The organism is Serratia sp. TSO36, from assembly GCF_057808395.1.
Map to the genome: position 1 here is coordinate 111951 of NZ_JBJZOU010000021.1, position 57140 is coordinate 169090.

Sequence of the window (57140 nt, forward strand, 5' to 3'; positions counted from 1 at the left end):
ACGGTTTTATCGAAGGGTTCAGCGCGGAGCTTGCCGATTTCCGTGCTTTTCTGATGGGATTTTGGCTGCAATACCCCTGAAAGACAGGTTAGCACAAGAATACGAATTTCCTATTGCTGCTTTAACGTCTTGATTTTTTATGCTTTTGCGCAACACTTTAGGAGAACTCCCGCTATGATTTTCCATATTTGCAATAGAAGTCTCGTTTTTAAACGTAGCGTTACATAAAATGACAGCCGAAATTCAGCCTGCCTCAAATTTGGAGCAAACATGTCCCATATTGCGCACTTTGCGTTGGCGATAGTGGTGGTGGCGATCCTGGCCCTGTTGGTGTGCCGCGATCGTAAAAGCATCCGCATTCGCTATGTTATTCAATTACTGGTTATCGAAGTACTGCTGGCCTACTTTTTCCTGCATTCGGAAGCGGGTTTGGGCTTCGTAAAAGGATTCGCCGCGCTTTTTGACAAACTGCTCGGGTTTGCGGGACAAGGGACTGATTTCGTGTTCGGCGGCATGGGCGACAAAGGCCTGGCGTTCTTCTTCCTGAAGGTGCTGTGCCCGATCGTCTTCATTTCGGCGCTGATCGGTATTCTGCAGTACATCAAGGTGCTGCCGTTCATCATCCGCATTATCGGTACCGTGCTGTCGAAAGTGAACGGCATGGGCAAGCTGGAGTCGTTCAACGCCGTCAGCTCGCTGATCCTCGGCCAATCCGAAAACTTCATCGCCTATAAGGATATCCTGGGCAAGATGTCGGAAAAGCGCATGTACACCATGGCGGCGACCGCGATGTCTACGGTGTCCATGTCCATCGTCGGCGCCTACATGACCATGCTGGACGCCAAGTTCGTGGTGGCGGCGCTGGTATTGAACATGTTCAGCACCTTTATCGTGCTGTCGCTGGTCAACCCGTACGACACCAATAAAGAAGAAGAGCTGCACCTCGGCAACCTGCACGAAGGCCAGAGCTTCTTCGAAATGCTGGGTGAATATATCCTGGCCGGCTTCAAAGTAGCGATTATCGTTGCCGCGATGCTGATCGGCTTCATCGCCCTGATCGCCGCGCTCAACGGAGTGTTCAGCGCCATCTTCGGCCTGAGCTTCCAGGAAATCCTCGGCTACTTCTTCTATCCGTTCGCCTGGATCATGGGCATTCCTAAGCATGAAGCCCTGCAGGTTGGCAGCATCATGGCCACCAAGCTGGTTTCCAACGAGTTCGTGGCAATGATGGAGCTGCAGAAAGTGTCTGCCGAACTGTCGCCGCGCAGCCTGGGGATCCTGTCGGTGTTCCTGGTGTCCTTCGCCAACTTCTCCTCCATCGGCATCGTGGCCGGTGCGATCAAGGGCCTGAACGAACATCAGGGCAACGTGGTGTCGCGCTTTGGCCTGAAGCTGGTGTACGGCTCTACGCTGGTCAGCATCCTGTCCGCTTCGATCGCAGGCCTGGTGCTGGGCTAAGTTCAGCGTTGCCACAAACATACAAAGGCGCCTGCGGGCGCCTTTTTTATGCCTGTATCCTGGCCGTCTGCACTGGCGCATGCTGACAGAAAATAAGCATTCGCCGCTCGGTTAAACTTCCCCCAATAATAATGCTTCTGCATAAAATGGAATGGCTGTGACAACAATCTGCGTAGTCAGAACAGGTCGATTTTTGTCCTTATAACAGAACGCCTTTGACACGCCATAGGGCGCGGCATTTAACTGCGCAAGCGCCATGGAACAAACAATCAGTTAATAATCAGCGTTAACAGCGTTGTGATCTCCTCCGCAACAGCAGGTGAGGCATTGTAGTAGGAGTCCACACTTTCAACGACGACTATCTTTTTATTGTCATCACTGACTGTCCAACATGGAATCACCGACTTGGTATCTTCCGAAGAAACGCCATATGAGCCAATTGAAAATATCGAACTGGACATTACGTCGATTTTACTTCTTGATAAATAAGCATCAATGTTTAAATTCCGCACCAATACCTCTGCCGATTGGGGGAAGTGAACATCCATGCCAACCCTGATAACACGTCCATCGACAGAGGGTACGAGCGATATATTAAACTCATTTTCAGAAATCCATATGGGCTGTGTTAAATGGCCGATGGCGTCTGAAAGATAAAAGTCTTTAAAAATCGTTTTAGCCTCGACATCTACGGCCTCGAATGAAGTCATCTCATTGATTTTAAAATCATTTGTAAACTTAACCACGATATCATACAGATGTTTCTTTTCGTCAACAAAAATCACACCGCCTTCAATACTACCTAATCCACCAATATTTTTATTTCTGAAAACATTCACACTCGTGAAAAACGCCAATTCATCACTAAAATATGAAAATATTTCAGCAACGTTAAGTAAAATAGAATCATAACTCACGAAGACAAATTTATTCTTACAATCAAGGAAAGGTGGCAATACAATTGATTCATCATCACCACAATTTTTCACTTCATAGGGTAAATTATACAGCTCATACAATTTTATCAGTTGGTTGAGTTCCGCACGCTCAACCACGCGTACCATTCTTTCTTTTCGGCCAAACTCACCGCTAGAGGCCAGAATAAATTTTTCCCATATCCATTGAGACTGGGCCGCAAATCGACTCAGGCGCAGATTATCTTCATGAACGCTTCGCCATAGACAATGGCTACCCAAAGAGGTCTTGAACTCATCGTAATCCATCTCATCGAGAAAAAAATCAACGGAGATCCCTTTCCTCGCACAGGCCAAGGCCGTCATCACCGCCGTTACCCCGCCACCACCAACAATTGCGATATTTTTATTTTTTTTCATGGATAACCTCATCCAACGATGGTGAAACAATGACAACAGTTTCATCAAGAAAACAATATCAATGTCAACACATACCCATCACCAACATTAATTAGCACATTAACAATCACAAGATTAATCAGAGGATCAAACTATTAGGATTGCTTAAATTCAGGATACACACTCAAACAAATAGCATAAAAAACTACAAATATAGAATTTAACTCTGAAAATAGCACTTTTTATGATCTTTACCACTGAATAACTTTTTTCCATATAGACTAAATTTCGTTAACAAATAGCGGCCGGAGAAAAATCATCTGACAGCATTAAAAACCAGTAAAAGTGATAATTGCAGTTTTCAAATTCAAACTAACACACACTTTTAAGCATCAATCACCTGAAAAAGGGAGTTTTATCGCGTATTCAAGAACCATAGGGATTGATTTAAAAAACTATGATTTACATACAGTTATAAAAGGATAGAGAATATGAAATTACGCATCCAGAGAACTATGCTGCTAGCAGGAGCCTCGCTAGTCATATCATCTACATCATACGCCGCAGACGGTACTATAAACTTTACCGGCACGGTGACCGACCAAACCTGCACGGTTGAGGCGGGCAGTGCCAACCAGACAATCCCAATGGGCAATGTCAGCGCCAAAGCGTTTAGAAGCATTGGCGATACAGCGCTACCGACAAAATTCAATATCGCCTTAGTCAGTTGTCCGGACACGGTCAAAAAAGCGTCTATCAAGTTCGATGGTATTTACGCAGATGGCAACACAACTCTGTTGTCGCTCAATAAAGAGACTAACGCCGCTACAGGCATCGGCGTTGCGCTCTATGAGGCCGATGGCACAACGCAAATACCAGTGGCGTCATTCTCTAATGCGCAAAGCGTGCAAAAAGACATCAGGAACGTCTTTACTTATGTCGCAAAATATATGTCTACATCCGGCACGGTTACCGTCGGCCCGGCAAATGCCACGACACAATTCAGCATCTCATATAATTAATAAAGCCCTCTTATCTGGCCGGTAACAACGCCGGCCAGATAATTAAAATAGCCACGGGAATAACGATGATTAAAAAAAGAATTTTTTACTTTCTGCTATTATTTTCTTTTAATACTGTCGCCAGCGTAACCTTGGGAGGAACGCGAGTCATTTATGAGGAAAATAAAAAAGAATCGAATATTTCAGTAAGCAATCAAGACAGCAATTCACCGGTACTCATCCAAACCTGGGCAGAAAATTTTCGGGCCGAGGATAGCAGTGAAGTCCCATTCATTGTTACCCCGCCATTGTTCAGGCTGGAGCCGGAGCAGGATAATATTATTAGAATCATCCATTCTGGCGGCGTTTTGCCACAGCATGAAGAAAAAGTATATTGGCTTAGCGTAAGATCGATACCTTCAACCAAAAGAACCAAGGAAAACAAACTCCTTATCACAGTACAAAACAGAATAAAAATAATCTACCGGCCCAGCGCCCTGTCAAAAAAAGAGGCAAGTGACGCATACAAAAAAATCAAATTCTCACGAGAAAAAAACATGTTGACTGTGAGTAATCCAACGCCGTTTTATGTCTCATTTTATTCTCTCGTTGTTGGCGAAAAAGAGCTTAAGGAAGCCGACATGGTCGCACCAAAAAGTAAAAAACAATGGGCCATACCAAGCGGAATACGCAGCTCTGAAATAAAATGGCAAGCCATTAACGACTATGGAGGCGTAACCCAGGAAATAAAAGCATCGTTATAACAACATGTAAAGGGATGCAAAGATGATTATGCCAAGTATCGCCAACAACAAAAAGTCGGTGCTATTTTTCTGTTTTTTATCCTCACCGGTTGCACTGGCAGAGGACTACTTTGAGCCTTCTGCATTAAACAGAAATTATCAAAACGTGGCTGACTTGTCCCATTTCAACAATCCGAGCGATCAATTGCCTGGTGAGTATTGGGTGGATATCTATCTAAACAACGCTTTTTTTGCTAATCAAAAAGTGGAGTTTTTTCACGTTGCCGGTGCTTTGCAACCTCGCATCCATCGAAACGATCTTGAAAATTTCGGCATCCAACTTGACACATTAAAGGTAGCGACGAGCGAAAACAGTCTAACCGATCATCCCATCAATGAGATTATTCCGGGCAGCTATGCAAAGTTTGACTTCAATCGCCAAAGATTAGATTTAAATATTCCTCAGGCTTATCTTAAAAACCAGCCGCGGGACTGGGTAAACCCGACGCTTTGGGATGACGGCATAAACGCCTTCCTGATGGATTACAGCTTCAGCGGCACCGAATCATGGCAAAATGGGAATGCAAAAACGGGTGATAATCAATATTTGAACCTGCGCAGCGGTGCAAACTTCGGTGCCTGGCGATTGAGAAACTACTCCACCTACTCAAGCCAAAACAGCACCAAATGGAAAAGCATCAATTCCTATGCTGAGCGAGGGTTTAGAGACAGCAAAAGCACTTTGACCGTGGGTGATAGTTCAACCTCTGGCGACGTCTTTGACAGCTTTCAATTTCGCGGCCTGAAACTCGCGAGCGACCCCTCAATGATCCCTGACAGCCAACGGGGCTTTGCCCCCACGGTGCGAGGCGTCGCGCAAAGCAATGCCGAAGTCATTGTGAAGCAAAATGGCTACATCATTTATCAAACTCACGTGCCCGCAGGAAGTTTTGAAATAACCGATATTTACCCCACCACCTCCAGCGGTGGGCTGCAAGTAATCATCAAGGAGGCAGATGGATCAGAACGCAGCTTCTTTCAACCCTTTTCCGCAGTGCCGATCATGCTGCGAGAAGGCATGAAAAAAAATGAATTAACGCTAGGCGAGTACCGTGCCGCGCAACGCGATAAATCTAAATATAAATTTCTTCAGCAGTCATTAATTTATGGTCTTAGAGACGATAAAACGCTCTATGGGGGCGCAATCATCTCAGAAAAACACCAGGGAATCTCTTCCGGCATCGGCAGCAGCTTGAAAAAGCTCGGATCATTTTCAGCCGATGTCACCCATACTAAAAGCCGGCTCATTACGGGCACTGCCCGTTCGGGGCAACAATATCGGCTCCAGTACGCAAAAAACCTTGAAGCCACGGGCACGAACTTCACGCTTGCAGGATATCGATACTCGACATCGGGCTATTTAAACTTTTCTGAATTTAGCGAGATGAATACCAACCTTGAGAAAAAGTGGCTGGCGCGTGACATAAAAAGAAGCAAGCTGGTACTCAATATTAACCAACCCATTCGCGATTTCGGTAGTTTCTACCTCAACGGTTATCAACAGAACTACTGGCATAACAGCAGCATTGAGAAGAATTTTCTGCTTGGGTTTTCAACCAGTCAGCGTGGCATTAGCTACAATCTTGCTTTGAGTTACAATAGCGGCCCATATACGGATAAACCCGACAAAATTGCCACACTTAACGTTCAGATCCCGCTGAACAAATGGCAATCGAACAGCTGGGCTAACTATACCGCCAGCAAGAACAGCAAGGGCAAGTTCAATCAGCAATTGGGTCTAAGCGGAACGGCTCTGGAAAATAACCAGCTCAGTTATAACGTCTCGGCCTCACAAAGCAGCACCAGATCCAGCCCCTCCGGCAACGGCTCTGCTTACTATCGCGGCGGGTATGGTGAAGTCGGGGCCGGATACAGCTTTGATCAAAATATGCAGCGGGTTAATTACAGCCTACGCGGCGGCGCCATCGCCCATGGCGACGGCATTACATTATCGCAATCGCTGGGGGATACTGTGGCTTTAGTTAAAGTACCCAATGCCCATAATATTGAAGTGATTAACAGTGTCGGCGTCAAAACTGACTCTCGTGGCTATGCGGTAGTACCTTACATCAGCAGTTATCATAAGAATCGGATTGCCTTAAATCCGCAAAGCTTTGGCGATGACGTTGAAATAGCAAAGAACAGCAAGATTGTCATCCCGAGCAAAGGCGCTGTTGTAACTGCCCACTTTAAATCTAACATCGGCAATAGAATTATCTTAAAGCTGCAACACAATACCGACGCAGTCCCATTCGGCGCCGTCGCTACGCTGCAAGGTGAAGACAAAACGTCGGGGATCGTAGGAAATAATAATAGCGTTTATATGAGCGGCATGCCTGACTCAGGAACGGTGTTGGTTCATTGGGAGGGGAAGCAACGCTGCCAAGGCAGTTATGCTATTACAGCTAAAGAGTCTGAATCAAAAATAAAAATGCTCAATATGGTATGTAAATAGTATTGAATTATCGATAAAAGCACATTGCATAACATGCCGGATCTTTCCTGCTAAATGTCGACCAACTGGCAATGAGCTAAACATTAGGCAACCAAGACATGTTTGCAATTAAACAGCACAGCGTAGAGAAACGACATGATGAAAGCAATCGTAATTATTTACATACTGGTGTTCGCATCTGCTCTGTTAATATTATCAAATATAAACAATGACTGGTTTTGCGATGAATCCTGCAATCCCATTCAAGACAAAAAAAATGACCCACAAGAGCTCAATCGAGACACCATGTCAGCCGAACCTTTGTTATCTTCATCACTGCATGGAAAACGCTTCATTAGCGGTTGAAAGGGAAAAGACAATGATAGGAAGAAAATTATTAAATAGAGTAACGTTAATATTGAACGGAAGTATCTCAATTGCCCTGGTGTTTTTATACTCAGCAAAGACTTATGCCGGAGATGAAGACTGTCGGGCAATGTATCATATACCGCCATATATTAGCCAGAGTCCGATCGTTGTTCCGGCAGATGCGCCAAACGGGGCGGTGTTGGGGCAAGGCGAATTAAATTTTTCCGTTAAAGTACTGTCAAATGGCGAAGCGATTCTGGGATACGGCCATTTTGTGGTGCAACCGTTCACCTACCTGACCTCAACCGGTTTTAAACACAATGGTATCCCTGTCTATAAAACCTCCTGGGAAGGCATTGGCATTGCAATGTCATTAAATAATCATGCCGGCATTCCAGAGTTTTCTGGGCCTAATCCAACGCCGCCTTATTATATACTTTCGGCTAATTTTAAATACTACCTCGTAAAGATCGGAGATATTAAATCGGGTGTGATGCCGCAGTTTGAGCCATTTCTGATGAACTATGCATGCTTGCGGATTGCCGGCAGAGCATTTAGACTCGGGCATCCAAAGTTTCCCGCTACCAACGTCTCAGTGGAAGGTTGCCGATTAACCACGCCAATCAAATACGTCCATTTGGGAGAAGTGAATAGAAAAGAATTCTCCGGCATTGGAAGCACCGCTGGCGAAACGCCGTTCGATATTACTTTAGAATGTAACTCAGATGCCAAAGTAGACCTGGAAATCAGAGGGCAAACGGTGAGTGGCAACAGCCAGGTATTGGCGATTAATCATACTGACGAAGCGGCCAAAGGCGTCGGATTGCAGATTCTGCGCAACGGCGTTCCATTTGATTTAGGCAACAAAATTAATGTATTAGATACAACGCTGCTCGGACAGAATTCGCTTTCTTTTCTGGCAAGATTTTACCAAACGGAGGCGAACATAACGCCGGGAGACGTGAGCGCCATCGCCCAATTCACCGTTTCATATCGATAGCCCTTTGTGGAATAAGAGGGGCTCCAAGCCACATTGGCACATAAACGACGCCTCTGTTCCGTGCACCCAGTGCTTCAGTATGCAATATCAGTCATATCAAAAATATTCATACAACTAACGCTAGAAAACTACATGATGGCCGAAGGATGAGCGCCCATCGTTTATATAAAAAATTGATAGATAAAAATAACACTATGTGCAGTTCGAGCAATATCTAATAGGAAAAGTGAATATGTCAACGCTATTTAAAACAACAGCTATAGCCAGGATCGCTGGCATCCTGGCCTTATTATTTTCCTTTTCAGCCCAAAGTGAGGGCGATTGCTATGCGATATGGCATCATCCGCTAAAAATCGAGCAATCCGGCATTACCGTCCCGGCAGGCGTTAAAGTCGGCGATCTTATCGGTCGTGGGGAATCTTACTTTTCCGTCAGGCTGTTGGCTAATGCCATACAGTTCTCCTTTGGCGAACCCGGCGATCTGGTGTTGCAAGCCTATACCCACTTGAATGCGACAGCATTACAATACCACGGTATTCCCGTCTATCAGACTGGTTGGCAGGGGGTCGGCATTGCCATGTCGCTCAATGACCAACCGGGGCTTTGGGATATTTATGCGCCGCGTAATACACCCGTGAACTATGTTCTTGGCGGAAACTTCAAATATTATCTGGTCAAGACCGGCGACATACAATCTGGTGCCATGTCTGCATTTTCCCCTTTCTCCTTTAACTATACCTGCTTGAGAGCAACCAACGCCAGACGGCTGGGTGAGACCTATTTTCCTGCCGTCAATATCGCAGTGGAAGGTTGCCGCCTCAGCACGCCGTCGAAACAGGTTTTCCTGGGAAAAATCAACCGGCGGACGCTCTCTGGTATAGGGGCCACGGCGGGAAATACCCCTTTTAACATCGCGATGGAGTGCAATGTCAACACTAAAGTCGATCTGGAGATACGCGGTGACATGGTTAATGGCAATCGTCAGGTATTGGCCGTTATCCCATCAAAAGAGGCGGCCACCGGCGTTGGTCTGCAGATACTGCGTAACGGCATTCCCTTTGAGTTGGGGACGAAAACCGGCATGCTAAACCAGACGCTGGTAGGGATGAACGAAATCCCGCTCAGCGTGCAATATTATCAAACGGAAGAAAAAGTTACGTCGGGAGAAGTCAATGCCGTGGCTCAATTCACCGTGTCATATCGCTAGTTTTGGTGAGCTGGCGGCATAACTCCGAGCTATCGGAAAGCCAGAGTCATTTTTCCAAGCGTCAGGCAAGCATTAGACGCACGCATAAAGCAAAAAGCCGACCCTAAGGTCGGCTTTTTAAATGGTGGTGGAGCTAGACGGGATCGAACCGTCGACCTCTTGCATGCCATGCAAGCGCTCTCCCAGCTGAGCTATAGCCCCACAAAAGTGGTACGCGTTGACCGGCGTTACGGTATTCCCCAACCTCTCTGAGAAGAAGGTTGGTGGAGCTAGACGGGATCGAACCGTCGACCTCTTGCATGCCATGCAAGCGCTCTCCCAGCTGAGCTATAGCCCCGTTCCACAATCACTTTGTGCTGTGAACGGGGCGCATAATATGAAACCCGCTCAAAGCTGTCAACGGCTAAATTGAATTACTGAATCAAGCGTTGAAAAAGCCGCCAAATCAGCATCTTTGGCGCCAAAAAATCATCACTTTGCGCAGAGTTCATCCATTTTGCGCGCTACATCTCAAAATGGCAAAAGACCCTGCATATCACATTGATTTTTAATTAATGGAATGTTAACGAAATGCGCTTGAGTCGGACTCCCGAGCGGCATAGACTGCCCGCGCCATAAACTTCATTACTATAAACCGAGTCCGTCATGTCTTTGCATTCACCAAAAGAAATCGCCGCCCTCGCCGTTCAGGCCGGGGTAAACAAAAGCCGCGCCCCGCTCGCTAATCTGCTGATTCTGGGCTTTCTCGCCGGCGCCTTTATTGCCACCGGCTTTCTGCTGGATATTCACGTCATCGGCACCCTGCCGGCCGAATAGGGCTCTTTCGGCGCCCTGTTGGGTGCCGCGGTCTTTCCTATCGGTTTGATCCTGACTATTCTGGCCGGCGGCGAACTGCTGACCGGCAACATGATGACCTTGCCGATGGCCTGGTTTGCCCGCGAAATCCCCGCCATCGCCGTGCTGCGCAACTGGTTTTGGGTCACCCTGGCCAACCTGGCCGGCAGCCTGGCCGTCGCCTACTTCTTCGGCCATTTGCTGGGCCTGACCGAAGGCGCGTTCTTGCATAAGACGCTGGCGATCGCGCAGGCCAAAGTGGATGCGGACTTCCTGCACGCCTTCATTTCCGGCGTCGGCTGCAACTGGCTGGTGTGCCTGGCGGTGTGGTTAGCCTTCGCCAGCAAGGATGTGCCGGGCAAAGTGATCGGCATGTGGTTCCCGGTCATGGCTTTTGTCGCCATCGGCTTCCAGCACGTGGTGGCGAATATGTTCATCATCCCGGCGGCCATCTTTGCCGGCGGCATGGGCTGGGAGCAGTATCTGCCCAATTTCGTCGCGGTATTTCTCGGCAACGCGCTGGGGGGCGCCGGTTTTGTCGGGCTGATGTATTTCCTCGCCTACCGCCCGGGTTTGCCGACCGGCGAGCAAGCCTGACACACCGCCATGAAAAAAGCCCCGGGATCGCTCCACGGGGCTTTTTCTTTAAGGCGTATCAGCAAATCAGGCTTGCGCTTCGCGCTCGGCGATGTAAGCCAGCGCCATGTCGATGCGCTGCAGCGAACGCTTCTGGCCGATCGCATGCACGGTCACGTCCATGCCCGGCGACTGGCCGGCGCCGGTCACCGCAACGCGCAGCGGCATACCGACTTTGCCCATGCCGACACCCAGCTCATCCGCCGTGCCCTGAATGGCGTCGTGCACGTTTTCCGGCGTCCAGACGGTGATGGCGGCCAGCTTGGCGCGCACCGCTTCCAGCGGCTGACGCGCCACCGGGCGCAGGTGCTTCTTGGCCGCGTCTGCGTCGAACTCGCTGAAGTCTTCATAGAAGTAGCGGCAAGACTCCGCCATCTCTTTCAGCGTTTTGCAACGCTCGCCCAGCAGCTTGACGATGTCTTTCAGTTCCGGGCCGTTGCGGGTTTCAAGGCCCAGTTGCTCAACGTGCCACGCCAGATGCACCGCCACTTCTTCCGCCGGCATATGGTTGATGTAGTGGTGGTTCAGCCACTGCAGCTTTTCGGTGTTGAACGCGCTGGCGGATTTGTTGATCGCTTCCAGCGTGAAGAACTCTTTCATCTCATCGATGGAGAAGATCTCCTGATCGCCGTGGGACCAGCCCAGACGCACCAGGTAGTTCAGCAGCGCCTGCGGCAGATAGCCGTCGTCGCGGTACTGCATAACGCCCACGGCGCCGTGACGCTTGGACAATTTTTTACCGTCGTCGCCGAGGATCATCGACACGTGTGCGTATTCCGGCACCGGCGCGCCCAGCGCTTTGAGAATATTGATCTGGCGCGGGGTGTTGTTGATGTGGTCTTCGCCGCGGATCACATGAGTGATTTCCATGTCCCAGTCATCGACGACGACGCAGAAGTTATAGGTTGGCGAACCATCGGTACGGCGGATGATCAGATCGTCCAGCTCCTGATTGCTGAATTCGATCGGGCCGCGAATTTTATCATCGAAGATCACCGAGCCTTCCTGCGGGTTGCGGAAGCGCACGACGTGTGGCTCGTCGTCGGTGTGGCTGCACTGGCTGTCGCGGCAGTGGCCGTCGTAGCGCGGCTTCTCGCCGTTTTCCATCTGCTTCTCGCGCAGCGCTTCCAGACGTTCCTTGGAGCAATAACATTTATAGGCAGTGCCCTGCTCCAGCATCTCGTCGATGACCGCGTTGTAACGATCGAAACGCTTGGTCTGGAAATACGGGCCTTCATCCCAATCCAGGTTCAACCAGTTCATGCCATCCATAATTGCGTCGATCGCGTCCTGGGTAGAGCGTTCCAGATCGGTATCTTCGATACGCAGAACGAACTCACCGCCCGCATGGCGGCTGAACAACCAGGAATAAAGTGCGGTACGCGCGCCGCCGACGTGAAGATAGCCGGTCGGGCTCGGTGCAAAACGGGTTTTGATTTTCATTGGGTTCACTGCCTTATTACGCAACGCGTGTCGGCGGTTGCCGACGATTGCTCGGAATTGAAAAAAGAGTGGACGACATTGTATCACCACGCGCTAATTCCTCAACGCCGACACGATATTGCACCGGTCGATTTCGCGCGTTTTGCGGCGAGTTTCGCATAGCGTTGCGCAAAGAATCGGCGCCGTTGGCGATAATTATCGCGCCCTGCCTAAATTTGCGGCGAACGATTGAAATCATTTTAAAAACCGTTGACTCACTTTGAACTATCCCTATAATGCGACTCCAACAAGACGGGGCGATTAGCTCAGTTGGTAGAGCATCTCCTTTACACGGAGGGGGTCGGCGGTTCGAGCCCGTCATCGCCCACCATCTTGTTGAGAAAAATGAGAACGAATGAGGGTGATTAGCTCAGTTGGTAGAGCATCTCCTTTACACGGAGGGGGTCGGCGGTTCGAGCCCGTCATCACCCACCATCATTCTCTCGTTTAGCAGTGCCTGGAAGTCCTGAAGTGGGTGATTAGCTCAGTTGGTAGAGCATCTCCTTTACACGGAGGGGGTCGGCGGTTCGAGCCCGTCATCACCCACCACTTCTGCGGGTCGTTAGCTCAGTTGGTAGAGCAGTTGACTTTTAATCAATTGGTCGCAGGTTCGAATCCTGCACGACCCACCAATTCAGAGAAAAGCGCCTTTTGGCGCTTTTTTCGTTTCTGCGCCACCCAACTCTGACTTCATCTTCTCGCAGGCATAGTTTACCGAGTCGTGAAGGATGAAGAACCGTAGCGGTTCGAGCATCGCGCAGCGATACGACAACGCGCAGCGTTGCCCGCAGGGTGAGGCCAAAGGCCGAATCAATCCTGCACGACCCACCAATTCAGAGAAAAGCGCCTTTTGGCGCTTTTTTCGTTTCTGCCGATCGATATCCCTTTCTTCTTCATTCACCACGCGCTGAGATACGAATGGTTATCATTTTGCCGGCTTGGATGGTAAATTAGCGGGCATCCACCACGCAGCCAATCCGCCGCCGGATTGATAAGCCTTAGTTCAAGGAAAGAAAGAGCCCGCTCATGACCCTATCCTTACGCCAGCTGTTCATTGCATTTATCGCCACTTCCAGCCTGCTGCTCAGCGGCTGCGGCCCGGACGACCAGAGCGACGGGCAGAAACCGTCCGCCCCCGCTGCCGACAGCAGTTGGCCGCGCACCATCGACAGCGTCAAAGGGAAATTCACGCTGGAAAAACCGCCGCAGCGCATCGTGTCCACCAGCGTCACCATTACCGGCACGCTGCTGGCTATCGACGCCCCGGTGGTCGCCAGCGCCGCCACCAGCCCAAATCCCCTGGTGGCCGATAAGCAAGGCTTCTTTACCCAGTGGAGCGAAGTGGCCAAACAGCGCCACGTCGAACGGCTGTACCAGGTGGAGCCCAATGCCGAAGCCGTCGCCGCCGCCGCACCGGATTTGATCGTCGTCGCCGCCACCGGCGGTGATTCGGCGTTGAAGCTGTATGACCAGCTGTCCGCCATTGCGCCGACGCTGGTGCTCGACTATGGCGACAAGAGCTGGCAGCAGCTGGCCAGCGAGCTCGGCGAGATCACCGGCCATGAAGCCGGCGCCAAACAGGCGGAGGATCGTTTCGAACAGCGCGTGGAGCAAGTGAAGCAGGCGATCGCGCTGCCGCCGCAGCCGACCACTCCGCTGGTGTATGCCGACAACGGCCGCGAGGCCATGCTGTGGACGCCGGGTTCCGCCCAGGGCAAGCTGCTGACGCAGCTCGGCTTCCAGCTGGCCACCCCGCCGGAAAGCGCCAAAGGCAACACCAGCATGGGTAAACGCCATGACATCATCCAGATCTCCGGCGAAAAAATGGCCGAGGGCCTGAACGGCAAAACGCTGATCCTGTTCGCCACCAACGAGCGCAAAGTGCAAGAGGTGCTGACCAACCCGTTCCTCAAACATCTGGAGCCGGTGGAACAGCGGCACGTCTATGCCGTCGGCAACGATACCTTCCGCCTCGATTACTACAGCGCCACCAACATGCTGAACCAAATCGAACGGCTGTTCAAAAAGCCCTGAACCACGCCGTCGGCGGGTCAGCCTCCTGCCGACGTTTGCCATAAACAGGGCAACCGTTCACATTCAATCAATTGAAATATCAATAGTTATTAACATCGTCAACGCACCTGCGCCACCAACCGGCGGGTGCATGCGGGCGTAAACTCGTGCTACTATTAGCGCCCGCATGAACGCAAATAACAATGAGAATAAAAATCATACAGGAGTTACCGGTGTGAACGTACCCACTCCGACTGAGCGGACGCTTTCGTCCGCACCGCACGCAGCTTACGCCAGTGGCTTCAAACGCATCGCCGGGTTCGGTATCGGCTTGGCGCTGTTGCTGCTGTGCATCATTGCCAGCCTGATGCTGGGTTCCAAAGCCATCCCCTTCCACACCGTCTGGCTCAGCCTGCAGGGCGCCGCGAGCGGTTCCGACAGCACCATCATTCTCAACGCCCGGGTGCCCCGTACGCTGGCGGGCATCTTGGCCGGCATGGCGCTCGGCGCCGCCGGCGCGCTGATTCAGGCCTTGACGCGCAATCCGTTGGCCGATCCCGGCGTGCTCGGCATCAACGCCGGTGCCAGCTTCGCCGTGGTCATCGGCATCATGTTTTTCGGCGCCGCCACCACCGAAAGCTATATGGCCTACGCCTTTGTCGGCGCCGCCCTCACCACCCTGCTGGTCTACCTGATCGGCACGCTGGCGGGCGGGCGCATTAACCCGGTGCGGCTGACGCTGGCCGGCGTGGCGATCGGCGCGGTGCTGCTCGGCATCACCACCGGGCTGTCGCTGATCGATCCGCAAACCTTCGACCAACTGCGCTTCTGGCAGGCCGGCACGCTGGATATCCGCACGCTGTCCACGCTGCCGGTCACCGCCCCCGCCATTTTGCTCGGCTGCCTGCTGACGCTGCTCATCGCCCGGCCGCTGAATACCATCGGCATGGGGGAAGATCTGGCTATCGCGCTCGGCGCGCGCGTGGTGCTGACTCAGGTCATCGCGGTGATCGCCATCACGCTGCTGTGCGGCGCGGCAACCGCCACCGTCGGCCCAATCAGCTTTATCGGCCTGATGGTGCCGCACATCGCCCGCTGGTGGGTCGGCCCCGACCAGCGCTGGATCCTGCCCTACTCCATGCTGCTGGCGCCGATTTTACTGCTGTGCGCCGACGTGGTCGGCCGTCTGCTGGCGGCCGGTGAGCTGCGGGTTTCCATCGTGGCGGCCTTCATCGGCGCGCCGGTGCTGATCTGGCTGGTGCGCCGCAAGAAAACGCTGGGGGGGCTGTGATGAGTCTGCCCCACACGTTGCATATCGGCCGCCCGGACGGCGTCATCAACTGGCGCATGCCGCTGCGCCTGCTGCTGGTCAACCTTTCGCTGCTGGCGTTGTGCCTGGCGATGGCCGTTGCCGCGCTGTGCTACGGCACGCTGCAGCTCTCGCTGGAGCAGGTCTTTGCCGCGCTCAGCGGCGAGGCGCCGAAAAATCTGGTCACCGTGGTCACCCAATGGCGCTTGCCACGTATCGCCATGGCGCTGCTGTTAGGTGCCGCGCTCGGCATGAGCGGCGCCATCTTCCAGTCGATTATCCGCAACCCGCTCGGCAGCCCGGACGTGATTGGCTTTAACATGGGGGCTTACACCGGCGCGCTGATCGCCATCACCCTGTTCAACGGCGGCTATTACTACATCGCCGGCGGCGCGCTGGCCGGCGGCATTCTCGCCGCGCTGGCCATCTACCTGCTGGCCTGGCGGCAAGGCATCGCCGGCTTCCGGCTGATCATCGTCGGCATCGCCATCAGCGCGGTATTGGTCTCCACCAATACCTGGCTGATCATCACCGCCTCGCTGGAGCGCGCCATGGACGCCGCCATGTGGCAGGCCGGTTCGCTCAACGGCATGACCTGGCAGAAAGCCCAACCCGCCACGGCGTTCATCGTGCTGGCGGCCGCGGCCGCGCTGCTGATGGGCAAACGGCTGCAGCTGCTGGAAATGGGCGACGATACGGCGCGCGCGCTGGGCGTGAACGCCGAAGGCAGCCGGCTGTGGCTGATGCTGTTCGGCGTCACCCTCACCGCCGCCGTCACCGCCACCGCCGGGCCGATTTCCTTCATCGCGCTGGCGGCGCCGCAGATCGCCCGCCGCCTGGCCGGCCAATCCTCGGTCACCCTGACGTCCTCGGCGCTGATGGGTGCGGCGCTGCTGCTCGGCGCCGACGTAGTGTCCCAACATCTTTTCGCACCGATCCAACTGCCGGTCGGGGTCGTGACCGTCTGCATCGGCGGTCTGTACCTGATTTGGCTGCTCATCCGTGAGGCCCGCAGATAATGAAGAATGACAATGCCATGAGCCACCGCCTGCACGCCTCGCATCTGAAGCTGGGCTACGACAATAAAATCATCGCTGACGATCTGAGCGTGGCGATCCCCGACGGCGCCTTCACGGTGATCGTCGGGCCGAACGCCTGCGGCAAATCGACGCTGTTGCGCGCCCTATGCCGCCTGCTGAAACCCAGCGCCGGCGAGGTGATGCTGGACGGCAAGAACATCAGCAACTTCGCCACCAAGGCGCTGGCGCGCGAGCTTGGGCTGCTGCCGCAAACCTCGATCGCACCGGACAGCATTACCGTGGCGGATCTGGTGTCGCGCGGCCGCTACCCGCACCAGAGCCTGCTGAAACAGTGGACGCAGGCCGACAAACAGGCGGTGGAAGCCGCCATGGCGGCCACCAACGTCGGCCAGCTGGCGGACCGCAGCGTCGACGAGCTGTCCGGCGGGCAGCGCCAGCGCGTCTGGGTGGCGATGGCGTTGGCGCAGCAAACGCCGCTGCTGCTGCTGGATGAACCGACCACCTATCTGGACATCGCGCATCAGATCGAGCTGCTGGATCTGTTCCGCCAGCTCAACCGCGAGCACGGCCAAACCCTCATCGCGGTGCTGCACGATCTCAACCACGCCTGCCGCTATGCCGATCACATCATCGCTATGCGCGACGGCAAGATCGTGGCGGAGGGGAAACCGGCGGAGATCATCACCGCCGAGCTGGTTGAGCGTGTATTCGGCATGCCGTGCATGATCATCGACGATCCGCTGTCCCACACGCCGCTGGTGATCCCGCGCGGCCGCTACCACTGCGACACGCCGCAGGCATGAAAAAGGCCGGGTTAACCCGGCCTTCGTTTATCCATGACTAGGGAGCCAACAGCGCCCGCAATCCGTCGAGCAAACCGCCGCGCCAGCAGACGGCATCATGCCCGCCGGCGAACACGCGATAATCGACCCGATGCCCCGCCTCCACCAGCGCCCGATGCATTTGGCGATTGACCTGATGAATATCCCTCTCCCCTTCACCGGCTTCCTGAAAGACGCGCAGCGGCGTCGCGGCGCACAAGCCCCGCCGCACCTGTTCAGTCAACCAGCCGACGTCGGCGTCATACTCCTCAGCCGGGTTAATCATCGCTTCAATATGCGGCCACCAGAAAGAACCCGACTGGGTCAATACGCAGCCGAAACGCTGCGGCCAATGCAACCCGGCATACAACGCCGCCAACCCGCCGTAACTCTGCCCCGCCACCACCGTGCGCTGCGGATCGTCGCTGTAAGGCGTACGCGCCGCCACCTGCGGCAGCAGCTCCTCTTGCACCGCCCGCCAGAAAGCCGCATTGCAGGCCAATTCTTCCGCACGCCGCGCCATGTCTATCACGTCGATAAACAGATAAAGCGCCGACGGCAGCCTTCCGTTAAGCGTCTCGGCGTCCAGTGCGGAAAAAATCGGTATGCCATGCAGCCAAAATTGCCCGTCCAGCAGTACGACTAACGGGCGGTCTTCCCCTGCGCCGGTGGCGTACAGCCAGATGTTGCGTCGGTTAGCCAATCGTTCGCTGTGCCAAAAGAAGTGCTGCAAACGCCCAGACGCGGCGGGCAATGCTTGCCCGGCGTCCAACGCCCGCCACGCTGATTGATCCGGCGCCGCCGGCAAATGTATCGCAGACAACGGGAAGCCGCGGCTGCTGCAGTGTGGCGCCACCGGATTGAGCGGATCATGGCGCATCAACGGAAACAACGAACACCACCACTGACGCTGCTGCTGCCGACGCTGAGCCGCATCGCCGGTAAAAGCGGGCGGCAGTTGCGCCGTCTCAATGGGTATAAAACTGTAACTGCCTCGCCAATCTTCGCGAACAGTGAACTGCCACCACCAAATATCGCTACCCGGCCGGCGTTCCAGACTCTGTGGCGAAGGGCTGTGATGGTCGGTCACGCAGTTGATATCGACATACACCTTTTTAATCGGCGAGCGCCGTTCATCGCCCCACGGGTCGCGCCAGAAAAAGGTAACGCGCACCTGCGCTGCGGGCAGCGATTCGACGAGCGGCGTTCCCAACTCCGCGACCTGACGCCACCAATCTTCTCCGCCGAGATCGGGCCTTTGCAGCAGGTTGAGCACCAGGCCATCGGCATGAAGCGAATGCATTTTTCCTTTTTCCCCTGTTCACCGCACCCGGCGTTTTTTGTTTTCTTGAATAATGCAAATGGTATTGAGAATCATTTGTATTTTCAATAAAATGTAACCAATTATAAATCAACGCGCCTGAGGTCAACAAGGCCACTTCGAAGCGTGGCTCTGCAAAACGGTAAGCGATTCGTCCACCGTTCATTTATGGCAAGGAACTGCGCAGCCCTTCTCGGCGGCGCCAAATGAAAAAAGACAGCAATAGCTTGATATAAAATTGTTTTTTAAGGGATGAAAAATGTCAGAACACCCCCAAAATACCGCCAATCAACCTCTGCGTCACCCAGTCGCCAAGCTCTTGCTGACCTCAGCCATGCTGCTGGCGCCGGGCGTACAGGCCGGAACCGACAACGTTGAGCGTGATATCACCGTCGTCGCCGGCGCACAGGAAAACGTCACCGCGCCGCTGCAGGGCATCGTCGCCAAAGAAAGCGCGGCGGGAACCAAAAGCGCCGCGCCGTTGGTAAAAACGCCGCAGGCCATCACCGTCGTCACGCGCGATCAAATGGATCAGCAGGATGCGGCTTCCGTCGCCCAGGCGCTGCGATACTCCAGCGGCGTCGTGGCGGAATACCGCGGCACCTCTAACCGCAGCGACGAAGTGATCGTACGCGGCTTTCGTTACGCCCCAAAATATCTGGACGGCCTGAGCTATCAAAGCGGCCAGATCGACCCCTGGCTGCTTGAACGCGTTGAGGTGGTGCGCGGCCCGGCTTCTGTGCTGTACGGCCAGGCCAACCCGGGTGGGCTGGTGGCGATGACCAGCAAGCGGCCCGTCGCCCAGGCTATTCGCAAACTGCAATTGAGCGCGGGCAACCTGCATCAAGGAGAGGCCGCTTTCGACTTCGGCGGCGCATTGGACGAAGATGCCAAACTGCTGTATCGCCTTAACGGCATCGCCGGCACCAAAGAGACCGGTATCAAAGATCACAAGGAAAAACGCTTCGCCATCGCACCGGCGCTGACCTATATCGCCAATGAAGACACGACGTTCACCCTGTTGACCAGCTATCAAAAGGAACCGGAGAACGGCTACCGCAACTTCCTGCCGACCTCCGGCGTGGCGATCAAAAGCAGCGCCGGCTATCTGCCGTATGATTTCAACGTCAGCGATCCCGGTTTCAATCAGGCTCGCCGCGAACAAACCTCGTTCGGCTATATCTTCGAGCACTATATTAACGACGTTTTCTCTTTCCAGCAGAACATGCGTTACACCACGGTGGATGAACGTTACAAATATCTGGTGTTCATGTCGCAAGCCAAAAACAGCACGCTGCTGCAGCGCCGTCCGCAAAAAGATATCGTCAAATCCCATGAGCTGGGGCTGGATAACCAACTGAAAGCGCAATTCAGCACCGGCGACGTCGAGCACAGCGTGTTGACCGGCCTTGACTACAAGTGGAGCAAGGTCAATACCCAAAACTGGCGCGGCGACAGCGCGGGCTATTTCCTCGACTGGACTCGGCCGGTTTACGGCATGCCGGTCAACGAAAGCGCATTGCCGAAGGTCACCGATAACCGCAAGGTGCTGGACCAACTCGGCGTTTATCTACAGGATCAGATGAGCTACGGCGGTTGGAATTTGTTGTTGTCGCTGCGCAACGACTGGACCGAGCTGCGCACTCAGGACATGTTGAGATCCAGCGACAGTCAGCAAAACGACACCAAGCTGACTGGCCGCAGCGGCCTGCTGTACGTCTTTGACAACGGCATTGCCCCGTACATCAGCTACAGCACATCGTTTGAACCCAACCTCGATACCGGCGCGCCGGGCACCGATCCGTTCAAGCCCACCACCGGTGAACAAACCGAAATCGGCGTGAAATTCCAGCCGAAGAACAGCAACACGCTGCTGACGCTGGCGTTGTTCGATCTGACGCAGAAAAACGTCAGCTCCACCAACCCGGTAACCAAATACAAGGAGCAGATCGGCAAAGTGCGCTCCAAGGGGCTGGAAGCCGAAGTGCATTCACAGCTCACCCCGGCCATCGCGCTCATGGCGGCCTACACCTATACCGACATCGTTACCAAAGAAACCTATGTCGACGATCAGCGCGGCAAGACGCTGGTGATGGTGCCGACGCACGCCGCCTCCGCCTGGGGAACCTACAGCTTCCTGCAAGGGCCGCTGAAAGGCTTCTCCACCGGCGCTGGGGTACGCTACAACGGCGCCAGCCAAGGCGATGCGACCAACACCTACAAAGTGCCGGCCTTTACGCTGTATGACTGGATGGCGCGCTACGAATTGGCAGAAGTGGCTCCGAGCCTGGCAGGCGCCGCGCTGCAGGTTAACGTCAACAACCTGACCGACAAGCATTACGTTTCGTCCTGCGGCGGCGTGGACGCCTGTTTCTACGGCAGCGGCCGCACCGTCACCGCCACGGTCAGCTACAGCTGGTAAAACCTTTGGGCGCCGCATTGCCGCGGCGCCCTGCTTTATTTCTCCAGCGACACCTGCTTGAAGATGTGTTTGCCGAACGGGTCTATCTCGTAGCCTTTCACTTCCTTGCGCACCGGTTCGAAGATGGTCGAGTGCGCGATCATCAGCGCCGGCATCTGATCGTGCATCATCACCTGCGCCTGCTGGTACATCGCCACCCGCTTGGCGTGATCGTTCTCCTCGCGCGCCTGCAGGATCAGCTGGTCGAACGGTTTATAGCACCATTTCGCCGAGTTCGAACCACCGAGCGAAGCGCAGGTGAACAGCGGCCCAAAGAAGTTGTCCGGATCGCCGTTGGCGGTGGTCCAGCCCATCAGCGCGGTCTGATGCTCGCCGTTTTTAATCCGCTGCAAATATTCGCCCCACTCGAAGGTGACGATTTTGGCGCGCACGCCGATCTTGGCCCAGTCGGCCTGGATCATCTCCGCCATGCGCTTGGCGTTGGGATTGTAGGGCCGCTGCACCGGCATCGCCCACAGATCGATGTCGAACCCCTGCCCCAGCCCGGCCTCCTGCAACAGCTGCTTCGCCCGCTCCGGCGAATACGGGTAATCTTCAAGCTGCGCGTTGCTGCCCCACTGGGTCGGCGGCAGCAGATTCTTGGCCGGCTGGCCGGCGCCGTGGAACACCGCCTCGATGATCGCCGGCTTGTTGACCGCCAGCGCCAACGCCTGGCGCACCTTGACGTTATCCAACGGTTTCTTCTGGGTGTTGAACGCCAGGAAGCCGATATTCAAGCCGGATTTTTCCATCACCTGAAGGTTGCCGTCCTGCCGCATGCGCGCCAGATCCGCCGGATTGGGGAACGGCATCACCTGACACTCGTTCTTTTGCAGCTTGGCGTAACGCACCGTCGCATCCGGCGTGATCGAAAACACCAGCCGGTCGATCTTCGGTTTGCCTTCCCAGTAACGATCGAACGCCTTGTAGAGGATTTTCGCGTCTTTCTGATACTGCACCAGTTGGAACGGCCCGGTGCCGATCGGATCGTTGTCCACCCGCTGCGGCGTACCGGCCTTCAGCATCGCGTCGGCATATTCCGCCGAAAAAATGGTGGCGAAGTACATGCCCAGATCGGCGACGAACGGCGCCTCGGCGCGGGAGAGCTCAAAGCGCACGGTGTTGTCGTCCACCTTGACGATCCGGTCGATCAGCGTGCCGAACTCCATCGACTCGAAGTTGGTGTAGGCGCCGTTGGAGACCTTGTGATACGGGTTGTTGGCGTCCTTTTGCCGCATAAACGAGAAAATGACGTCATCGGCGTTGAAATCGCGGGTGGGCGTAAAATATTTATTGCTCTGGAATGCCACGCCCTTGCGCAGGTGGAAGGTATAGCGCTTGCCGTCTTCGCTCACCTCCCAGCTTTCCGCCAGGCTGGGTTGCAGCTCGACGGTGCCGGGTTTGAAGTCCACCAGCCGGTTGTAGATCGCCGCCGAACTGGCGTCCACCGTGGTGCCGGAGGTGAACAGCTGCGGGTTGAAGCCTTCCGGCGAGCCTTCGGAACAGTAGACCAGTGTATTGGCCCGCGCGCCGCCGGCAATCGCCAACGCCAGCAGCCCGATCGTTATTGCTTTTCTTTTCATTGCGCTATCCCCAGTGGTGAAAAAACAGCCCAACGGTTAGCAATAAATCATGCGGTTAGCGATGTAAAGGACAAATTCCGCGCATAAAAACGGGCAGGCGCGCATGCGGCCTGCCCGGTGAAACGGCGCGAGGATGATGAAATTAAATCATCTGGCTGAAGTTCATCTGCGCCATCAGCTTATAGTTGTCGGCGTAGTCGACCGGAATGGCCACCACCACCGGCCCCTGGATCGCCATCGCCTTGCGCAGCATCGGCCGCAGATCGTCCACCGACTGCACGGCGAAACCGACCGCGCCGCAGGATTCCGCGTAGGCCTTGAAGTCGATCGGCCCAAACTCCACGCCGGATTTGCGCTGGTATTTGTTCACTTCCTGCATCTCCACCATGTTGTAGGCGTTATCGACCCAGATGACGTGCACGATGTTGTTTTTCAGCCGCACCGCGGTCTCCAGCTCCATACTCGACTGCATGAACCCGCCGTCGCCGGAGATAGACACCACTTTATCGCCGGGGCGCACCAGCGCCGCGCCGATGGCCCACGGCAGCGCCACCCCCATAGTTTGCTGGCCGTTGGAGATCAACAGCTGACGGGCGCGGAAGCTGTACAGGTAGCGGGCGATCCAGATGTGGAAGCTGCCCATGTCCACGCACAGGGTTACGTCGTCGCTGACGATGTCCTGCAGCTCCTTGACGATGCGCAGCGGGTGGATCGGCATGCCGCCGCGGCGGGCGGCGCGCTCCGCCAGTTCAGTGCGTTGGCGGCCGAGATCGGTGAGGATCAGCTCCACCTCCGGCGGCACGCAGACCGCCTCAGTGAACGTTTCGGTCATCATGTTCAGCGTGGCGCTGATGTTGCCCACCAGCTCGACGTCCGGCCGATAGCAGGTGTCGATATCCGCCGGCAGCACGTCGATGTGCACCAGTTTCAGCCGCCCGTGGCTGTTCCACATGCAGGGATCGTATTCGATCGGATCATAGCCGACGCTGACCACCAGATCGGCCTTCTGCAACAGCTGATCGGCCGGCTGGTTATTGAACAGGCCGACGCGGCCGGCGAAACGGGCGAAGTGGTTGACGTCGATCACCCCCGCCGCCTGATAGGTGCCGACCACCGGCATATGGGTGCGGTACAGCAGATGGCGCACTGCCTCGCTGTTCTCCGGCCGGCTGGCCTGCAGGCCGAGCAGCAATACCGGGCATTTGGCCTGGCGGATCAGTTTCACCGCCGCCTGAATGTCGTCTGCCGCGGCGGCCCCCATGCGTGGCAAGCGGCAGCCGGCCAGCACCGGCGCGCTCACCGGTTCATTGACGATATCCATCGGCAGGCTGACGAACGACGCCCCCGGCCGGCCGAACTCGGCGCGGCGAAAGGCGTTGGCGATCACCTCGGAAATTGCCGAACCGGCATGCACTTCGGCGCAATACTTGGTCACCGGCCGGAACATGCTGACGGTATCCATGCTCTGGTGCGTCTGCTTCAGGCTGTCGGCGCGCTTCACCGCCCCGCCGAAGGCCACCACCGCGTCCCCTTCCGAAGTGGCGGTGGCCAGCCCGGTGATCAGGTTGGAGCTGCCCGGCCCGGAGGTGACCAGCGCCACCCCGGCCTTGCCGGTCAGGCGGCCGACCGCCGCCGCCATAAAGGCCGCGTTGGCCTCATGCCGCACCACCACCGTTTCGATCGACGGCGCGTCCTCCAGCGAGTCGAACACCCGGTCGATCTTGGCGCCCGGAATGCCGAAAACGTGTTTGACGCCCTGCGCTTCCAGGTTTTTCACCACCAAATCGGCGCCGCATTGCCAGTCATTGCCTGTTTTTTCCTGTGCCATGGTTCCACCTCCTAAGAAAACGATCGCCGGGGTTAGCCCTCGGCGGAACGAATCGCGCGATCCAAATCCTCTGGGCAGAGGTTGGCGCGCAAGAAATCCGCATCATGCGGCAACTGAAGATTGAGACGCGTGATGACGCCGAACTGCAGACGGCCATGATCGAGCTGATAGTCCAGCACGTGGCCGCCGCCGCTGCGGTCGTCGGTAACGAAGTGTTCGTGATAGCCGGCCACGCCGATGCCCTGCATGTAATCCGGCGAGCGGAAACCAACCAGCGTGCCGCGCCGCTGATGGAACGAGAAGGTCGGCTGCTCTTCTATCGCCTCCAGCATCGGGCGGTAGGGCCGCTCCTGGCGCGGCACGGTGCGGGTTTCCACGTGGCTGAACTCGCCGTCGACCCGCACCGCGCAAAACAGGTTCGGCGAGGCGACCTGCTCGTCGATGCACTGGTGCAGCTGCGCCTTGGTGATCGGCCGGTCGAATTGCTGGCTGACGCTGGGCTGGAAAAAGGTGACGACGGCGAAGGGGGTTTGCTGTTGCAGGCCGGCCGGCCGGGCGCTGCCGTCGGCGCGCAGCTGGTGTATTTCCTGGTCGAAAGCGATCAGTTCGCCGTCCAGGTGATTGAAGGTGCCGAGGCCGAAATCGCCGTGCTTGAGCAGCTCGGCAATGGTGGTCTCCCCCTCGTAAACCCCGTCGATGAGCGCGCTCATCAGCGAGATTTGATAGATTTCGCCCTCCCCGGCGTTGATCGACTGCCTGGCAAAACCCTGCGCCAAATGGCGCGCACAGGCACACCCGTGTTTTTCGTTCATGACTGACTCCTCCACCAGCGCGAAACCGCGGTTCCGCGCGTTCAAAAGACCCACCGACGGTGAGCCAAGATGCCCCCCAAGGCGCGTTCATCAGTTGGAACGATTCAGCCTGAGGCGACAAAAAAACCGGCACGGCTGGCCGGCCGATAACCAGGCATCAGATCAGAATGAGATAAAGTAAAGGCTTACTAATCATTGAGACTGAACCGGTTATCAAATTGAACGGTTAATCTGGTGTTGGAGCGACAATCAACTCCGCAGGCGGCTCACGCGGCCTGGGAAAAACATCTGCTATTTGGTGCTAAGCGCCGCGAGGTTTATGCGTTTTCTCTCTATGCGGCCGGGATGGGACGGCGCCGAAGCCCGTCGTCAACCCGCAGCCAGAGTAGCCGCCGCGCCGTCGGCAGAGAAGCGGGTATTCATAAGAAACGCTTTTGCATATAATGCAAAAATGAATGACGCCCGCTATGTAGAACATCTGCCAATTTTTCTCGACGTCGCCCGCCTGGGCAGCTTTTCCGCCGCTGCGCGCCGGCTGGGCATGGTGCCCTCCTCGCTGGTGCGCCACATCGACGCCCTGGAAAGCGCGCTCGGCGCCGCGCTGTTCGTGCGCTCCACCCGTGGCCTGCTGCTGACCGACGCCGGCGAACTGCTGCTGACGCGCGCCGCCGCGCTGATGACGGACATCACCGGCCTTCGCGCCGAGCTGAGTGCGTTGAACGAAACGCCGCAGGGCACGCTGCGCATCAGCTGCCTGCCAACCTTCGGCAAAACCTATGTGCTGCCGCTGCTGCCGACGCTGGCGGAACGCTACCCGCAGCTGTCGGTCGACCTCGATCTGACCGAACGCCAGACCGATCCGACGCAGGAGCGGCTCGACGCCGCCCTCCGCATCGGCGAACAGAAGGACAGCGCGCTGTATGCCAGCCGCATCGCCACCCAACGCTGGGTGATGTGCGCCAGCCCCGCCTACGTCGCCCGCTATGGCCTGCCGGCCGATCTGGAAGCGCTGCCGCAGCATCGGCTGATCGCCCGCTACCACAAGCAGCAGCCGGCCTGCTGGGCGCAGATCCTCGACGCGGCGCTGATGAACCGCTGCACCATGGCGCTGCGCTGCGACGACTTCACCGCGCAGCGCCAGGCCGCGCTGCTCGGGCTCGGCATCGCCTTTCTGCCCAACTGGGTGGTGGGGCCGGACGTGCAGCACGGGCAACTGGTGCAGATGCTGGAAGATCCGCGCCATGAGCAGCAAGGCATCTATCTGCTGCGCCCGATGGCGAAGGTGTCCGCCCGCCTGGCGGCCTTCACCGCCCTGCTGCAGCAAACCCTCGGTCAGCCGCCCAACTGGGGGTAAAGCGGCGTTACCCGGCCGCGCAGCGCCGGGTTGTCACTCTCGTCTTTGAGTTCGACGCCGGTCAGCCGGCGCTGGAACGCCTGCTCCAGCAGCCAGGCCAATTTGAACGCCGCCTGCGGGTAATCCAGCCCCTCGGGGCGCACGTTGGAGATGCAATTGCGCTCGGCGTCCGTTCTGCGCGCGTTCGGCCCCCAGGTCATATAGACACCCAGGCTGTCCGGCGACGACAGCCCCGGCCGTTCGCCGATCAGCACCGCCACCGCCCGAGCCTGCAGGCATTCGCCGATCTCATCCCCCAGCGCCACCCGCGCCTGATGCGCCAGCACCACCGGCGCAACGGTCAGCCCCAGCGTATCGAGATAGGGCCGCAGCGCCTGCAGCAGCGGCAGCGCCTGGCGGTGCACCGCCTTGGAGGAGAGGCCGTCCGCCACCACCAGCAGCAGATCGACGCGGCGCGATGGCGAACCGAGCAGCAGGCTGCGGCTGTCCGACGCTAATCGCCGCCCCAGATCCGGCCGGCGCAGATAGGCGGCGCGGTCGGCGGCCTGGCTGTGCACCGCCAGCGTAGGCCAACCGGCATCGTGCAAATCCGCCGCCAGCCGTTCGCTGTCGAAAGGCTGATGCACCGCGTCGCGCGCCTGGGCGTGAGCCAGGCCGAAGCGCAGCAGTTCGTCGGTCGGCAGGCTGGCGCCGGTGCGCCCCAGCGCGATGCGCGCATCGGTAAAGGCGCGCAGCGCGTCCCAGCTGTTGACGTGAACCGGTTTGCTCATGTGCGTTCTCCCTGCAGCGCCAGCAACAGCGGATGATTGGCGGCGGCGTCACGCAGCCGCCCGCGTTCGTCGGTGATGTTCATCGCCGCCAGCCAGGCGGCGAACTCCGGCGCGTGCTTCAGCCCCAGCAGCTCGCGGATATAGAGCGCGTCATGGAACGACGTGCTTTGGTAGTTGAGCATGATGTCGTCCGCGCCCGGCACGCCGATCAGGAACGTCAACCCGGCGGCGGCCAACAGCGTCAGCAGCGTGTCCATGTCGTCCTGATCGGCTTCGGCATGGTTGGTGTAGCAGACGTCGCAGCCCAGCGGCAGCCCGAGCAGCTTGCCGCAGAAGTGGTCCTCCAGCCCGGCGCGGATAATTTGCTTGCCGTCATACAGGTATTCGGGGCCGATAAATCCCACCACGGTGTTGATCAGCAGCGGCGAGAAATGGCGCGCCACCGCATAGGCGCGCGCCTCGCAGGTTTGCTGATCGACGCCGTGATGGGCGTTGGCCGACAGGCAGCTGCCCTGCCCGGTCTCGAAATACATCACGTTGTCGCCCAGCGTGCCGCGCCTGAGGCTCAGCGCCGCCTGCTGCGCTTCCGCCAGCAGCGCCAGATTAATGCCGAAGCCGCGATTGGCCGCTTCCGTACCGGCGATAGACTGAAACACCAGATCCACCGGCGCGCCGCGCTCCATCAGCCGCAGCGTGTTGGTCACGTGGGTCAGCACGCAGGATTGGGTGGGAATGGCAAAGCGCTGGATCACGTCGTCCAGCATGTAGTTGAGCTTTTCCAGCAGCGGCAGGCTGTCGCTGGCCGGATTGATGCCGACCACCGCATCGCCGCTGCCGTACAGCAGGCCGTCCAGCATGCTGGCGGCGATGCCCTGCAGGCTGTCGGTCGGGTGATTGGGCTGCAGCCGCACGCTGAGGTGGCCCGGCAGGCCAATCGTATTGCGAAAGCGCGTCACCACCCGGCACTTCTTGGCCACCAAAATCAGATCCTGATTGCGCATGATCTTGCTCACCGCCGCCGCCATCTCCGGCGTGATGCCGGCCGCCACCTGCGCCAGCATGGCGCTGTCCGCCTGCTCGCTCAGCAGCCAGTCGCGAAAATCGCCGACCGTGAGGTGCGAGATGGGCTCAAAGGCGGCGGCATCGTGGCTGTCGATAATCAGGCGCGTCACCTCGTCCTGTTCGTAGGGCACCAGCGCATGCTGCAGGAATGCCTTGAGCGGCAAGTCCGCCAGCGCGATGCGCGCCGCCATGCGCTCTTCGGCGCTGTGCGCCGCCACCTCCGCCAGATAATCGCCGGAACGCGCCGGCGAAGCCTTCGCCATCAGCTGACGCAGATCGCCGAAGCGATAGCCGCGTTGGCCCACCGTTGCCTGATACATAGCCCCCTCCCTTGCCCCGAGTGACGAGATAAAAGCCCTGCACCAAGTGTAGTCAGTGAGAGAAGAAAATTAATTTGCCTGCGATCGCCGTCATCGCGCCTCCCGCCATTTCACCCGCCGCCGCTTCGGGTTACAGTAGCCGCGAAAACAGGAGGGGTGATGGATCCGCAACGGCAAATTATCGACTGGCTGCAACAAGATGACGCGCGCATGGCCGCCCTGCGCACCGTGCGCCGGCTCGGCCTGAATGACTGGTGCCTCGGCGCCGGCTTCGTACGCAATCTGGTTTGGGATCGGCGCCACGGCTATGTGGAGCCCACGCCGCTCAACGATATCGACGTGATCCACTTCGATGCGGAGCGTGCGGACGCCGAGCGCGATCGCATGCTGGAGGCGCGGCTGCAGCAATGGCTGCCGCAGCCGTGGTCGGTCAAGAATCAGGCGCGCATGCATCTGCGCGGCGGCCGGGCGCCTTACCGCAACAGCGAAGAGGCCATCAGCTTCTGGACCGAAGTGGAAACGGCGATCGGCGCGCGCCTGAACGCCGACGACAGCCTCACGCTGGTGACTCCCTTCGGGCTCGCGGCGCTGTTCGGCGACACCATCACCTTCAACGTGAAAAACGGCGATCGCGCTGCCTATGCCCAGCGCGTGCTCGACAAAGGCTGGCTGCAGCGCTGGCCGCGCCTGCGGCAGGTAAAGATTTAGCCGCCGCTGCCGATACCCTGAACAGCGATATACCGACTCAGGGAGAGCATCCATGTCGACCAGCATCACCATGATCGTACCGATCAAAAATACCGTTCCCGGCGTCAGCAACGTCTTCAGCGCGCCGGGCCATCAGGGCGAATTGCTGATGGCCAAACCGGTCAACAACCAGCCGGAAGGCGGCAAGGCGAAGAAAAGCGAAGGCGCCAACGGCAATGACGAACCGGCAAATCTCAACGAAAGCCGCGCCTCGGCGCGCATCAAGGCGCTGAACCGGCAGATTCAGGCTCTGCAGCAAAAGCTGGTGGAGCTGAAGGACTCCAGCGCCGATCCCAAAGAGATCGAGAAGCAGAAACAGCTGATCGAAGCGCAGATCAAGATGCTGCAGGCCGAGATCGCGCGCATCCAGAAAGAAGAAATGGAAAAACAGCAGCAGGAGCAAATGAAGAAAGCCGCGGCGCAAGCCGGCGACGGCGTAAACCGCCCGACGCCGCTCAACGCGGTGGACGTCTATATCTGAGTCAATATTCCGCGTTTTCCTGCCGGCGCTGGTGCAGCAGCGCCGCCTGCTGACGCGCGACCTGCCAGATGGCCTCCGCCGCCGGCGTCAGCGAGCGATTTTTACGCCGCACCAGCATCAGCGCGCGATTGATCTCCGGCACCAGCCGCCGCACCCGGAGCCGCCCCCCTTCCGGCAGCGGCAGCGCCAACGCCGGGAAAATGCTGATGCCGATCCCCTCCGCCACCATCGGGAACAGCGTGGCCGGATGGCCGATTTCCTGCACCACCTGCGCCTCGACGCCCTGCTGCCTCAGCGCGCTGTCGATCAACGGCCGGCTGCCCGACGCGTAATCCTGCAACACCAGGCGGCAGCCGTTTAACGCCGCCCAACGCACCTCTTGCCGCGCAGCAAACGGGTGATCGTCGCGGCACAGCAGCAGAAACGGTTCATGCAGCACCGCTTCGCACTCCAGATCCACCGCCTGCACCGGATCGACCACGATGCCGAAATCCACCTCGGCGTTGCGCACGCTGTGCAGCACCTGCTGCTGCGCCTGATCGCGCAGCATGATGCGGATCTCCGGGTATTCGCGTTCGCCGGCGGCGATGCACTGCGGCATCAGATGGGCGGAAATGGTCTGGCTGGTCGCCACCCGCACCGTGCCGCTGCGCTGTACCCCAAAGCTGCGCGCATCCAGCAACGCGGCCTGCAGTTCGTCCAGCAGCCGTTCGACCCGGTTGGCCAGCCGCAGGCCGGCGTCGGTCAACACCACTTCACGCGTGGTGCGATCCAGCAGGCGCACGCCGACCTCCGCCTCCAGCTCTTTCATGCTGTGGCTGACCGCCGATTGCGTCAGGCCAATCGCCTCGCCGGCGCGGCTGAAGCTGCCGTGGCGGGCGACAGCGACGAACACCCGCAGCTGTTTGAGTGAGTAATTCATGTGTTTTATTCATAGATGAATTAAATAAATCAATTTAATTATTATATGCCCACGCAGGAGAATAGCCCCATCGATTTTCTACCCGAGCGTATCGCCATGAGATTCCTGCCCGATCGTTTTACCCTGACGCTGATCGCCACCGTGCTGCTGGCGTCGTTCCTGCCGGCGCGCGGCGAGTTCGTCGGCTGGCTCAACGCCCTGACCATCGCCGCCATCGCCCTGCTGTTCTTCATGCACGGCGCCAAACTGTCGCGCGAGGCCATCCTGGCCGGCAGCAATAACTGGCGGCTGCATCTGTGGGTGATGTTCAGCACCTTCATCATTTTTCCGGCGCTGGGGATGTTGTTCGCCTGGTGGGCGCCGATCGACGTCAGCCCCGAGCTGTACGCCGGTTTCATCTACCTGTGCATCCTGCCCGCCACCGTGCAGTCGGCCATCGCCTTCACCTCGCTGGCGGGCGGCAACGTAGCGGCGGCGGTGTGCAGCGCCTCCGCCTCCAGCCTGCTGGGGATCTTCGTGTCACCGCTGTTGGTCGGCCTGCTGATGAACGTGCACGGCGATACCGGCAGCCTGCGGCAGGTGGGCTCGATCGTGCTGCAACTGCTGGTACCGTTCGTCGCCGGCCACCTGCTGCGGCCGCTGATCGGCGGCTGGATCGAGCGCCATCGCCCGCTGATCGGCAAAACCGACCAGACCTCGATTCTGCTGGTGGTGTACGCCGCCTTCAGCGAGGCGGTGACGCACGGCATCTGGCATCAGGTGGGGATCGGTTCGCTGGCGTTTATCGTCGGCGGCAGCATCGTGCTGCTGGCGATCGTGCTGGTGGTGAACACCTACATGGCGCGCTGGCTGGGGTTCAGCAAGGCGGACGAGATCACCATTGTGTTCTGCGGTTCGAAGAAAAGCCTGGCGAACGGCATTCCAATGGCCAATATCCTGTTCCCGGCGGCGACGGTGGGGATCATGGTGCTGCCGCTGATGGTGTTCCATCAGGTGCAGCTGATGACCTGTGCGGTGCTGGCGAAAAGGTATCAGCGCAAGCAGCGGGCGCAACAGGCGGTACCCAACGCCAACGCGCAGGCGTCGCGCGGGTAAAAAAAGACGGGCCGGGGCCCGTCAGTTCAACTTTTCTTCAGCGGCTTGACCAGGTGGTCAAGCCCTTCGATTTTAATCGCCAGCGTCATCTCCATCAGCATGCCGAGCTTGCCTTTGGGGAATTCGCCCTTGCGGGCGAACCACAGCAGGTACTCTTCGGGCAGATCGATCAGCACCCGTCCCTGGTACTTGCCGAACGGCATCACGGTATTGGCGATCTCCAGCAGGTTTTCCTTTTCCATCAGTCACCCAGCAGGCGGATCATCTCCGCTTCGTCGATCACGGCGATACCCAGCTCCTGCGCCTTCGCCAGCTTGGAGCCGGCCGCTTCGCCGGCGATCACCAAATCGGTTTTCTTCGACACGCTGCCGCTGACCTTGGCGCCCAGCGCCGTCAGGCGATCTTTGGCCTCGTCGCGCGACAGCTGGCTCAGCGAGCCGGTCAGCACCACGGTTTTGCCGGCGAACGGGCTGTCTATCTCTTCGGCGACCACCACCACCGGCGCCGGCCAGTGAATGCCGATCTCGGCGCCCACCAGCTCGTTGATCACCTGCTGATTGAGCGCTTCATCAAGGAAATTGCGGGTGTGTTTGGCCACCACTTCGCCGACGTCCGGCACCTCTTTCAGCGCCTCGATATCGGCGGCGAACAGCTTCTCGAGCGATCCGAAATGCGCCGCCAGATTGGCGGCGGTCGCTTCGCCGACCTCGCGAATGCCCAGCGCATACAGGAAGCGAGCGAAGGTGGTCTGCTTGGATTTCTCCAGCGCATTGACCAGATTCTGCGCCGATTTCGGCCCCATGCGATCCAGGCCGGTCAGAATACCGGCGGACAGGCGGAACAGATCGGCCGGATTCTTCACGTACTCTTTGTCCACCAGCTGCTCGATGATCTTGTCGCCCATGCCTTCAACGTCCAGCGCGCGGCGGGAAACGAAGTGCTTCAACGCCTCTTTGCGCTGCGCGCCGCAGATAAGACCGCCGGTGCAGCGCGCTACCGCCTCGCCTTCCACGCGCTCAACGTCTGAGCCGCACACCGGGCAGTGCAGCGGGAACACCACTTCGCGCGCATCCTGTGGCCGGCGGTCTTCCAGCACCCCCACCACCTGCGGGATCACGTCGCCGGCGCGGCGCACGATCACCGTATCGCCGATGCGCAGCCCCAAACGCTCAATTTCATCGGCGTTGTGCAAGGTGGCGTTGCTGACGGTCACCCCGGCCACCAGCACCGGCTCAAGGCGCGCCACCGGCGTAATCGCGCCGGTGCGGCCAACCTGAAACTCCACTTCGCGCACCACAGTGATCTGCTCCTGCGCCGGGAATTTGAACGCCGTCGCCCAGCGCGGCGCACGCGCCACAAAGCCCAGCGTTTCCTGCAGATCGATGTCGTCAATCTTGATCACCACGCCGTCGATGTCGAAACCGAGCTGCGCGCGGTCCTGCTCGACCTGGCGATAAAACGCCAGCACTTCCTCGCTGCCGGTGCGGCGCTGGGCGCGATCGCTGACCGGCAGGCCCCAGGCCTTGAACTGCATCAGGCGCTCAAAGTGGCTGCTCGGCAGCTCGCCGCCTTCCAGCAGGCCGACGCCGTAGCAGAAGAAGGTCAGCGGGCGTTTGGCGGTAATGCGCGGATCGAGCTGGCGCAGCGAGCCGGCGGCGGCGTTGCGCGGGTTGGCGAACACCTTGCCGTCTTTGCGCCGGGCTTCTTCGTTCATCTGTTCAAAACCAGCCTGCGGCATGAACACTTCCCCGCGCACTTCCAGCCGGCGCGGGATGTTGTCACCGATCAGGCGCAGCGGAATGGCGCGAATGGTGCGCACGTTGGAGGTGATATTTTCGCCGGTGGTGCCGTCGCCGCGCGTCGCCGCGCGCACCAGCTCACCGTCTTCGTACAGCAGGCTGACCGCCAGGCCGTCCAGCTTCAGCTCGCAGCAGAAGGTCAGCGGATCGCTGCTTTTGAGCCTGTCCTGCACGCGCTTGTAAAACGCCAGGAAGCTTTCTTCGTCGAACACGTTGTCCAGCGACAGCATCGGCACTTCGTGGCGCACCTGGTCAAACGCCGCCAGCGGCGCAGCCCCCACGCGCTGGGTCGGCGAATCGGCGGTGATCAACGCCGGATGCGCGCTCTCCAGCTCGCGCAGTTCGCGCATCAGGCGGTCATATTCCGCATCCGGCACTTCCGGCGCATCCAGCACATGATACTGGTATTCATGATGGCGCAATGTGGCTCGTAGTTGATTGATTTGTTGGATTATCGATTCCATGGCTCACCATCAAAGATAAAAAACCCCCGGCTAGCGGGGGCTTTGTTGTTACGGATGTTCTGTGCGCGCGGCAACCCGGTCAGGCGTTGTTTTCCAACACTTCACGGATGCGCGCTTTGTAGGTTTCCAGCTTCTGCGGCGTCATCATGCGGCGCTCGTCGTCCAGCACCACGCCGCCCACGTCGTCGGCGATGCGCTGTGCCGACTGCAGCATCAGCTTGAAGTTCTGATTGGCGTCGCCGTAAGACGGCACCATCATGAACATCGACACGCCCGGCGTGGAGAAGTCGGACATCATGTCAGGATCGAACGATCCCGGCTTGACCATGTTCGCCAGGCTGAACAGCACCGGGCCGCTGCCGGCCGGGCTGATATGGCGGTGGAAGATGCCCATCTCGCCAAACTGGAAGCCGGCCTGCAACACGCTCTGCAGCAGCACTTCGCCGCCGATCACGCCGCCCTGGTGGGCCGCGACGTGCAGCACCAGCACGGTCTCTTTCAGTTTAGCCTGAATTGGCGCAGCCGCCGGCTGCGGTGCAGGTTCCGGCGCAGGCTTCACTTCCGGCGCTGGCTGCACCGGGGCAGGTTCGGCGTGGAATGCCGGTTCCGCCGCCAGCGGCGCCTCATGTTCATGCGGCAGATCGTCGACGCGCGGCTCACGGCGCGCGGCCGGTTGCGGTTGCTGCGGCTCGGCCTGTTCTTCGTCCGGCGCGTAGTTGTTCAGCAGGATGTCATCATACTCCGGCCGCTGAGACAGCGGAGGCGGCGTCTGATGGGCAGCCGGTTGAACGGCGCGGGGCGCTGGCGCAGCCGCCGGAGCGGGCTTCGGCGCGGCCACGGGTTCTTCGCGTGCGGCATCGAAATGGCCGAATGACGGCTCGTCTTGCGGGTGAGCGGCGCGTACGCGCACCTCACCGACGCCTTCTTCGAGATCGTCGATCGGAGTTTGTTCACGTTCCTTTTGGGAACGTTTGGCTGGGCGATCGCGGAAGAGCGCTGACCGTTCTTTGCGACTGGTCCACAGACCGTGCAATAACAGCGCTATTATGGCGATCGCGCCAACAACGATTAATATCAGACGCAAATCCTGCATCATTGCTATCTCTGTTGTTCCAATACATTGCCACCGCGGCAAACATTCACTCTTTAACTCTATTTGCCCGCGCACACAAGTGCAAGTCCGTGCTGAACTTTATGCCAATAAAGATGATTATACTGCCTTTTTCTGCTGGTTTTTCAGCCAACCCTACCCTAGCCAGTGGAAAATCATCCCTATATGATAATGATGCCTGTTCAGACAACGAGATAACTTAAGATATGTCCTATACGCAGCCCCCTTCCCGTTCGACCAGCGGCATTCACTATTTCGCCGAAGGTTGGCGCCTGATTTCGCGCCCGGGGATTAAACGCTATGTGGTCCTGCCGTTGCTGGTCAACGTGCTGCTGATGGGTTCCGCTTTCTGGTGGCTGTTCAGCCGGCTCGGCGACTGGATCCCGACGATGATGAGCCACGTTCCCGACTGGCTGCAATGGTTGAGCTACCTGCTGTGGCCGCTGGCGGTCATTTCGGTGCTGTTGGTGTTCAGCTATCTGTTCAGCACCATCACCAACCTGATCGCCGCGCCGTTCTGCGGCCTGCTGGCCGAGCAGCTCGAGGGCAGCCTGACCGGCAAACCGCTGCCGGACACTGGCCTGCTCGGCATCGCCAAAGATTTGCCGCGCATCATGGCGCGCGAATGGCGCAAGTTGATGTATTACCTGCCGCGCGCGCTGCTGCTGCTGGCGCTGTACTTCGTGCCCGGCATCGGCCAGACGGTGGCGCCGGTGCTGTGGTTCCTGTTCAGCGCCTGGATGCTGGCGATCCAGTATTGCGACTACCCGTTCGACAACCACAAGGTGAGCTTTGCCGATATGCGCCGCGCCTTGCGCCAGCACAAACCCGCTAACCTGCAATTCGGCGCGCTGGTCAGCCTGTTCACCATGATCCCGATCCTCAACCTGGTGATCCTGCCGGTCGCCGTCTGCGGCGCCACCGCCATGTGGGTCGATCGCTACCGCTCACAGTTCGTCCGATAATCGCCGCTTTTTACCGCCGATAGCGCGGGAATTTTCGACAGGGCGCGCATTTCGCGCCCTTATCATTGTGCTTAAAACTTATTTCCTAATAACATATAGATATACCAATTCTTTACTTCCCTGCCGGTACTGTTAGCGTATGCTTTCGATGTTCCCCACATTTTCATAGAGTTAAAGGACGGGCTATGAGCAAGATATATGAAGACAACTCATTAACAATCGGCCATACGCCGCTGGTTCGTCTGAACCGTATCGGCAACGGACGCATTCTGGCCAAGGTTGAATCACGCAACCCGAGCTTCAGCGTCAAATGCCGCATCGGTGCCAATATGATTTGGGATGCGGAACAACGCGGCGTGCTGACCGCCGGCAAAGAGCTGGTGGAGCCGACCAGCGGCAACACCGGCATCGCGCTGGCCTTCGTTGCCGCCGCACGCGGTTACAAGCTGACGCTGACCATGCCGGAAACCATGAGCATCGAGCGCCGCAAGCTGCTCAAGGCGCTGGGCGCCAATCTGGTGCTGACCGAAGGGGCGAAAGGCATGAAAGGCGCCATCGCCAAAGCGGAAGAGATCGTCGCCACCGACCCGAACCGTTACCTGATCCTGCAACAGTTCAGCAACCCGGCCAACCCGGCGATCCATGAAAAAACCACCGGTCCGGAAATCTGGGAAGACACCGACGGCGACGTCGACGTATTCATCTCCGGCGTCGGCACCGGCGGCACGCTGACCGGCGTCAGCCGCTACATCAAGAACACCAAAGGCAAGGCTATCACCACCGTGGCGGTCGAGCCGACCGACTCGCCGGTCATCAGCCAAGCGCTGGCCGGTGAAGAGCTGAAGCCGGGCCCGCACAAGATCCAGGGCATCGGCGCCGGCTTCATTCCGGGCAACCTCGATCTGGATCTGGTGGATCGCGTCGAGAAAGTCTCCAACGACGAGGCCATCAGCATGGCGCGCCGCCTGATGGACGAAGAAGGCATCCTGGCGGGCATCTCCTCCGGCGCAGCGGTCGCGGCGGCGGTGAAACTGGCCGAAGAACCGGCGTTCGCCGACAAGACCATCGTGGTGATCCTGCCCTCTTCCGGCGAACGTTACCTGAGCACCGCGCTGTTCGCCGATCTGTTCACCGAGCAGGAATTGCAGCAGTAATTCCGCCACTGCACAAATCGCTAAAAAAGCACCCTGCGGGGTGCTTTTTTGTGGACTGGATCAAACTTTATAGCAGTCCAAGATTGCTTTTGCCCGCCGGCTTTAGTATTTAACGGTGCATTATTTCGATGCGCAAAATTAATCACCCCCCGAGCCCGGTCAAGGCTGAATCGATTTACTCATCTGTCGCCGACGCGGCGAATCGGGCATAATGGGGAGCGGATTGGAACGACGTCTAAAGCCGAGTTTTTTGATCTGAAGTGCCTAACGCGTCGTTTTCTGTTGCATCAACGTTCGCCCCTGTCCATAGTCAGGCGCTATAACCAGACAAGCTAAAGTCAGGCCCCTGGGCTAAACTTTAGCTCCACAACATTAATCCAATAAGTTGGGGAAACATCAATGTTCCAGCAAGAAGTTACTATTACCGCTCCGAATGGTCTGCATACTCGCCCTGCCGCTCAGTTCGTTAAAGAAGCCAAAGGCTTCGCGTCTGACATCACCGTGACCTCCAACGGCAAAAGCGCCAGCGCTAAAAGCCTGTTCAAACTGCAAACTCTGGGGCTGACTCAAGGGACCGTAGTGACCATCTCCGCTGAAGGTGAAGACGAGCAGAAAGCCGTTGAGCACTTGGTAAAACTGATGGCAGAGCTTGAGTAATCGGCCCGTCTTTTTAGTTAACACCAGTCAAGAGTAAGGTAGGGTTATGATTTCAGGCATTTTAGTATCACCGGGCATCGCTTTTGGTAAGGCTCTCTTGCTGAAAGAAGACGACATCGTCATCAACCGGAAGAAAATCTCTGCTGATCAAGTAGAGCAGGAAGTCTCGCGTTTTCTGGCCGGCCGCGCGAAAGCGTCCGAACAGCTGGAAGCGATCAAGACCAAAGCTGGCGAAACCTTCGGCGAAGAGAAGGAAGCTATCTTCGAAGGCCACATCATGTTGCTGGAAGACGAAGAGCTTGAGCAGGAAATCATAGCCCTAATCAAAGACGATCTGGCCTCCGCAGACGCCGCCGCCTACACCGTGATCGAAGGTCAGGCGAAAGCGCTGGAAGAGCTGGACGACGAGTACCTGAAAGAACGCGCCGCCGACGTGCGCGACATCGGCAAGCGCCTGCTGCAGAACATTCTGGGCATGCCGATCGTCGATCTGGGCTCCATTCAGGACGAAGTGATCCTGGTGGCCACCGATCTGACCCCGTCCGAGACCGCGCAGCTGAACCTGGACAAAGTGCTGGGCTTCATTACCGATCTCGGCGGCCGGACTTCCCACACCTCTATCATGGCGCGCTCCCTGGAGCTGCCGGCGATCGTCGGCACCAGCGACGTGACCAAGCAGGTGAAGAACGACGACTACCTGATTCTGGATGCGGTTAACAACCAGATTTACGTTAACCCGACCGCTGACGTTATCGATCGGCTGAAAGCCGCCCAGAACCAATACATCACCGAGAAAAACGATCTGGCCAAGCTGAAGGACCTGCCGGCGATTACGCTGGACGGCCATCAGGTTGAAGTCTGCGCCAACATCGGCACCGTGCGCGACGTCGCGGGTGCAGAGCGCAACGGCGCGGAAGGCGTCGGCCTGTATCGTACCGAATTCCTGTTCATGGACCGCGACTCGCTGCCGACCGAAGACGAGCAGTTCCAGGCTTATAAAGCCGTGGCGGAAGCCATGGGCTCGCAGGCCGTGATCGTCCGCACCATGGACATCGGCGGCGACAAAGACCTGCCGTACATGAACCTGCCGAAGGAAGAGAACCCGTTCCTCGGCTGGCGCGCCATCCGCATCGCGATGGACCGCCGTGAAATCCTGCACGCCCAGCTGCGCGCCATCTTGCGCGCCTCGGCGTTCGGCAAACTGCGCATCATGTTCCCGATGATCATCTCCGTGGAGGAAGTGCGCGATCTGAAAGGCGAAATCGAGACGCTGAAGGCGCAGCTGCGCGAAGAAGGCAAGGCGTTTGACGAGAGCATCGAAGTGGGCGTGATGGTGGAAACACCGGCTGCGGCGGTCATCGCTCACCACCTGGCGAAAGAAGTCGACTTCTTTAGTATTGGGACAAACGATCTAACCCAGTATACTCTGGCGGTAGATCGCGGCAACGAGCTGATTTCTCATCTCTATAACCCGATGTCCCCATCAGTGCTTGGCCTGATCAAACAGGTTATTGATGCATCTCACGCGGAAGGCAAGTGGACCGGCATGTGCGGCGAACTGGCTGGCGATGAGCGTGCTACACTGTTGTTATTGGGCATGGGGCTGGATGAGTTCAGCATGAGTGCGATTTCAATCCCGCGCATCAAGAAAATTATTCGTAACACGAATTTCGAAGATGTGAAGGCGTTGGCAGCGCAGGCCTTGGCACAGCCAACGGCACAAGACCTGATGAATTGCGTCAATAAATTCATCGAAGAAAAAACGCTCTGCTAAACTTCCACGACACTGGAACGCCGCCCAATTTAATGCTTAGGAGAAGATCATGGGTTTGTTCGATAAACTGAAATCTCTGGTTTCTGATGACAAGAAAGACACGGGCACTATCGAGATCGTCGCTCCCCTTTCTGGCGAAATCGTCAATATCGAAGATGTGCCGGACGTAGTGTTCGCTGAAAAAATCGTTGGCGACGGTATCGCCATCAAACCGGCCGGCAACAAAATGGTTGCTCCGGTTGACGGCACCATCGGCAAGATTTTCGAAACCAACCATGCATTCTCTATCGAATCCGACAGCGGCATTGAGCTGTTCGTCCACTTCGGCATCGATACCGTAGAACTGAAAGGCGAAGGCTTCAAACGCATCGCCGAAGAAGGCCAGCGCGTCAAGAAAGGTGACGTGGTTATCGAGTTCAACCTGCCTCTGCTGGAAGAGAAAGCCAAGTCTACCCTGACGCCGGTCGTTATCTCCAACATGGACGAGATCAAAGAGCTGATCAAACTGTCCGGCAGCGTGACCGTTGGCGAAACCCCGATTATCCGCATCAAGAAGTAAGCGCGGATGAGCAAGAAAAACGGCGCCCTCGGCGCCGTTTTTTATTGAACCAGACTTCCTAACTGGCCATTTGTGTTCAGAATCGTCACGTACTGCCTGTCCGTTCCGAGGATTGCGTACTGTCCATGTTCACACTGCCTGCGTCACCAACACCTACCCCGCAACTGGCAATACCCAACGAATTTCGAATCGCAGCCAGGCGGCAAACGGGTGAGTCCCCAGGAGCTTACTCAAGTAAGTGACTGGGGTGAGCACGAGCAGCCAACAACGCTGCGGTTCGAAATGCGAAGGGTATTCTTATTGCCAGCGCGGGATGCGCAGGGTAATGACCAGCCCCTCTTTATCGCCGTTGCGCGCCTCAACCTGGCCGCCGTGCGCCAGCACCACCTTGCGGGTAATCGCCAGCCCCAGGCCGTAGCCTTTGCCCGACAGCGCCGACTTCACGCGCACGAACGGATCGAAGATGCTCGACAGCTTCGCCTCCTCAACCCCCGGCCCCTGATCGCTGACGGCGATCTGGAACTGGTTATCGACGCGCGTCAGCGCTACCGTCACCCGCTGGCCGTGGCTGGAAAAGCGCAGCGCATTGCGCACGATGTTGTCCACCGCACGCCGCATCAGCTCCGCATTGCCCTTGACGGTGTACTCCACGTCCGATTCGGCCTGCAGCACGATATCCACGCCGGGCACCTGCGCCTCGTAGCGCGCATCGCTCACCACCGCATCCACTAACCCATAGAGATCGAAATACTCTTCGTCCGGCAGGCTGCTGTGTTCGGTACGCGACAACGCCAGCAGCTCGCCGATCATTTTGTCCAGCCGCCCCGACTCGTGTTCGATGCGCTTGAGTGAGGTTTCGACATTGCCGGCATTCTGCCGCGCCAGGCCGATCGCCAGCTGCAGGCGCGCCAGCGGCGAACGCAGCTCATGCGAAACGTCGTGCAACAGCTGCTCGCGGGCGCTGACCAGCAGCTCCAGCCGCTCGGCCATGGTGTCGAAATCGCGCGCCACGTCGGACAGCTCGTCATGGCGGCGCCGCATTTTAGGAAACAGCCGTACCGAGAGATCGCCCTGCGCCACCCGATCCAGGCCGCCGCGCAGCTGACGCATCGGCCGGGTCAGGTTCCAGGCCAGCACGGCGCTGAACAGCAAACCGCCCAGCCCGCCGACCCACAGCATCGGCGCAGGAATGTTGAAGAAGTGGGAACGCCGCTCCGGCCGATACTCTTCCCGCAACGCACGCACGTTATAACTCAGCCAGTATCCCTGCCCTTCCCCGGTCTGCACCCAGGCAGAGATCTCTTTCGGCATTCGCCGCCCTTCAAACGCCGGTTCTTCCGGCGCGGGCGGCGGCGGTTGGGTCATCGGCGTCACCGACAGCAAACGCCTGTCGTCCTCGGGCCAGTCGCGCATCAGGGCTTCCAGCGCCGACATGCCACCGCTGCGCAACTGGGTGGCGGCCGAGGCCAGCTGCAGGCCGATCACCCGCCGCGCCATGGCGTTCTCCGGCGGCACATAGCGATCGCCATAGAGAGAAAACGCCACCCACAGCGCCTGCGTCATGATGAGGAAAGTCAGCCAAAAGCCGAGCAAAATTTTCCAGAACAGTCTTCCGCGCATATCAGGTTACCGAATGCGATAGCCGATGCTGCGCACCGTCTCGATAATGAGCTTACTGCCAGCCAACGCGCTCAGCTTCTGGCGGATATTGCTGATGTGCACGTCCACGCTGCGGTCATAGGCCTCGCGCGGGCGCCCCAGCCCCTTCTCGGACAGTTCGTCCTTCGACACCACGCGATCCGGCGCGCGCAGCAACAGCTCCAGCAGATTGAATTCCGAAGCGGTCAAATCAAACGCCTTGCCGCGCCATTCGCTGCTGCGGGTTGAAGGGTTCAGCGTCAGCTCGCCGAAGCTGATGGCGGCCTCGTCGTCCGCCTCTTGCGGCCGCTCTTCGAAGCGGCGCAGCACCGCGCGCAGACGCGCCACCAGTTCGCGCGGGTAGCACGGCTTGGGCATGTAATCGTCGGCGCCCATCTCCAGACCAATCACCCGATCGATGTTGTCGCCTTTGGCGGTCAGCATGATGATCGGCAACCGGCTCTTTTTACGCACGTCGCGCAGCACGTCGATGCCGCTCATGTCCGGCAGCATGATATCGAGGATCATCGCGGTATAGTCGCCCGACAGCGCGCCCTCTACTCCCGCCTTGCCGGTCAGCACCAGCGTGGCGTCGAAGCCTTCGCCCGTCAGGTATTCGCTCAGCATGGTGCCAAGCTCCAGGTCATCGTCGACCAGTAAAATTTTCATGCCTTGCTCCTTCACCGATTTTCGTTATTTTCCCGCCAATTCCGCCGGCCCGCAGCCGGTTTTACTCAATCCTTACACATCGCCGTTCGCGTCTCGCCACCGTTAGTGTGGCTGCTGTCGCGCGATTTCTCTACTTCAGTCAGGGCATTGGCATGCAGACAGGCGCCAGCCGCCATGCTGGCGGGGCGGATATGCCGTCGGTCAAAAGGGAAGTGAGAGGGGGTTTCCCGGCGGAACGCGCCGCCGGGAGGGCACATTCAGTCGAACACGCCGGTGGAGAGGTAACGGTCACCGCGATCGCAGACGATCGCCACCACGACGCTGCCGGGATGGGCCGCCGCGACGCGCAGGGCGCCGGCCACCGCGCCGCCGGAGCTGACGCCGCAGAAGATGCCTTCACGCTGCGCCAGCTGGCGCATGGTCTGCTCGGCATCGCGCTGCTCGATATCCAGCACCTGATCCACCAGCTCCGGGCGGAAAATGCCCGGCAGGTAAGCGGGCGCCCAACGGCGAATGCCGGGAATGCTGCTGCCTTCCGCCGGCTGAAGGCCGATGATCTGCACCTGCGGATTCTGGCTCTTCAGGTAACCGCCTACGCCGGTAATGGTGCCGGTGGTACCCATGCTGGAAACAAAGTGGGTGATGCGCCCTTCGGTCTGGCGCCAGATCTCCGGGCCGGTGGTGGTGAAGTGGGCGTAGGGGTTGTCGAGGTTGTTGAACTGGTCCAGCACCTTGCCCTGCCCCTGGCGCTGCATCTCCAGCGCCAGATCGCGCGCCCCTTCCATTCCCTGCTCACGGCTGACCAGGATCAGCTCGGCGCCGTAGGCGCGCATCGCCGCCTGCCGCTCCAGGCTCATGTTCTCCGGCATCAGCAGCTTCAGCGTATAGCCTTTGAGCGCGGCGATCATCGCCAGCGCAATGCCGGTGTTGCCGCTGGTGGCCTCGATCAGCACGTCGCCGGGCTTGATCTCGCCGCGCAGCTCCGCCTGTTGGATCATCGCCAACGCAGCGCGATCCTTCACCGAGCCCGCCGGGTTATTGCCTTCCAGTTTGACCCATACCTCGCTGCCCGCCTGGGCGGCCAGCCGTTGCAGTTGTACCAGCGGGGTATTCCCGATGCATTGTTCGAGCGTTGTCACGATCTTTGCCTGTGTGTTGGTGTGCGTAAAGTAAAAAGGCAACCCGGGGGTTGCCTTGAATAAAAGGGCAGCTAAAACCTATCAGGCGCTTTTGGCTAACGCAACAGGTTGCAGCAGTTGATCGCCGGCATACAGCCGCGCATTGAGGCTGCCGACGTAATAACGGCCGCCGCGCACCGGGGTTGGGTTGCCTTCCGGCAACACCACGCCGATCGGCTCCTGATGCCAGCCGATTGGCTGCACCGTCAACTGCCAGAAGTGGCCACGCGGGCTGACTTCCAGCACCTGCACCGGCAGCGGGCAGCGCTCGCTGCTTTCGGTCGCCACTTCCATTTCCCACGGGCGCAGGAACAGATCGACGCTGCCCTGGTGCATCGGCTGGAACGAAAGCGGCCACTGGTGCGCGCCGACGAACAGCTGGGAGCCGCGGATCTCGCCGTTCAGGCGGTTCACTTCCCCCATGAATTCCAGCACGAAGCGGCTGGCCGGTTCGCGCATGATCTCTTCCGGCGAGCCTACCTGTTCGATATTGCCCTGGCTCATCACCACGATGCGGTCGGCCACTTCCATCGCCTCTTCCTGATCGTGGGTGACGAACACGCTGGTGAACTTCAGCTCTTCGTGCAGCTGACGCAGCCAGCGGCGCAGCTCTTTGCGCACCTGCGCATCCAGCGCGCCGAACGGTTCGTCCAGCAGCAGAATTTGCGGTTCCACCGCCAGGGCGCGCGCCAACGCCACGCGCTGTTTCTGGCCGCCGGACAGCTGCGACGGATAGCGGTTGGCCAGGTGGGCCAACTGCACCATTTCCAGCAGTTGGGTGACTTTCTGTTTGATCGCCGCGGCGTTCGGCCGCTCGCGACGCGGCAGCACGGTCAGGCCGAAGGCGATGTTGTCGAACACCGTCATATGGCGGAACAGCGCATAGTGCTGAAATACGAAGCCCACGCGCCTGTCGCGCGCGTGCATGTGGCTGACGTCGGTGCCGTGGAAGCCCAGCTTGCCGCCGCTCTGGCTTTCCAGCCCGGCGATAATGCGCAACAGCGTGGTCTTGCCGGAACCGGACGGCCCGAGCAGCGCCACCATCTCACCGGAAGCAATATCGAGCGAGATATCGTTCAATACCTTGGTGCGACCGAAGTACTTGTTGATGCCGTTAATCTCAATGCTCATGATTTTCCTCCCGCTCGAGACGCGCATTTTGACGTTCCAGACGCCACTGCAGCGCGCTCTTCAAAAATAGGGTAACGATCGCCATCAGGGTCAACAGCGCGGCGGCGGTAAAGGAGCCAACGGTGTTGTAATCCTGCTGCAACAGCTCGACCTGCAGCGGCAGGCTGTAGGTTTCGCCGCGAATCGAACCGGACACCACCGACACCGCGCCGAACTCGCCGATGGCGCGCGCGTTGGTCAGCACCACGCCGTACAGCAGCGCCCAGCGAATGTTGGGCAGCGTCACGCGGCGGAACATTTGCCAGCCGGACGCCCCCAGCAGAATGGCGGCCTCGTCTTCCTGGCTGCCCTGGCTGAGCATCATCGGCACCAGCTCGCGTACCACGAAAGGGCAGGTGACGAAAATGGTCACCAGCACCATGCCCGGCCAGGAGAACATGATCTGGATATTATGCGCATCCAGCCAGCCGCCCAGCAGGCCGTTGCTGCCGTAAAACAGCAGGTAAATCAGCCCCGCCACCACCGGTGAAACGGCGAACGGGATATCGATCAGCGTCAACAGCAGCTGGCGGCCGGGGAAAGTGAAGCGCGTCACCAGCCACGCCAGCAACGTGCCGAACACCAGGTTGAACGGCACGGTGATCAGCGCGATCAACACCGTCAGCCAAATGGCGTGCAGCATGTCCGGATCGAGCAAGTTGCTCCACATCGCGCCGAATCCTTTGGAAAAGGCCTCGGCGAAAATCGATATCATCGGCACCACCAGCAGCAGCACCGAGAACAGCGCGCCGATGGCGATCAGCGTCCACTTGCCCCAGTTGACGCGCGGGCGCTCGGCGCCGTTGAAGGCGGAAACATCAGCCATCAGTGCCCTCCTCCCAAACGTCTGCCGAAGCGGCTTTGCAAGACGTTAATGCTGAACAGCAGCAGCAGCGACGCCGCCAGGATCACCGAGGCGATGGCGCTGGCCGCCGGGTAATCGAACTCCTGTAAACGTACAAAAATCATCAGCGAGGTCACTTCCGTCTTCCAGGCGATGTTGCCGGCGATGAAAATCACCGCGCCAAACTCGCCCAGGCTGCGGGTAAAGGAAATGGCGGTGCCGGCCAGCAGCGCCGGCGCCACCTCAGGCAATACCACGCGGCGGAAGCTCTGCCAGCGCGTGGCGCCCAGCGTCTCGGCCGCCTCTTCGTATTCCGGCCCCAGCTCTTCCAGAACCGGCTGCACGGTGCGCACCACAAACGGCAGGCTGGTGAACGCCATCGCTACCGCGATCCCAAGCCAGGTAAAGGTGACCTTGATGTCGAAGTGCGCCAGCCACTGACCGTACCAGCCGGTGGTGGAAAACAACCCCGCCAGCGTCAGGCCGGCCACCGCGGTCGGCAGCGCGAACGGCAGATCGATCAGGCCGTCCAGCAGCGAGCGGCCGGGAAAACGGTAGCGCGTCAGGATCCAGGCCATCAGCATGCCGAACACCGCGTTGAACAGGCTGGCGACGCCGGCCGCCAGCAGCGTCACTTTATACGCCGCCACCACCTGCGGGTTGGAAATCACTTCCCAGTATTGCGCCAGGCTCATCTGCGCCAGCTGCATCACCAGCGCGGTGAGCGGCAGCAGCAGGATCAAACAGGTATAAAACAGGCTGCTGCCGAGGCTGAGGCCAAATCCGGGCAGCACCCGCTTACTGGACGACAACGCCAACATTTACTTGCGCCCTGCCGCTAACAGCTGATCCAGCTCGCCGCCGGTGGCGAAGTGGGTTTTCATCACCTGCGGCCAGCCGCCGAATTGATCTTCCACGCGGAACAGTTGGGTATCCGGGAATTGCCCCTTCGCCGCCGCCATCGCTTTCTGGTCGTACACGCGGTAGTAGAAGCTGGTGATCACCTGCTGCGCCGCCGGGCTGTAGAGATAGTTCAGATAGGCTTTGGCCGCCTGTTCGGTGCCGTTGCGCTCGACGTTTTTGTCGATCCAGGCCACCGGGAACTCCGCCAGAATATCGACCGGCGGCACGATCACTTCGTACTTGTCTTCACCGTATTGCTTGCGGATGTTGTTCACTTCGGACTCGAAGCTGATCAGCACGTCGCCCAAGCCGCGCTCGACGAAGGTGGTGGTCGCGCCGCGGCCGCCGGTATCGAACACCAGCACGTTTTTCAGAAAGCGGGTCATAAAGGCGCGGGTCTTGGCCGCGTCGTTGCCGTCGGCCTGGCTGGCGGCGCCCCAGGCGGCCAGATAGGTGTAACGGCCGTTGCCGGAGGTTTTCGGGTTCGGGAACACCAGCTTCACGTCGTCGCGCACCAGATCGTTCCAGGTGTGGATGCCCTTCGGGTTATCCTTGCGCACCAGAAACGCCATGGTGGAATAGAACGGCGAACTGTTGTTCGGCAGGCGCGCCTGCCAGTCCGCCGGGATCAGCTGCCCGCGATCGTGCAGGATTTGCACGTCGGTGACCTGGTTGTACGTCACCACGTCGGCGCGCAAACCCTGCAGGATCGCCAGCGCCTGCTTCGACGAGCCGGCATGCGATTGTTTGATGGTCAGCTTGTCGTTCGGATGCTGTTGATTCCACTGCTGTTCAAAGCCGGGATTCAGCGCGACGAACAATTCACGGGAAACGTCATAAGAGCTGTTCAGCAATTCCGCCGCCGACGCGGCGCCGCTCGCCAACAGCGCAGCCGCCAGCCAACCTTTCAGCACGAGATTTTTAACCCGGTTTTGTTTCATTCTGCACCTTATCACTGAGTCATTCCTTCAGGCTTTCGCCTTATTGACGACCAGTGTATTTATAACTCGGTGCGGAGCTGTAACGCTTTTATATACCGTTTAGTGATTTACAAGCATCAAACGCTATAAGGCAGGGAATGCGAGGCGTTTTGGGGCGGGAAAACGGACCGAAGCCGGGCGAGCCGGCTTCGGCAACGGCGTCAAAGTGACAGCAGGCGCGTCAGCGATGGCGCGAAGTAGTAGCTGCCGGTCACCGCGCGGCTGAAACGCAGCATGGCGTCGCGTTTGCCGTCCAGATCGCCGAACATGCTCAGCAGCTGCTGCTCGATATTGTGCAGGCGCGCGCAATACGCGATGAAGAACAGGCCGTGCTTGCCGCTGGCGGTGCCGTAAGGCAGGCTCTGGCGCAAAATTTTCAGGCCTTTGCCATCCTCTTTCAGATCGACGCGGCTGACGTGCGAGGTATCCGGGCGCTGATCGGCCGGCAGCTCTTCGCTGTCGTGCTTGGTGCGGCCGATGATCTGCTCCTGCTGTTCGGTGGTAAAGCGCTGCCACTGGCGCAGGTTGTGCTCGTAGCGCTGCACCAGCACGTAGCTGCCGCCTGCGTCCTCTTCGCCTTCGGCGATCGTCGCCACTGCCGGGCGCTGCTCGCCCTGCGGATTTTCGGTGCCGTCGATGAAGCCGCTCAAATCGCGCTCTTCCACCCAGCGGAAACCGTGGGTTTCTTCTTCAATCTTGATGGCGTTGCCAAACGCCGCCAACGCGGCCTGCGCCAGCGTGAAGTTGACGTCATGGCGCAGCGACTGGATGTGGATCAGCATGTCGCGCTGGGTGGCCGGCGCCAGCCCTTTGCCGAGCGGCGTGAACGGCTTCAGCTCTTGCGCGCCCTGACCGCTGGAGAGATCGTGCCAAACGTCGTAGCCGAAAGCGATCACCGCGCCGAGGCGCGCATCGGGAAACTGCTGCTGCAGCTCGCTCAGCGTCTGACAAAACTGCTTGCAGCCCTGGCGCAAGTCGGCGAACTCGCCCTGTACGCTGGCTTCCATAAAAATGGCGAAACGGCAGTGCTCCAGCAGAATGCCGCTCTGAACCTGTGTCATGTTGTTATCCTCAATACCAGAATCCGGCAACAGGTAAGGTATGGCGGTTGACGCGCGGGTTCCCTGTTACAAACGCGCGCTATCATACCGCAAGCACGGGCGATTGCCTTGCAGCAGCGCAAAGAAAATAGGGGTAATGGCTTGAAAAGACAGGCGCCGCGAACCGACGCCCGTTGAACGCGTTACTGCTGCGGCTTGGCGTGCCAGATGATTTTGCTGACCGTCCAGCTTTTCAGGGTGTCGTCCGGCGGGATGATATCCTGCGCCCCGGCCCACTTGCCGCTGAAGATGTAGGTGACGTACTTGCTCTGCTCCGCCACGCACTCCACTTTACCGGCGTCTTCGCCGCTGCCCGGTTTACAGGAACCGAACGCCTTGCTGTACATGTCGCCGAACGGCGTGCCGAGCTTGTTGCCCCACTCCGTCGCCACTTGCGGATCCAGCACGTCTACCCGCTGCAGGCGCCCTTTCGGTTCGCCGGTGATCACCAGCTTCACCTCGTCGCCGGACAGCGCCTGGTAATAAGAGACGATCTGGCCGTTGCTGGTCGCCATGCCGCCGCGCAGGCGGTAGTTGCCGTCCAGCCCATCGTTGATAGCGCTTTCCGACATCGGCGTGCCGGCGTTGAGCTTGCCGACGCCCTTGGCGCCGACCTCCAGGCTGCTGCCGAACCAGTTGAACGGCGACAGGCTGGACCAGGAGAAATTGGACATGCTCGAACAGCCGGTCAGTAACAGCGGAAGCCCTAACAGCAGGGGGCGAATATTCATCTCTAGCTCCTTAAACATCAATGGCACGGGGCGGTAACCCGCCCCCGCCGCACTCGGCATTTTGCTGCGTGCCAGCCTCTCACAACGGCCCGCACTACGCCAACGGTTGCCAGCTTGGAGTGCGGAAAATGCGAAAAGTGCCGCACTTCTCGGCAATTAGTCGGCGTGCTCCGCCGGCGCAAAGCAGGCTTTCAGGCGCGCATTCAACAACAGATAGCTTAGCGCCAGCGCATCGAGCAGCGCCAACGCCAGTTCCAGCCCCGGCGCATCGCCGTCCTGGCGCCACAGACTGAACAGCGAGCCGCCGAGCGACGCCAGCAGGGAGACAGCCAGCCCCCAGCGCCAGCCGCGCCACAGCCGCGGCCATTGGTGGCGGCGGCCGCTCAGCAAAAACGCCTGCGCCGCCGGCAGGCCGAGCAGCATGCCGTACCAAAAACGTTGGGTATCCGGATAAAATAGCGCCAGCAAGCTTTCGCCCTGCTCGCGCGAAGCGCCGGCCATCACGAACAGCAGCCAGGTGCGCGCCTGCAAAATCAACACGGCCCAAAATCCCAGCGGCAGCCGCAGCGCGCCGTGCTGGTCGTAATCGTCCGGGGAAAACCGGGGTGAGAATGGCTTCAACGATCGTTCCTTGCCAACAGAATAAAGACTATGGCTACAGATGGGCGCCGGCGGCGAGAATTTCAATGCGTCGGCTTAAGAAGCTCTTAAGATCGGTGTGTTTTAATCGTTAGCACTTAACAAGCAGCCCGATATCAGCGGGATGTGATTTTCGATAACGATGATAAGGAAGCGCAACATGAAAAAACTGACTCTGGCCGCTCTGATCGCGCTGTGCAGCGCACCGGTACTGGCGCAGCAAGGCGGGTTCCTCGATCCGGCCGCGCCGCAGGCTCAAACGCAAACCACCGCACAAGGCGGTTTCTCCGGCCCCAGCGCGGCGCTGACCACCGTGGACAAGGTGAAATCGCTGAGCGACGACACCTGGGTGATGCTGCAGGGCAATATCGAGCAGCGCATCGGCGACGACACCTATACCTTCCGCGATGCCACCGGCACGCTGACGGTCGAAATCGATCGCAAGCGCTGGAACGGCCAAACCGTTACGCCGAAAGACAAGGTGCAGTTGGAAGGCAAAGTGGATAAAGACTGGAGCAGCGTCGAAGTGGACGTGAAAACCGTCAAAAAGCTGCCGTAATGCACTGCGGCGGGCGGTGCAACGCCGCCGCCCGCCGCCCGCTCAATATTCCTGATCTTCGATCAGCCGCTTGCCCAGGCTGGTGATGCCCTGGATCTCGTAGCCGAGCTTCTCGTACATCTCGACCACCGTGTCGTTGTCTTCGCGCACCATAATCTGGATCTTCGGGCAGCCACGGGCGATCAATTTCTTCTCCAGACGGTTGATCAACGCATTGGCGATGCCGCGCCCGCGATAGTCGGGATGCACCCCGAGGTAATACGCCGAGCCGCGGTGGCCGTCATAGCCGCCCATCACCGAACCGACCACTTCGCCGCCGACTTCCGCCACCAGGAACAGCTCCGGATCGTGGTTCAGCTTGCGCTCGATGTCCATTTCCGGATCGTTCCAGGGCCGCAGCAGATCGCAGCGCTCCCACAGGGTAATGACTTCTTCAAAGTCGTCTTGTCGAAATACGCGAATTTCCATCGATGTTGGCCGCTGTTAATTAAGGTGTTTATCTGATTATCGCGTGATTATTCACTTACGCAATATCAAACTGCGATTTACCGCGCTATTTGCCCAGAAATCGCCGGTAACAGGCGTAATAAATGGAAATAGTTATCGGGTCGATTAATGATTATCAATACGATATAACGTCGCAAAATAGAAACGTCGACGGAGCGTTGCGTAATGAAAAAGCAAGGTAAACCCTTCCTCAATTTTAAACCGCTTGCCGTTTCCCCGACGCGACGCCAACTTTTGCTTTCCGGCCTGGCGGTGGCGCTGCTCGGCGTGAAAAGCCAACGCGCCAGGGCGGAAGGCCTGCTGCGCAATCAACACAGCAAGCCGGCGGCGAAACCGGCCGGTGCCAAGAAGCTGGTGATGATCGATCCCGGCCACGGCGGCATCGACTCCGGCGCGGTCGGCCACGAAGGCTCGCAGGAAAAACACATCGTGCTGGAAATCGCCAACCACGTGCGCCGTTTTCTGCATGAGCATGATCACGTCGAGGCGCGCCTGACGCGCGAAGAAGACGAATTCATTCCGCTGTTCCAGCGGGTGGAGATCGCCCACCAGCACCAGGCCGACCTGTTCATTTCGATTCACGCCGACGGCTTCACCAGCCCCTCGGCCTCTGGCGCTTCGGTGTTCGCCCTGTCCAACCGCGGCGCCAGCAGCGCCATGGCGCGCTACCTGTCCAACCGTGAAAACGCCGCCGACGACGTGGCGGGCGGTAAATACAAGGAGCAGGACAACTACCTGCAGCAGGTGCTGTTCGATCTGGTGCAAACCGACACCATCAACAACAGCCTGACGCTTGGCCGCCACGTGCTCGGCCAAATTCGCCCGGTACACCACCTGCACAGCGACAGCACCGAACAGGCGGCGTTCGCGGTGTTGAAATCCCCGTCCATTCCCTCGGTGCTGGTGGAAACCTCGTTCATCACCAACCCGAACGAAGAGCGGCTGCTGGGCACCACCGCGTTTCGCGAGAAGATTGCCCGCGCCATCGCGGACGGCATCGTTAACTTCTTCGACTACTTCGACGCCCACCAGCGCAAACCCCGCTGATGCCGCGGGCGGCGAATAAGGGTATACTCAGCGCCTTGTTCAGCCAGACGCTATAAAGACCCCGCATGAGTTTACCTAACATCGCTGAAGTAAAATCCTTCCTGCTGGCGCTGCAGGATCACATCTGCGCGCAGCTCGCCCAGGCCGACGGCGGCGCCGCGTTCATCGAAGACCAATGGACGCGTGAAGAAGGCGGCGGTGGCCGCAGCCGCGTGTTGACCAACGGCGCGGTGTTCGAACAGGCGGGGGTCAACTTCTCGCACGTCTCCGGCGCCACCCTGCCGGCCTCGGCCACCGCGCACCGTCCGGAACTGGCCGGGCGTAGCTTCCAGGCGATGGGCGTCTCATTGGTTATCCACCCGCTCAGCCCCTACGTGCCCACCAGCCACGCCAACGTGCGCTTCTTCATCGCCGAAAAGCCGGGCGAAGCGCCGGTGTGGTGGTTCGGCGGCGGCTTTGATCTGACGCCGTTCTACGGCTTCGCAGAGGATGCCGTGCACTGGCACCGCACCGCGGCCGAGCTGTGCGCGCCGTTCGGCGACGAGGTCTACCCCAAATACAAACAGTGGTGCGACGATTACTTCTTCATCAAGCACCGCAACGAAGCGCGCGGCATCGGCGGCCTGTTCTACGACGATCTGAACACCCCGGACTTCGACCACTGCTTCGCCTTCACCCGCGCGGTGGGCCAGGGCTTCCTCGACGCCTATCTGCCGATCGTCGAAAAACGCAAGGCCTTGACCTGGGGCGAGCGCGAGCGTCAGTTCCAGCTGTACCGCCGCGGCCGCTACGTGGAGTTCAACCTGGTGTGGGATCGCGGCACGCTGTTCGGGCTGCAAACCGGCGGGCGCACCGAGTCCATTCTGATGTCGATGCCGCCGTTGGTGCGTTGGGAATATAACTACCAGCCGGACGCCGATAGCCCGGAAGCGGCGCTGGCGCGCGATTTTCTGCCGGTGCGCGACTGGCTGCAGGAGCCGAAATGATGCAGATTTGGGTCGATGCGGACGCCTGTCCGAACGTGATCAAAGAGGTGCTGTTTCGCGCCGCCGATCGTACCGCCATCACCGTAACGCTGGTGGCGAACCAGCCGCTGCGCACGCCGCCGTCGAAGTACATCCGTTCGCTGCAGGTGGCGGCCGGCTTCGACGTGGCCGACAACGAGATCGTGCGCCGCTGCGAAGCGGGCGATCTGGTGATCACCGCCGACATTCCGCTGGCGGCGGAGGTGATAGAGAAAGGCGCGGTGGCGCTGAACCCGCGCGGCGAACGCTACACGCCGGACACCATCCGCGAGCGCCTCAACATGCGCGATTTTATGGATACCCTGCGCGCCAGCGGCATTCAGACCGGCGGCCCGAACGCCCTGAACCAGCGCGACCGCCAGCAGTTCGCCAACGAGCTGGACAAATGGCTGCTGCAGGCAAAGCGGGCGCAGTGATGAATGAACTGCGCCCTGCTCTGCTGCGGTTTAGAAGCGCACCTCCCCACCGAAGATATAGGTGCGCCCACGGGCGGTGTTGGTCGGCGTCTCATACTGCGACTGCGACGGCAGCGAGTTCATCTTGTTCAGCGCGTCCGAATAGTCTTTGTCCATCAGGTTTTGCACGCTGAGCTTGAGCAACAGATTGCGATTCACCTGATAGGTGCCGTACAGATCGATAATGGTCGGAATATGCGGCGCCGGCTCTTTTAGCAACTGTTCATTCTCATCGTAATCAGAGTCAGGCGACAGGCGCACCGACTTGCCGGTGTATTTCACCACCCCGCCCAGCGTCAACGTCTCGTCCAGCAGGCGTACCCCGCTGTCCAGCGTGAAGTAAAACTCCGGCAGTTCGCTGATATCGCCCGCGCCGAACACGTTGCTGGCCTGGTTGGTCGGCTGGGAGGTATGCTCCTTGCTTAATGACAGCTTGGTAAAGGCGAAACCGGCGTCGTACAGCGCTTCGAGCTCCACCCCGCGCATTTTGACCGGTTCTGGGGCGTTGCTGTACATGGTCATGCTGACGTTGACGTCCGCATTATCCCACTCCTCCTGCGTCGCCTGCGAACGGTTGCATTTCTGGCGGTTTTTACACACCAGGTAGGTTTGGCTGGATATGTAGTTTTTGATCCTGGTTTCGAAATAGACCGCTTTCAGTTGGAAGCTGTCCTGCTTGAACAACAGATCGTGGGCATTGGCGTTGAAACCGCCCTGCCAGGTCTCCGCTTTTTCGCCTTTCAGGAACGGGTTCATCGACTGGCCGCCGCTGTTGGCGAAGAACACCTCCTGGATATTCGGCCCGCGCATCGACTTGCTGTAGCTGACGAACGGCTGCAGCCACGGCGTCACCTGCGCCGACAGCATGACCGACGGATTGAAACCCTGTTCATTGCGAGTGATATTGCTGGCGCCTTGCGGGAAGCACTCTACGCGTTCGTCACAGGCCGGCTTATAGCCGGAGAGGCGATAGGCGGTGTAGTTCAGATCGAAATTCCCCTGCCAGATGCCGTAGTTGGCCTGCAACCCACTGTACAGGCTGGAGATATCTTGTTTGCCGGCAATGCCCACCGGCATGCTTTCCGCCTGATTGTCATCCGTCACCAAACCGGAGGCCTTTTTCTTATACTCATTGCGCACCAGCTTGCCGCCGTAGCTGAAGGCGAAATCGACATCCTGCAGGCTGAAACGGCTGGTGTTGTTGATATCCAGCGCATCGGAGATGTTTTTCGCCGTGCTGTCGCTGAATCCCGCCATGTTGTCGGACATAAATTGCTGCTTGCCGCGGCTGGTGCTGGCGGTCAGGTTGAAATCGATCAGTTCCGAGAACGGCGCGTAGTGGTATTTAAGGTAGAAATCGTCGCTGTCGATGTGGCGGCGGGTGATTTTATTCTGGTAGCTGCGCGCCGACAGTTCGATGCTGTTGAAGGCATCCGGCTTGATGTCCACCTTGAACAGCTGGGATTTCGGGTTCTGACGATAGGTTTTATCGACGTTGAACACCTCGCTGTCGAAACCGGCGCCGTTTTTGTAGTTGGAGGTGATGGAGCTGCCGCTGATCGCCGCCATCGCCCCCAGGCTGCCGCCGTCGGCAAAGGCGGCGGTTTTGGCGCCCACGGCGATCATGCCGCTGCGGCCGATGCCGTTATTGCCCACCGAGAATTTGGTGCGCACGCCGAACGGGTTATCGGAAAATACTACGTCGTCCACGCCGATAGTGCGGAAGTTGGCGCTGCCCGCCAGGGCGTTCACCCCAGCGGAGCCGGTGGCATTGCCGCGCGCCACGTCGACGCCGACGATAAAGTTAGGATCGATCAGCGCCCCGAACTGGCTGGTGGGCAATCCCCCGTGCGCTGCGTCGCTCGGCGAGTTGCCGTAGTAGTTTTGCGTGATGCCATCGACCATGGTGTTGACCCGGCCAAAGCCGCTCAGGCCGCGGATATTGACGCTGACCGATCCCTGGCCGGGATCGATCTGGGTATAGGTACCCGGCATGCTGCGCAGAATGCTGTCCACCGACTCCAGATTCTTGTTTTCGTCGCGCGAGCTGAACGCACCTGGCCTCGCCAACGCGTCTTTTTCGCTGCTGTTGCCGCTGTCGGCGGCCGAGACGTTGAGCGGGCTGAACGCCACGCTGCCTTTATTATTTTCCGCCTGTTCCTGCGCGGCCGCAGCCGGCCCGTACAGCGCCAGTCCCGCGCCGATCAGGCTCGCTATCATTTTGATTTTCATATATCCCCAGAAATAGCCAATAAGGTTTGATGGCCGACAATGCCCAGCAAAAAGCCCGCCGAAAGCGCGGTAAAAGATTGTTATTGTTTTATTGCGCCGCAGCGTGCCGCGGCGCTGAAGGTTATTTCTGCGCCTGCCGATCCGCCGCCAAAATAAAGGCGTACTCCAGCGCGCCGTTTTCCAGCCTCGCCAGGCGGCCCGATTTGCCGCCGTGGCCGGCGGTCATGTCGGTGGAGAGCAGCAGCAGCGAATCGCCCTGCTTGAAGCGCCGCAGCTTCGCCACCCATTTGGCCGGCTCCCAATACTGCACCTGCGAGTCGTACAAGCCGCTGGTAACCAGCAGGTTCGGGTAACGCTGCTTGCGCACGTTGTCGTACGGGCTGTAGGACTTCATCAGCGCATAGGCGGCCGGCTGGTGCGGGTTGCCCCACTCCTCGTACTCCCCGGTGGTGAGCGGAATGCTGTCGTCCAGCATGGTGGTCACCACGTCGACGAACGGCACCT

At 58.6% G+C, this 57140-nt stretch carries 49 protein-coding genes, 6 tRNA genes, 1 other RNA gene and 1 pseudogene (1 of these 57 only partly in view); 30 read left to right on the forward strand and 27 right to left on the reverse strand.

Translation table 11 applies throughout. The features are described 5' to 3' along the window. Window positions 1–270 precede the first annotated feature (270 nt). Entirely contained in the window at window positions 271–1458 is a 1188-nt protein-coding gene (locus ACK3CV_RS18065; protein WP_004936373.1) for a NupC/NupG family nucleoside CNT transporter, read from the forward strand. 269 nt (window positions 1459–1727) lie between these two features. Here the strand turns inward: ACK3CV_RS18065 and ACK3CV_RS18070 are convergent, their stop codons facing one another. Next, on the reverse strand, window positions 1728–2792 hold the full coding sequence (locus tag ACK3CV_RS18070) for an FAD-dependent oxidoreductase (protein WP_033635429.1): 1065 nt from the start codon (window positions 2790–2792) through the stop codon (window positions 1728–1730). Between the two features lie 470 nt (window positions 2793–3262). On the opposite strand from ACK3CV_RS18070, the gene ACK3CV_RS18075 reads away from it, so the two are divergent. The 5 genes from ACK3CV_RS18075 to ACK3CV_RS18095 all read left to right on the forward strand — a co-directional run bounded on the left by ACK3CV_RS18075 (window position 3263) and on the right by ACK3CV_RS18095 (window position 9585). After that, complete coding sequence (locus tag ACK3CV_RS18075) at window positions 3263–3793, forward strand: fimbrial protein (protein ID WP_049212442.1); 531 nt, start codon at window positions 3263–3265, stop codon at window positions 3791–3793. Window positions 3794–3858: 65 nt separating this feature from the next. Then, on the forward strand, window positions 3859–4536 hold the full coding sequence (locus ACK3CV_RS18080) for a fimbrial biogenesis chaperone (RefSeq protein WP_164141632.1): 678 nt from the start codon (window positions 3859–3861) through the stop codon (window positions 4534–4536). A gap of 22 nt (window positions 4537–4558) precedes the next feature. Continuing rightward, window positions 4559–7030, forward strand: a complete 2472-nt coding sequence (locus tag ACK3CV_RS18085; RefSeq protein ID WP_164141630.1) for a fimbria/pilus outer membrane usher protein — start codon at window positions 4559–4561, stop codon at window positions 7028–7030. Window positions 7031–7253: 223 nt separating this feature from the next. Next, window positions 7254–8378: a fimbrial protein gene (locus ACK3CV_RS18090; RefSeq protein ID WP_164039989.1), complete on the forward strand. Its 1125-nt coding sequence runs from the start codon at window positions 7254–7256 to the stop codon at window positions 8376–8378. A 232-nt stretch (window positions 8379–8610) separates the two neighbouring features. Further along, a complete protein-coding gene (locus ACK3CV_RS18095; RefSeq protein WP_049212450.1) occupies window positions 8611–9585 on the forward strand; it encodes a fimbrial protein in 975 nt (324 codons plus the stop codon). A gap of 125 nt (window positions 9586–9710) precedes the next feature. Here the strand turns inward: ACK3CV_RS18095 and ACK3CV_RS18100 are convergent. Together ACK3CV_RS18100 and ACK3CV_RS18105 are read right to left on the reverse strand one after the other, a co-directional pair. After that, window positions 9711–9786, reverse strand: a tRNA-Ala gene (locus tag ACK3CV_RS18100). Between the two features lie 60 nt (window positions 9787–9846). Continuing rightward, window positions 9847–9922 (reverse strand) — tRNA-Ala (locus ACK3CV_RS18105). Between the two features lie 308 nt (window positions 9923–10230). Here ACK3CV_RS18105 and ACK3CV_RS18110 point away from each other — a divergent pair. Next, a pseudogene (locus ACK3CV_RS18110) lies at window positions 10231–11016 on the forward strand (formate/nitrite transporter family protein). A gap of 66 nt (window positions 11017–11082) precedes the next feature. Here the strand turns inward: ACK3CV_RS18110 and gltX are convergent. Further along, the gene (gene gltX, locus ACK3CV_RS18115; protein WP_015378659.1) at window positions 11083–12498 is read right to left on the reverse strand and encodes a glutamate--tRNA ligase; all 1416 of its coding nucleotides are present in this window, start codon (window positions 12496–12498) and stop codon (window positions 11083–11085) included. A 294-nt stretch (window positions 12499–12792) separates the two neighbouring features. Here gltX and ACK3CV_RS18120 point away from each other — a divergent pair. The 9 genes from ACK3CV_RS18120 (at window position 12793) to ACK3CV_RS18160 (ending at window position 17702) form a co-directional block, all read left to right on the forward strand. Further along, a tRNA-Val gene (locus tag ACK3CV_RS18120) sits at window positions 12793–12868 on the forward strand. 28 nt (window positions 12869–12896) lie between these two features. Further along, window positions 12897–12972 (forward strand) — tRNA-Val (locus ACK3CV_RS18125). A 38-nt stretch (window positions 12973–13010) separates the two neighbouring features. Further along, window positions 13011–13086, forward strand: a tRNA-Val gene (locus ACK3CV_RS18130). Between the two features lie 7 nt (window positions 13087–13093). Next, window positions 13094–13169: transfer RNA gene (locus ACK3CV_RS18135), tRNA-Lys, on the forward strand. Window positions 13170–13244: 75 nt separating this feature from the next. Further along, window positions 13245–13368, forward strand: a non-coding RNA gene (locus tag ACK3CV_RS18140) — RtT sRNA. A gap of 195 nt (window positions 13369–13563) precedes the next feature. Further along, complete coding sequence (gene fepB / locus ACK3CV_RS18145) at window positions 13564–14571, forward strand: Fe2+-enterobactin ABC transporter substrate-binding protein (protein WP_033649828.1); 1008 nt, start codon at window positions 13564–13566, stop codon at window positions 14569–14571. A 214-nt stretch (window positions 14572–14785) separates the two neighbouring features. Beyond that, the gene (gene fepD, locus ACK3CV_RS18150) at window positions 14786–15841 is read left to right on the forward strand and encodes a Fe(3+)-siderophore ABC transporter permease (RefSeq protein WP_033635435.1); all 1056 of its coding nucleotides are present in this window, start codon (window positions 14786–14788) and stop codon (window positions 15839–15841) included. Next, entirely contained in the window at window positions 15841–16878 is a 1038-nt protein-coding gene (fepG, locus tag ACK3CV_RS18155; protein WP_033635436.1) for an iron-enterobactin ABC transporter permease, read from the forward strand. The genes fepD and fepG overlap by 1 nt, the downstream gene beginning before the upstream one ends. A 17-nt stretch (window positions 16879–16895) precedes the next feature. Next, window positions 16896–17702: an ABC transporter ATP-binding protein gene (locus ACK3CV_RS18160; RefSeq protein ID WP_033655005.1), complete on the forward strand. Its 807-nt coding sequence runs from the start codon at window positions 16896–16898 to the stop codon at window positions 17700–17702. Between the two features lie 37 nt (window positions 17703–17739). On the opposite strand, the gene fes is transcribed toward ACK3CV_RS18160, so the two are convergent. Beyond that, window positions 17740–19023 carry an enterochelin esterase gene (gene fes / locus ACK3CV_RS18165; RefSeq protein WP_060422032.1) on the reverse strand — a complete coding sequence of 428 codons (1284 nt, stop codon included), beginning with the start codon at window positions 19021–19023 and terminating at the stop codon, window positions 17740–17742. A gap of 277 nt (window positions 19024–19300) precedes the next feature. Here fes and ACK3CV_RS18170 point away from each other — a divergent pair, with 277 nt between their 5' ends. Next, window positions 19301–21463, forward strand: a complete 2163-nt coding sequence (locus ACK3CV_RS18170) for a TonB-dependent siderophore receptor (protein WP_164141955.1) — start codon at window positions 19301–19303, stop codon at window positions 21461–21463. A 35-nt stretch (window positions 21464–21498) separates the two neighbouring features. On the opposite strand, the gene ACK3CV_RS18175 is transcribed toward ACK3CV_RS18170, so the two are convergent. The 3 genes from ACK3CV_RS18175 to budA form a co-directional block, all read right to left on the reverse strand. Continuing rightward, window positions 21499–23085: an ABC transporter substrate-binding protein gene (locus ACK3CV_RS18175; protein ID WP_041036166.1), complete on the reverse strand. Its 1587-nt coding sequence runs from the start codon at window positions 23083–23085 to the stop codon at window positions 21499–21501. Between the two features lie 142 nt (window positions 23086–23227). Continuing rightward, window positions 23228–24913 carry an acetolactate synthase AlsS gene (alsS, locus tag ACK3CV_RS18180; RefSeq protein ID WP_033635442.1) on the reverse strand — a complete coding sequence of 562 codons (1686 nt, stop codon included), beginning with the start codon at window positions 24911–24913 and terminating at the stop codon, window positions 23228–23230. Between the two features lie 32 nt (window positions 24914–24945). Further along, on the reverse strand, window positions 24946–25725 hold the full coding sequence (budA, locus tag ACK3CV_RS18185) for an acetolactate decarboxylase (protein ID WP_033635443.1): 780 nt from the start codon (window positions 25723–25725) through the stop codon (window positions 24946–24948). A gap of 451 nt (window positions 25726–26176) precedes the next feature. Between budA and ACK3CV_RS18190 the strand changes: the two genes are divergently transcribed. After that, window positions 26177–27079 carry a LysR family transcriptional regulator gene (locus ACK3CV_RS18190; protein WP_033635445.1) on the forward strand — a complete coding sequence of 301 codons (903 nt, stop codon included), beginning with the start codon at window positions 26177–26179 and terminating at the stop codon, window positions 27077–27079. Here the strand turns inward: ACK3CV_RS18190 and eutC are convergent. Both eutC and ACK3CV_RS18200 read right to left on the reverse strand, forming a co-directional pair. Further along, window positions 27058–27849, reverse strand: a complete 792-nt coding sequence (gene eutC / locus ACK3CV_RS18195; RefSeq protein ID WP_039564853.1) for an ethanolamine ammonia-lyase subunit EutC — start codon at window positions 27847–27849, stop codon at window positions 27058–27060. The genes ACK3CV_RS18190 and eutC overlap by 22 nt on opposite strands. Next, window positions 27846–29231 (reverse strand): ethanolamine ammonia-lyase subunit EutB, encoded by a 1386-nt coding sequence (locus tag ACK3CV_RS18200; RefSeq protein WP_164141953.1) that lies wholly within the window; start codon window positions 29229–29231, stop codon window positions 27846–27848. The genes eutC and ACK3CV_RS18200 overlap by 4 nt, the downstream gene beginning before the upstream one ends. A 159-nt stretch (window positions 29232–29390) precedes the next feature. Here ACK3CV_RS18200 and ACK3CV_RS18205 point away from each other — a divergent pair, with 159 nt between their 5' ends. Beyond that, window positions 29391–29939 (forward strand): nucleotidyltransferase family protein, encoded by a 549-nt coding sequence (locus ACK3CV_RS18205; RefSeq protein WP_489009884.1) that lies wholly within the window; start codon window positions 29391–29393, stop codon window positions 29937–29939. Between the two features lie 52 nt (window positions 29940–29991). Beyond that, complete coding sequence (locus tag ACK3CV_RS18210) at window positions 29992–30459, forward strand: FlxA-like family protein (RefSeq protein WP_060424418.1); 468 nt, start codon at window positions 29992–29994, stop codon at window positions 30457–30459. Window position 30460: 1 nt separating this feature from the next. Here the strand turns inward: ACK3CV_RS18210 and ACK3CV_RS18215 are convergent, their stop codons facing one another. Then, on the reverse strand, window positions 30461–31381 hold the full coding sequence (locus tag ACK3CV_RS18215; protein ID WP_164141951.1) for a LysR family transcriptional regulator: 921 nt from the start codon (window positions 31379–31381) through the stop codon (window positions 30461–30463). Window positions 31382–31477: 96 nt separating this feature from the next. Here ACK3CV_RS18215 and ACK3CV_RS18220 point away from each other — a divergent pair, with 96 nt between their 5' ends. Next, window positions 31478–32476, forward strand: coding sequence for a bile acid:sodium symporter family protein (locus tag ACK3CV_RS18220; protein ID WP_049198403.1), 999 nt, complete (start codon window positions 31478–31480; stop codon window positions 32474–32476). Between the two features lie 26 nt (window positions 32477–32502). On the opposite strand, the gene ACK3CV_RS18225 is transcribed toward ACK3CV_RS18220, so the two are convergent. The 3 genes from ACK3CV_RS18225 to zipA all read right to left on the reverse strand — a co-directional run bounded on the left by ACK3CV_RS18225 (window position 32503) and on the right by zipA (window position 35835). Then, on the reverse strand, window positions 32503–32718 hold the full coding sequence (locus tag ACK3CV_RS18225; RefSeq protein WP_004936441.1) for a DUF3820 family protein: 216 nt from the start codon (window positions 32716–32718) through the stop codon (window positions 32503–32505). Next, a complete protein-coding gene (gene ligA / locus ACK3CV_RS18230; protein WP_164141949.1) occupies window positions 32718–34739 on the reverse strand; it encodes an NAD-dependent DNA ligase LigA in 2022 nt (673 codons plus the stop codon). The genes ACK3CV_RS18225 and ligA overlap by 1 nt, the downstream gene beginning before the upstream one ends. Before the next feature lie 79 nt (window positions 34740–34818). Next, window positions 34819–35835, reverse strand: a complete 1017-nt coding sequence (gene zipA, locus ACK3CV_RS18235) for a cell division protein ZipA (protein ID WP_164141947.1) — start codon at window positions 35833–35835, stop codon at window positions 34819–34821. 221 nt (window positions 35836–36056) lie between these two features. On the opposite strand from zipA, the gene cysZ reads away from it, so the two are divergent. The 5 genes from cysZ to crr all read left to right on the forward strand — a co-directional run bounded on the left by cysZ (window position 36057) and on the right by crr (window position 40959). After that, window positions 36057–36815 (forward strand): sulfate transporter CysZ, encoded by a 759-nt coding sequence (cysZ, locus tag ACK3CV_RS18240; protein ID WP_164141945.1) that lies wholly within the window; start codon window positions 36057–36059, stop codon window positions 36813–36815. 185 nt (window positions 36816–37000) lie between these two features. Next, window positions 37001–37969 (forward strand): cysteine synthase A, encoded by a 969-nt coding sequence (cysK, locus tag ACK3CV_RS18245; RefSeq protein WP_033635454.1) that lies wholly within the window; start codon window positions 37001–37003, stop codon window positions 37967–37969. 399 nt (window positions 37970–38368) lie between these two features. Beyond that, window positions 38369–38626, forward strand: coding sequence for a phosphocarrier protein Hpr (ptsH, locus tag ACK3CV_RS18250; RefSeq protein ID WP_033635455.1), 258 nt, complete (start codon window positions 38369–38371; stop codon window positions 38624–38626). 46 nt (window positions 38627–38672) lie between these two features. Next, window positions 38673–40400 carry a phosphoenolpyruvate-protein phosphotransferase PtsI gene (ptsI, locus tag ACK3CV_RS18255; RefSeq protein WP_033635456.1) on the forward strand — a complete coding sequence of 576 codons (1728 nt, stop codon included), beginning with the start codon at window positions 38673–38675 and terminating at the stop codon, window positions 40398–40400. A 49-nt stretch (window positions 40401–40449) separates the two neighbouring features. Continuing rightward, the gene (gene crr / locus ACK3CV_RS18260) at window positions 40450–40959 is read left to right on the forward strand and encodes a PTS glucose transporter subunit IIA (RefSeq protein WP_004936467.1); all 510 of its coding nucleotides are present in this window, start codon (window positions 40450–40452) and stop codon (window positions 40957–40959) included. 297 nt (window positions 40960–41256) lie between these two features. Here the strand turns inward: crr and ACK3CV_RS18265 are convergent, their stop codons facing one another. The 10 genes from ACK3CV_RS18265 to ACK3CV_RS18310 all read right to left on the reverse strand — a co-directional run bounded on the left by ACK3CV_RS18265 (window position 41257) and on the right by ACK3CV_RS18310 (window position 50793). Further along, window positions 41257–42579, reverse strand: a complete 1323-nt coding sequence (locus ACK3CV_RS18265; RefSeq protein WP_164141943.1) for an ATP-binding protein — start codon at window positions 42577–42579, stop codon at window positions 41257–41259. A gap of 6 nt (window positions 42580–42585) precedes the next feature. Then, a complete protein-coding gene (locus ACK3CV_RS18270; protein ID WP_033635459.1) occupies window positions 42586–43266 on the reverse strand; it encodes a response regulator transcription factor in 681 nt (226 codons plus the stop codon). Between the two features lie 257 nt (window positions 43267–43523). Beyond that, entirely contained in the window at window positions 43524–44405 is an 882-nt protein-coding gene (cysM, locus tag ACK3CV_RS18275) for a cysteine synthase CysM (RefSeq protein WP_033638551.1), read from the reverse strand. 81 nt (window positions 44406–44486) lie between these two features. Continuing rightward, entirely contained in the window at window positions 44487–45575 is a 1089-nt protein-coding gene (gene cysA / locus ACK3CV_RS18280; RefSeq protein WP_033635460.1) for a sulfate/thiosulfate ABC transporter ATP-binding protein CysA, read from the reverse strand. Further along, on the reverse strand, window positions 45565–46440 hold the full coding sequence (gene cysW, locus ACK3CV_RS18285) for a sulfate/thiosulfate ABC transporter permease CysW (RefSeq protein ID WP_033635461.1): 876 nt from the start codon (window positions 46438–46440) through the stop codon (window positions 45565–45567). Before cysW ends, cysA begins: the two co-directional genes overlap by 11 nt. Beyond that, complete coding sequence (gene cysT, locus ACK3CV_RS18290) at window positions 46440–47279, reverse strand: sulfate/thiosulfate ABC transporter permease CysT (RefSeq protein WP_019453852.1); 840 nt, start codon at window positions 47277–47279, stop codon at window positions 46440–46442. Before cysT ends, cysW begins: the two co-directional genes overlap by 1 nt. Continuing rightward, window positions 47280–48302 (reverse strand): sulfate ABC transporter substrate-binding protein, encoded by a 1023-nt coding sequence (locus ACK3CV_RS18295; protein ID WP_033635463.1) that lies wholly within the window; start codon window positions 48300–48302, stop codon window positions 47280–47282. It lies immediately after the preceding gene. 200 nt (window positions 48303–48502) lie between these two features. After that, entirely contained in the window at window positions 48503–49402 is a 900-nt protein-coding gene (locus tag ACK3CV_RS18300) for a Dyp-type peroxidase (protein ID WP_033635464.1), read from the reverse strand. A 182-nt stretch (window positions 49403–49584) separates the two neighbouring features. After that, complete coding sequence (locus tag ACK3CV_RS18305; RefSeq protein WP_033635465.1) at window positions 49585–50172, reverse strand: RpoE-regulated lipoprotein; 588 nt, start codon at window positions 50170–50172, stop codon at window positions 49585–49587. 156 nt (window positions 50173–50328) lie between these two features. Continuing rightward, the gene (locus ACK3CV_RS18310; RefSeq protein WP_164141940.1) at window positions 50329–50793 is read right to left on the reverse strand and encodes a DUF2919 domain-containing protein; all 465 of its coding nucleotides are present in this window, start codon (window positions 50791–50793) and stop codon (window positions 50329–50331) included. 178 nt (window positions 50794–50971) lie between these two features. On the opposite strand from ACK3CV_RS18310, the gene ACK3CV_RS18315 reads away from it, so the two are divergent. Next, window positions 50972–51370 carry a YgiW/YdeI family stress tolerance OB fold protein gene (locus ACK3CV_RS18315; RefSeq protein WP_016926776.1) on the forward strand — a complete coding sequence of 133 codons (399 nt, stop codon included), beginning with the start codon at window positions 50972–50974 and terminating at the stop codon, window positions 51368–51370. A gap of 42 nt (window positions 51371–51412) precedes the next feature. On the opposite strand, the gene ACK3CV_RS18320 is transcribed toward ACK3CV_RS18315, so the two are convergent. Further along, the gene (locus tag ACK3CV_RS18320) at window positions 51413–51838 is read right to left on the reverse strand and encodes a GNAT family acetyltransferase (RefSeq protein WP_004936504.1); all 426 of its coding nucleotides are present in this window, start codon (window positions 51836–51838) and stop codon (window positions 51413–51415) included. A 204-nt stretch (window positions 51839–52042) separates the two neighbouring features. On the opposite strand from ACK3CV_RS18320, the gene amiA reads away from it, so the two are divergent. The 3 genes from amiA to ACK3CV_RS18335 all read left to right on the forward strand — a co-directional run bounded on the left by amiA (window position 52043) and on the right by ACK3CV_RS18335 (window position 54365). Continuing rightward, window positions 52043–52924: an N-acetylmuramoyl-L-alanine amidase AmiA gene (gene amiA / locus ACK3CV_RS18325; RefSeq protein ID WP_164141938.1), complete on the forward strand. Its 882-nt coding sequence runs from the start codon at window positions 52043–52045 to the stop codon at window positions 52922–52924. A gap of 65 nt (window positions 52925–52989) precedes the next feature. Further along, complete coding sequence (hemF, locus tag ACK3CV_RS18330; RefSeq protein ID WP_164141936.1) at window positions 52990–53910, forward strand: oxygen-dependent coproporphyrinogen oxidase; 921 nt, start codon at window positions 52990–52992, stop codon at window positions 53908–53910. Further along, entirely contained in the window at window positions 53910–54365 is a 456-nt protein-coding gene (locus ACK3CV_RS18335) for a YaiI/YqxD family protein (RefSeq protein WP_004936514.1), read from the forward strand. The genes hemF and ACK3CV_RS18335 overlap by 1 nt, the downstream gene beginning before the upstream one ends. A gap of 30 nt (window positions 54366–54395) precedes the next feature. Here ACK3CV_RS18335 and ACK3CV_RS18340 read toward each other — a convergent pair whose 3' ends face one another. Further along, window positions 54396–56636 carry a TonB-dependent receptor domain-containing protein gene (locus ACK3CV_RS18340; RefSeq protein WP_126192473.1) on the reverse strand — a complete coding sequence of 747 codons (2241 nt, stop codon included), beginning with the start codon at window positions 56634–56636 and terminating at the stop codon, window positions 54396–54398. 121 nt (window positions 56637–56757) lie between these two features. Further along, window positions 56758–57140, reverse strand: the 3' portion of a protein-coding gene (locus ACK3CV_RS18345; protein WP_164141933.1) for a S9 family peptidase. 1744 nt of this gene lie beyond the right edge of the window; only the last 383 of its 2127 coding nucleotides appear in the window; its start codon lies off the right edge, out of view — the gene reads right to left on this strand; it ends in the stop codon at window positions 56758–56760.

Excerpts from the sequence above, each read along its gene's own strand:
- eutC (WP_039564853.1), bottom strand. The coding sequence starts at position 27,849 with ATGAGCAAACCGGTTCACGTCAACAGCTGGGACGCGCTGCGCGCCTTT.
- fes (WP_060422032.1), bottom strand. The coding sequence starts at position 19,023 with ATGCATTCGCTTCATGCCGATGGCCTGGTGCTCAACCTGCTGCAAAGG.
- ACK3CV_RS18065 (WP_004936373.1), top strand. The coding sequence starts at position 271 with ATGTCCCATATTGCGCACTTTGCGTTGGCGATAGTGGTGGTGGCGATC.
- amiA (WP_164141938.1), top strand. The coding sequence starts at position 52,043 with ATGAAAAAGCAAGGTAAACCCTTCCTCAATTTTAAACCGCTTGCCGTT.
- ACK3CV_RS18160 (WP_033655005.1), top strand. The coding sequence starts at position 16,896 with ATGAGCCACCGCCTGCACGCCTCGCATCTGAAGCTGGGCTACGACAAT.
- zipA (WP_164141947.1), bottom strand. The coding sequence starts at position 35,835 with ATGATGCAGGATTTGCGTCTGATATTAATCGTTGTTGGCGCGATCGCC.
- cysZ (WP_164141945.1), top strand. The coding sequence starts at position 36,057 with ATGTCCTATACGCAGCCCCCTTCCCGTTCGACCAGCGGCATTCACTAT.
- gltX (WP_015378659.1), bottom strand. The coding sequence starts at position 12,498 with ATGAAAATCAAAACCCGTTTTGCACCGAGCCCGACCGGCTATCTTCAC.
- fepB (WP_033649828.1), top strand. The coding sequence starts at position 13,564 with ATGACCCTATCCTTACGCCAGCTGTTCATTGCATTTATCGCCACTTCC.
- ACK3CV_RS18080 (WP_164141632.1), top strand. The coding sequence starts at position 3,859 with ATGATTAAAAAAAGAATTTTTTACTTTCTGCTATTATTTTCTTTTAAT.
- ACK3CV_RS18315 (WP_016926776.1), top strand. The coding sequence starts at position 50,972 with ATGAAAAAACTGACTCTGGCCGCTCTGATCGCGCTGTGCAGCGCACCG.
- fepG (WP_033635436.1), top strand. The coding sequence starts at position 15,841 with ATGAGTCTGCCCCACACGTTGCATATCGGCCGCCCGGACGGCGTCATC.
- ACK3CV_RS18305 (WP_033635465.1), bottom strand. The coding sequence starts at position 50,172 with ATGAATATTCGCCCCCTGCTGTTAGGGCTTCCGCTGTTACTGACCGGC.
- cysA (WP_033635460.1), bottom strand. The coding sequence starts at position 45,575 with ATGAGCATTGAGATTAACGGCATCAACAAGTACTTCGGTCGCACCAAG.
- cysK (WP_033635454.1), top strand. The coding sequence starts at position 37,001 with ATGAGCAAGATATATGAAGACAACTCATTAACAATCGGCCATACGCCG.
- ACK3CV_RS18175 (WP_041036166.1), bottom strand. The coding sequence starts at position 23,085 with ATGAAAAGAAAAGCAATAACGATCGGGCTGCTGGCGTTGGCGATTGCC.
- crr (WP_004936467.1), top strand. The coding sequence starts at position 40,450 with ATGGGTTTGTTCGATAAACTGAAATCTCTGGTTTCTGATGACAAGAAA.
- ptsH (WP_033635455.1), top strand. The coding sequence starts at position 38,369 with ATGTTCCAGCAAGAAGTTACTATTACCGCTCCGAATGGTCTGCATACT.
- cysW (WP_033635461.1), bottom strand. The coding sequence starts at position 46,440 with ATGGCTGATGTTTCCGCCTTCAACGGCGCCGAGCGCCCGCGCGTCAAC.
- cysT (WP_019453852.1), bottom strand. The coding sequence starts at position 47,279 with ATGTTGGCGTTGTCGTCCAGTAAGCGGGTGCTGCCCGGATTTGGCCTC.
- alsS (WP_033635442.1), bottom strand. The coding sequence starts at position 24,913 with ATGGCACAGGAAAAAACAGGCAATGACTGGCAATGCGGCGCCGATTTG.
- ACK3CV_RS18225 (WP_004936441.1), bottom strand. The coding sequence starts at position 32,718 with ATGGAAAAGGAAAACCTGCTGGAGATCGCCAATACCGTGATGCCGTTC.
- ACK3CV_RS18220 (WP_049198403.1), top strand. The coding sequence starts at position 31,478 with ATGAGATTCCTGCCCGATCGTTTTACCCTGACGCTGATCGCCACCGTG.
- ACK3CV_RS18270 (WP_033635459.1), bottom strand. The coding sequence starts at position 43,266 with ATGAAAATTTTACTGGTCGACGATGACCTGGAGCTTGGCACCATGCTG.
- ACK3CV_RS18210 (WP_060424418.1), top strand. The coding sequence starts at position 29,992 with ATGTCGACCAGCATCACCATGATCGTACCGATCAAAAATACCGTTCCC.
- ACK3CV_RS18085 (WP_164141630.1), top strand. The coding sequence starts at position 4,559 with ATGATTATGCCAAGTATCGCCAACAACAAAAAGTCGGTGCTATTTTTC.
- ACK3CV_RS18295 (WP_033635463.1), bottom strand. The coding sequence starts at position 48,302 with ATGAAACAAAACCGGGTTAAAAATCTCGTGCTGAAAGGTTGGCTGGCG.
- ACK3CV_RS18340 (WP_126192473.1), bottom strand. The coding sequence starts at position 56,636 with ATGAAAATCAAAATGATAGCGAGCCTGATCGGCGCGGGACTGGCGCTG.
- ACK3CV_RS18170 (WP_164141955.1), top strand. The coding sequence starts at position 19,301 with ATGTCAGAACACCCCCAAAATACCGCCAATCAACCTCTGCGTCACCCA.
- hemF (WP_164141936.1), top strand. The coding sequence starts at position 52,990 with ATGAGTTTACCTAACATCGCTGAAGTAAAATCCTTCCTGCTGGCGCTG.
- ACK3CV_RS18090 (WP_164039989.1), top strand. The coding sequence starts at position 7,254 with ATGAATCCTGCAATCCCATTCAAGACAAAAAAAATGACCCACAAGAGC.
- ACK3CV_RS18205 (WP_489009884.1), top strand. The coding sequence starts at position 29,391 with ATGGATCCGCAACGGCAAATTATCGACTGGCTGCAACAAGATGACGCG.
- ligA (WP_164141949.1), bottom strand. The coding sequence starts at position 34,739 with ATGGAATCGATAATCCAACAAATCAATCAACTACGAGCCACATTGCGC.
- ACK3CV_RS18335 (WP_004936514.1), top strand. The coding sequence starts at position 53,910 with ATGCAGATTTGGGTCGATGCGGACGCCTGTCCGAACGTGATCAAAGAG.
- ACK3CV_RS18320 (WP_004936504.1), bottom strand. The coding sequence starts at position 51,838 with ATGGAAATTCGCGTATTTCGACAAGACGACTTTGAAGAAGTCATTACC.
- ACK3CV_RS18300 (WP_033635464.1), bottom strand. The coding sequence starts at position 49,402 with ATGACACAGGTTCAGAGCGGCATTCTGCTGGAGCACTGCCGTTTCGCC.
- budA (WP_033635443.1), bottom strand. The coding sequence starts at position 25,725 with ATGAACGAAAAACACGGGTGTGCCTGTGCGCGCCATTTGGCGCAGGGT.
- ACK3CV_RS18190 (WP_033635445.1), top strand. The coding sequence starts at position 26,177 with ATGAATGACGCCCGCTATGTAGAACATCTGCCAATTTTTCTCGACGTC.
- ACK3CV_RS18095 (WP_049212450.1), top strand. The coding sequence starts at position 8,611 with ATGTCAACGCTATTTAAAACAACAGCTATAGCCAGGATCGCTGGCATC.
- ACK3CV_RS18215 (WP_164141951.1), bottom strand. The coding sequence starts at position 31,381 with ATGAATTACTCACTCAAACAGCTGCGGGTGTTCGTCGCTGTCGCCCGC.
- ACK3CV_RS18200 (WP_164141953.1), bottom strand. The coding sequence starts at position 29,231 with ATGTATCAGGCAACGGTGGGCCAACGCGGCTATCGCTTCGGCGATCTG.
- ACK3CV_RS18265 (WP_164141943.1), bottom strand. The coding sequence starts at position 42,579 with ATGCGCGGAAGACTGTTCTGGAAAATTTTGCTCGGCTTTTGGCTGACT.
- ptsI (WP_033635456.1), top strand. The coding sequence starts at position 38,673 with ATGATTTCAGGCATTTTAGTATCACCGGGCATCGCTTTTGGTAAGGCT.
- ACK3CV_RS18075 (WP_049212442.1), top strand. The coding sequence starts at position 3,263 with ATGAAATTACGCATCCAGAGAACTATGCTGCTAGCAGGAGCCTCGCTA.
- ACK3CV_RS18070 (WP_033635429.1), bottom strand. The coding sequence starts at position 2,792 with ATGAAAAAAAATAAAAATATCGCAATTGTTGGTGGTGGCGGGGTAACG.